The organism is Gracilimonas amylolytica, assembly GCF_002911695.1.
Classification (GTDB): Bacteria; Bacteroidota; Rhodothermia; order Balneolales; family Balneolaceae; genus Gracilimonas; species Gracilimonas amylolytica.
In genome coordinates this window covers 414503-472173 of sequence record NZ_PQBS01000037.1, presented here as the reverse complement: position 1 = coordinate 472173, position 57671 = coordinate 414503, and the positions used below count along the sequence as shown (strand labels likewise).

The following is a 57671-nucleotide window of genomic DNA, read 5'->3' as shown; positions in this document are numbered from 1 at the left end:
ATCTCTACATCGATCCGCTAAATTTGGGTATTGATCGTTCTCCAGAAGCTGCCCGAGGCCTTAAACGCGTGTTCATCTACGATTTGAATGGCCAAATGATCTCTTACGGCGACATCATGGTGGAATGAACGAGGGGAATAATGAATATCGAACAAGGAATATCCAATATTGAAGGTACTACATAGACATTTCGTTATTCATTATTCCTTGTTCAATATTCGATATTCAAAACATTTCTCTTTTTAGCATTAACACATGAAACACCTCGTTTCCGCTTCCGATGATCAGGAAAAACTGCCCCGTAAAATAGGCCTTTGGGGTTTGTGGATGCTGGTGGTGAATGGTTTTGTGGGAGCCGGGATCTTTGGTTTGCCAAGCGGAGCCTATGACCTGGCCGGGGAATATAGTATCTATATTTATGTGGCCTGTGCCCTGCTTATGCTGCCCGTGATCCTGAGTTTTGCCGAGTTGGGAAGTTATTTCCGAGGCACCGGCGGACCCATCAAATATGGTACCGAGGCCTTTGGTCCTTTTATCGGTTTTCAGGCCGGCTGGCTGTTCTATGTGGCCCGACTCATTTCCTTTGCCGCCAACTCCGTGCTGCTGACCGACAGCATCGGGTATTTCTTTGATTTTGCCACGGGTGGAACCGGACGCCTCATCACCCTAGCTATAATAATCGGCGGGCTGACCCTGGTCAACGTGCTGGGTGCCGTGGAGTCGATCCGGTCACTGGCCATCTTTACCGTAGTTAAATTTTCCATCCTGCTGTTTCTTGTCTTTGGAGGACTGACCGTACTTGGCAGCGAGTTCACCCCTGCCTTTGAAGGCCCTATTCCTCCGGTTTCCGATCTTGGAGCCGCTGCCCTGCTACTGATCTATGCCTTTGTGGGATTTGAAGGCGCCGTGGTGCCGGCCGGTGAATCGAAGAACCCGGAGCGCGACATGCCCCTGGCTTTACTTTTGGGGCTGGGTTCGGTGGTCATCCTTTACATGTTCATACAGCTGGTGACACAAGCAGCCGTCCCTAACCTGGGCGATACCACGTCCCCACTGCTCGATGCCTCCGGAGTTTTGTTTGGTCCCATTGGTGCCATCATCCTGATGATCGGTGTGGTGGCTTCGGTCACCGGCAACCTGGTGAGCACTATGTTCTCCACGCCTCGGCTTACCTATGCCCTATCCATTGAAGGCTCCCTGCCCGAATGGTTTGACAGGGTACATCCCAAATTCCTGACGCCTACCAACTCCGTGATCTTCTTTGGCGTGCTGGCTTTTATCTTCGCTGCACTTGGCTCCTTCACCTACCTGGCCGCCATGACGGTACTATCAAGACTGTTTCTGTTCATCATCAGCTGTGGAGCCATTCCAAAACTGCGCCCCCGTTTCAGGGATAAAAGTCCCTTCATACTCAAAGGCGGATACCTTATCCCGGTCCTCGGCATCCTCGCCTGTTTCTGGCTTATGTTTCAGGTCAGCTTCAGTTCCATCTGGTTGACCGCTCTCTTTATCGCGATCGGCACCGGGTTATACCTTCTCAGCCGAAACAAACCTGCAATATAGCCACGACCCATATGGCAATTCGGTCCATCGTTCATTCATGGATCAACTGACCTCATATTACCTTAAATGAAGCAGGAGCTTCAGGGACAGCGTTGCTAAGCCGGAGCTTAGCAACGAGTCCAAAACCAAGATAGAGACCACTTGACCATTGGATATTCCGTGCTGGATATTCGATATTACACGCGATGTATCAAACCCTGTTAAAAAATTCGCTTTAATATCACTATCTCCTCACCTATGAATACCTGGTTTGTATACATCATCCAATGCACCGATGGCAGCTTGTACACCGGATGCACCAATCACGTTATACGGCGATGGCACCAGCACTGCCAGGGAACCGGAGCCCGGTACCTGCGGGCCCACCCACCAAAGATGTTAGTGTATGTAGAAGAAACCACCGATCAATCCACTGCCTGTAAGAGAGAATATGAGATCAAGCAGTTTTCGAGACAGGAGAAAGAAGAGCTGATAGATAAAAAGCTCCTGATCTTGGATTGACCGAACGACCGATCTGTGATGAACGATTCTACTCTCGTTTAGGAGCTCTGCTTCGGAATGCCTCATTGAAGCTCTGTCTCCTATCTAGTCTTGCTCAGCTGCGCAAAAAAGGAAGCCGGAGCTTCCGGGGTTGCGTGACTAAGCAGGAGCTTAGTCACGAGTACAAGGTTGGATATAGATTAAACTGTTGCAGCACTAGCACCTATTGGATTTCCGCCTTCGCGGGAATGACAGGGCTTCGTTGGGGTGATCCATGATCAGCACTTGAAGATTGGATGTACACTGTTGGATACAGAGTATTCCTACTCCGGTCCCCGGTCTTCTGACTTCGGTTCTTCGTCAGTTCCAGCTCGGAATTGCTCAAAAAGATCCGGAATGACCGTCAATGGATAGCTTGAATTCGAGTTGATGAGCACGCAGATCCCCAGGCCTTCATCCGGAGCAAAGGCGATCTCGCTGCGGTATCCATTTACATAGCCTCCATGATACACCACCTTTTGGCCGTGATTGTCGAGTATCCTCCACCCCATTCCATAATGTGATCGATTCACCCCTTCCCAATGCCGGCTGAACCGTCGGTTATTAATGGTTGCTAACGGCTCATAGATGGTATCAAGGGTTTCTTTGGAAATTATATCGGGATAATGGCCGGTTAACAGCAGTAGCCACTGCCCCATGTCAGATGCCGATGCATTAATGCCTCCTGAAGAAACTGCATTGTAGTATTTACGTGAGATAGGAATCGGAACACGTCCCTTTGAACGGGAGTGATACACGTGAGGAGATGCTTTGTTGGGGGAATATCTTATGCTGTCAAATGCGGCCGATGAATAGGTCATATTCAAAGGCGTAAAGAGCTTGTCATGAAGCAGTGCGTTGAATGAGGTATCGGTTTGTGACTCCAATACTTTTTCAATTACCGAATAAGTAGCATTCTGATAGGCAATTTGTTCTCCTTCCTTTGCTATCAACGGGACTTGCTTCAGCCGGGGAATGATACGTTCAAGGGGCAGCCCATCTTCCACTAAATTCGTGTAAGCGTGCCGTGGTAAGCCGGTTGTATGCGATAGTAAATGCTTCACCTGAACACGTCCGGTTTGTTCAGCATCATTAAGCTGAAATTCATTCAGGTATCGGTTTACAGGCTCATCCCAACTGACCACCCCTTCCTCCACAAAAACTCCTGCAAGTACCGAAGCAAACCCTTTGGATACACTTCCCAGCCTGAATACTGTATGTTCATTTACCGGTTCAGCCTTTCCCTTTTCTTTGACCCCAAATCCCTTTTGAAAAACCACCCGGCCATCTTTTACGATCACAACCGCCGCTCCCGGAATGCGTTTTTCATTCAGACCATTTTCAAAATCTCGCTCAAAGTCAGAAAGGTAATTGGCGAGGGAAGCATCCATCTCCCAATCCTTTTTTTCTTCTTTAACAACCGTAGCTTGCTGTGGCTCCGATTTAAGATCTGTGCAGGCTTGAAAATAAACCGAAGCAAAGGTCAGTAAAAGAAATGCAGATAATAAACGGTTCACAGAATGTTATTTCACAGCGAAAAGCTGAGGTTCATATTAGGATGAATGAATTGAGAAGCATACTAAATTTCTGACTTCAATATAAGATGGTTTATGGCTTAAATCATTTTCTTGTTTTAAGGATTCTGCACGGGCTTGAATAGATCCTACCATCAAACTGCTATACCCTAATTTGCAAAACCGGAGCCTGGCAATGATCTCAGGTCATTAACACGTTTACCAAATGATAATTTTGAAGCTGACCTGAATGATGCTCTGATCAAAGCTAAATTTTTGTTAAGGTTTCAGGTGATCGGTATTGTAGTTTGGTACAATTTATACCTGATTCCTTGATCCGGATCATTATATTATTCCGGCGAAAACCATGGTGATACCGAATGTCAATCCTGCCATTTTATTAAATATTTATTGAATGCGTTCTTTAAATCCAACTTTTTACACTTCCGTACTTTTAACGGCTTTATTCCTTTTTTCATGTTCGCAAAGCGAACCGCAGAAGATCAGCTGTGGGGATCACGACTGGCAGTCGGTTGAGGAAATGGTCTTTCCCTACCTTGAAGCAGATATGCAAACCGCCATGATCATGCAGGGACAAAGTTCTGAATATAAAACCCACATGGCGGCTGATTTTGCCCTCACTTTTGAAGAATCCTATCCTGATTCAGTGGTGCAGATCCTGAGAAAACTGGAAGCGTGCAACACCGGAACTTAGCAAAGAGTTTAGTTCATCTTATACAAAGTGGTGACCACATGTCCGCCAAATGTAATAGACCTGACTGAAAGCAGCTGTTGTGCCTCTTGCACCTTCATATCAAAAGGGGGTGCTGTAAGATCTACCCCGCTCTGCTTTTTCAGCCTTGTGCCCTGACCTGAGATGATGTTCAGGTTCGGTTTAAATGATCCATCCGGCAGATGCTCAGTAACAATGAGGTATTTATAGATCCCAAGCTTTGGTACTATACATTGAATCTCAGTATTTGAGAGATGTTGCAAAACCTGTCTCAGTATAGCGCAGTCACCGGCAGGCAGTTCATCTGTGGCAATATTCAGGCATTTGAATTCAAGCCGATCATCCCGGAATTTAATTCGATTTCTTTGAACCAGAACTTCCACAATATCCACCGCTACATATTTTTTCGTAAATGGCACCAGTTCTTTACCGACATTGAAATCCCCACACCCAAGATCACAAACCACCGGAGATTGCTCAAATGACCTCAGAAAATGACCAACATTTTCGAGATATGGTTCAACCAACTCTGCTTTATGAGACCCTTCACCGGAATAGAAATCGAATCCTTCTCCACCCCATAGGTGTTTTTCATAGATCTGATCCATGGCATCTTTGGTAGGCCAGGGTTTCTTATATCTAATATTGTTTTTCAACGGACTGATCATTCTTTGTTAAGTTCCTTTTCTAATTTGAAGAAACTACCTTTATTTCAGCTTTGTATAAAGCACCTTGTTATCGGGCTCAGCCCGTTTATATTTATCCGGATCCTAATTGTACTTATGTTGGTTGAACCATGAACAAACAACTTTCAGATTTCCAAAACCGTGAGTTTCGAATTCACCGCATCATTATTCGCGTGATGCTGGTGATTCTTGCGGTGGAATGGGTCTTACTTTTGCTGGACCAAAGCTGGCTATCACTGTTTCTTGTTACACTTATCATAGGTACTGTCTTCTCTCCGATCTTATTCCGTAAACAACTGCAGATGGAACTGCCCGTCGAATTACACTTCATGGCCGTGATCTTTGTATTTGCCTCTTTTTACCTGGGTGAAATTCAGGACTTTTATTACCGCGTGTGGTGGTGGGATATCGCCTTGCACACCTCCGCAGGATTATTAATGGGGATTCTCGGTTTCCTGCTGATATTCATACTGAATGAAAGTAAGCGGGTTCACATAAACCTGACTCCCGGATTCATTGCTTTTTTTGCCTTTACCTTCGCCTTAGCTATTGGTTCTGTCTGGGAGATCTTCGAGTTTGGGATGGATCAGTTATTCGGGATGAATATGCAAAAAGAAATGCTTGGCGATCCCTCCGGGCTAACTGATACCATGTGGGATATTATTGTGAATGCACTTGGTGCTTTCCTTATAACCTTTGCAGGTTATGGGTATCTGAAACGTGAAAAAAGCTTTTTCGTCAAAGACTGGATCCGGTCATTTATTGAGAAGAATCCAGATTGGTTTAAGAATTAAAATATATACTAAGCCTGCATTGATGAAATTTATTGAGTTTTTAATTATCCTCGGACACAGCCTTTAATCAATATTTTATGGCTACAGATAAGCTGATCAAAGAGTTTTTCGAAGAGCAATTCAATGATTCTTCTCAACTATTTCTATACAAAGACAAGAAACTGCTGGATGAAGGTAAATTCCGGGAATATGCTGAAGAACAGATAGGCAAAGCCAATAAAGTTTTCTGGTCTATAAGTTTTGGGCTATTAATGGCTGTGTGGTACGGTACCAACGGTCTTATAAATTACGGCAGTGATCCGACATGGTTTAATCTTACGGTCGGTTTATTTTTATGGTTTGTTGCTTTGGTCATGGTCTGGTATGCCTCAAAAGAGTATTATACCATCAAGAGCTCAATGAGCTTTTTTATCAGACTATTGGATGAGAATGATGATCACTCAGGCTGACCTACCTCAGATCAGTCCAATATAAATCGTTCTAAAGCCCGTATTACATTTCCAAATCCTCTTCGATCTACCAAATTATTAATAAATAGGTAAACCTCCGTATCGGCTCCCGGATCACTGATACTAAACAGTTCAAATCCCCGCATTGAACCATCCACATTTACTGAAATATTTTGAAAGTACTTTCGCTGATCCTCATCAAACACTTCTCCTGAACGAACATAATCATAGAAATTTCTAAGGTCACCGAGGGTACTATACATCCCTCCGCTCCCCTTCACCAGCCAGGAGGTTTTCCCCCAGTTAGGTGGTATGTTAGGAATACCGATCTTTTCAGGTCCGCCCCCAACTGCAAAGTCTTTAATCGAAAGTCCTCTTGATTCACCGTATTCACCGGTTCGCCCCATATTAGCAGGGTCCAGAAAATGTGTTCTGATAAAGGAATAATATTCCTGCCCTGAAACGTGCTCGATAATGGCAGCAAGCATCACGAATGCAGCGTGAGAATGCTGTTGGCCCGTACCCGGCTCAAATATCAGGGGAATGGAAAGCATTCGGTGTTCTGCAGTTTCTCTATCGATCCATGCCAGGTCAGGATTCCAGTCTTCCACAGTTTCAAAGAAATCGGGTAGTCCGCTCTCACCATTCATCAAATGAGTGATGGTCATTCCCTGTCGGTCATCCGGTACCTGATCAAAAAATTTAGTGATAGGATCTGAAAGGCTAAGCTTGCCTTGTTTATTCAGCAATAGTATACCTGCAACCGTGAAATCGATAGACCTTGACCCAATACCGAATATGGTGCTTTGCTTATTTGGTATGTTTAGATCAGGATTTGCCATACCGAATGGCCGGTTTATGATCTCTTCCCCCTCATCCCTGATGTACAATAGTCCGGCCATCCCTATACTTTCCAGTGAATCAACCACTGCATTCAGGTTTTTTTTGGTGATGATCAATTCCTGCTGAACCGCTACCTCCTTCATGTCTATGATACCATCAGGACTTAATTGTACCAGCAAATTCTTTCGCTCATCATTATCATTTGAAAGCATAAACAGTAATCCTCCCGGTTCGCCTTCAATACCTACACCATCCAAATAAGGCTTTAAGGAATTTCTTAAGTCAGTAAGGCGGGTGACCAATTCTGAGCGATCATCAAAAGCATCAGGAGCCCAAAATTCATCAACGAATGAAACGATGAAAGAGTCCTCATTGGATCGAAGAAATTCTATGACAGCCTGCTCTGCCTTCAGTATATGTGGTGGTGGCCCATCCTGTGCTAACGCCATCCCACCGCTTAAAACAACGATATTAAGTAGGGTAATCAGTTTTCTCATAACACTTTTGTTTAAATACCGGATGTTTATAACGATCACTATCGTCTAAAATAGATAATTCCCCCTTCCTTATTTCCCGATAAAAACTCCATGATTCCATCTCCATCCAAGTCGGCAAAGTGGGGAGAATTGAACTGGGTAACTTCAATATTGATGGGCAAGGCTTCGGCTTTAAACTCTGCGCGTTCCTTGGTTCCAATATTTCGATAAAATTTAATGCCTTCTACTTTTGAACCGAGGAACAAGTCCATATCCCCATCACCGTCCACATCATAAAAAGCGGGAGCACTTCTATGGCGGACTTCCACATTGCTGAAAGCATCTTCAACAATCTGGAATTCTGGTTCGTCGGGCGTTCCGATATTTTCGAAATAAGCTACACTGCCGCCTGATGCTCCCACCATCACATCCAGGTCGCCATCTCCATCCAGGTCTGCCATGGCCGGTACAGCATTGCTTCCGCGAGGCAGTTCCAAAATTGTTTCTTCTATCAATTCAAACGTGCCCCCTTTATTCTCATAATAAGCCACACCTCCTCTCCACCTTCCGAGCAACAGATCATCGAGACCATCACCATTAAGGTCTTCCAAAGTGGGAGCATAATGATAAGCATCAGGGAGTTCCAATGTCCCATTTTGATGGTATTCAGGAGATGTTTTGGTTCCCCTGTTTTCGTATAGATATACAATCGATGAATTTCTGTTGAAGGGGTCGATCTTGTTGGCAAGCATCAGGTCCAGATCTCCATCCCCGTCAAGATCCCCGGTCGCCGGAATACTTTCATTTCCAACATCCAGGTTTCTGAGAAATTGTTGAGTTATAAGTTCATAGGTTCCACTGCCGGTCTGCTCGTAAAAAAGAAAATTTTCAGCGAGGGTTTGATTGGCGTTATAAGCTCCGCCAAGTACACCCAGAAACAGGTCAACATCTCCATCCTTTCCCCAGTCAGTGAGGGTTGGGGCATTATATCCGCTTGTTTGTACCGGATCACCGACCGGAAACGGTCTTGGTTCTCCCTGAAATTCAGGATTGGAAGGTGTACCTCTGTTTTCAAGCAGCAATACACTCGGTTCAAAGAAGTCACCCCAAAAGATATCCTGATCACCATCCCCGTCAATATCCATAAAGGCCATGGTGTTGGCACCGTGCATGGTTCCAAACTGCTTGACGATCTCAATGTTCTCAAAACGTTGATTCACCAGCTCAAAACGGGGAATACCGTTTTCATCCTGACCTACTGATTCATAACGTGTCAATGTCCCATCGAGGCGTCCGATAAACAGATCCAGATTGCCATCATTATCAATATCTGTGACATTAGGGATGTTTTGGCGGTCTGAAAAGATCGGTTCACCACGGGTGTCACGTAAAGAATCTACAGCCAATTCAAACTCCGGATCCGTGGCATTCCCCTCATTTCGATAGACCCGAATGTAGCTGTATGGCTGTTCAGTCAACAGATCAAAGTCACCGTCCTGATCCAGGTCCACGAATCTAAACCATTCACCAATATCCAGACCTTTATACTTGTCTGTTTTCCAGATAAGGGGAAATCCTGTTGTTTCTCCCCTGTACTCAAAGTGCTTTAGATTTCCGGTATTTTCCTGCACAAACAGATCCGAGTCTCCGTCCGCATCGATATCTACAAACTGAGGCCTGGGGGCATTGAATCCACCTAAAAATGGAAAATCAATAGGGTCACCGTTCTCATCAAAAAAGGGAAAAGGAGCCACTTCCTGCCTGTACTCTCCATTCACCCTCAGATTAGAATTTGTCGCCGGTTCCAAAGATGCACAGGCCGAAATAACAAAAAGAGATATCAACGCAATTGGGATGATTCGAGACATAAATAAATAGTTGTTTAAAAAGCTTCTTAACGAATGTTTGTGCCGATTCCTGAAGGGTACCGCCCTACTTCGATCACTTTTATGATCTGATTGGTTTCGGTATCTATGATGACCACCGTTCCTGGCAGGTTCTCAATATCATCCCTTCCTTCAGGGTTGTAGGTGCCATCCAGATTGTTATTGGTAATATAGAGATGTCTCCCATCATCTGAGAGTGCGGCACCGTGAGGTTGTGCAAGCCCCTCGCCTTTTATGGTTGTAACCACCTCTCTTTTTCCAAGATCTACCACACTCACACTGTGATCTTGTTTATTTGCGAAGTAGGCGTATGTTCCATCAGCTGAGATCACCGGGTGCCACGGTTGTGCCCCAACGCTGATATTACCGGTCAGCTTTGGTGTCACCGGGTCAGCAATATCAAAAAACAATAGCTGTCCGGATACCTGACCGGTTGCGATCATGGTTTTACCATCCGGAGTGATCGCAAAATTCACGAAGGTATGTGTTTGCCCCGGTATGTTCACCAGATCCGATTCTTCCGTGTCAATATTGGTGGTATAGATCTGATTCTCACTCAAACTTCCGATGTACATCCAGTCACCTTCCGGTGCGGCAGCTATTGCATGAGGTCGGGTAAAAAACAGCCCCACCTCATCCATGACTTCCATATCCGTTCGGTTCACCACACCAAAACTTTGTGGCGGGTTGACTGCACTCATGGATCGCCCTACATACAAAATATCTTTAGATGGATGCATAGCCATCAACCCCGGTACTTCTAGTTCCACAGATGCCAGCAGCTCGTTATTACGATCAAATTTCAACACCCGGTTCTCACCTATCAGCGTGACATACCAATAGGATCCATCCTTTTCGGCAACCGCGTGATGGGGCTTGGCATTGGCTGAGAAGCCTAGATCCTTTAGATCCACTGTACTTGCTATCTTATTGGTAGAGGTATCGATCACGGTGATCGTAGCTGATCCCTGATTACAAACATACATATACTGTGGTTGCTGACTTACCTGAGCAAACAGTGTCACTGTCCCAAAAAGAAAAAGTGCTGCACCTACTAAAATTTGTGATAATATTCGCATGAGTCTCATCTCTATAATGAATAAAAAAAAGGCAACTTCAGAGGTCTTCACATCGAAAACTCCGAAGTTGCCAGATTATTTTAAATGGGTTTTAGTCGTCCCGATTAGTATCTAAGATAAACAGTCCTTCGTTGGAGCTTGTCATCAATACAATGTCATCAAAGTACGGATAGTTACTCCACGTTCCGGGGAAACCGGGTCCATCTTCCTCAAATGGATGAGAATCAAAGTAACCGACTCGTTCCGGAGAAGCCGGATCCGTGATATCGATCACCTGTAAACCACTTGAGTAGTTGGATTGATACATGGTATTCCCTTCGATATACAGGTTGTGGTCAGACGAAGGACTTTCTACAAAGAATTCTACCACAAATTGTGGATCGTCCAGGTCGCTGACATCCCAGACCAATGTACGGGTTTGATCTACGTTTCCGGACAGTTCATCCAGCTCATCGTTCTGGAAAAAATACCGCTGATCTTCTGATAACCATCCCTGATGGATGTAGGCATGATCCGGATATGAAGCTGTTGAAAGAGCTACCGGATTATCTTTATCGGTCACATCGGCAATACTAACGGCAGTCTCATTGGAACCGAAGCAGATCTCACTGCCTTTGTGGTCCTCATCAGGACCATCATAGATCACACACTGCGCATCATGTGAATACCCTGTACCTGAACGTCCGGTTGACGGATCGGCAAAACACCCGGCGAATGTTGGGTTTTTGGGATCTTGAATGTTTATCATATGGAGTCCACCGCCACAGGTCTCGCCACCGCCGCTGCTACCAACGGCAAAGGCAAAGCCCGTGCTTTCGTTGATCACGATGTTATGAGCACTGTTGATGTTGCGATAGATCGCATCTTCCTCAAACAGCATCGGTTCTCCGTCAAATTCTCGCAGTTTGGTCAGGTCCAGAACCTGCATGCCGTGCTCTCCGGCATTATCGGCAACCACAAATACATGGTTCTTGTACACTTTCATATCTCGCCACACATTGGCACGGGAGCCTTCGGTCATTGGCAGATTACCAATATACACCGGATTTTGCGGATCAGTAACGTCTACAAATGAAGTTCCTTCATTTCGGCCAACAATCGCATAATTCTTGCCGGTTTCTTCATCGGCCCAGGCCCACATATCATTCAGGCGTACACCCCGTTCACCACCGATCTCACTGATAGGCAGAAATGCCACAAGATCTACATTTTCACATCCATAGATCCCGGCTTTACCGTCTTCACACTCTACAGCTCCGCCGGTGATCGGCTCCAGAATATCATCTCCTTCACCCATCAATACTTTTTGTGTTGACCAACTTCCATTCTCATCCTGTTCCATGATGGCAGCAGAACCCGCTCCATAGTCTGCACCGGTTAAACCAACCACGGCAATGTTTCCATCCACAGCCAGTGTTCCGGCAAAATTCGCGCCTTCTTCCTGATCGGACCTCATTTTCTGAGCACTGATCCAGTTTCCAGAATCATCCGAATTAAATTCGTAGATGGCTCCATTTCCGCCATCTGCATTTGGTGCCCCGATCCATACGCTATTGCCTGAAAACTCGATGGCACCGCCAAACATGTACCAGTTCTGTGCATCAAAGGCGACCAGGCGACCATCAGAAGCCCACTCTCCGTTATTTTCATCCTTAGAAAATACAAATACAGCTCCTGAAGCACTGTTCTGACGTGGTGCTGCCACAAAGATCTGCTGACCATTGGTGTTAACTGTAGAACCAAATAGGCTGCGTTCATCAGCCTGGTTACTATTGAGAGTGGCTGTCAGGTTCCATTCAGTACCTGAATTCTCAAATACATAAACATTCCCGCCTGAACGCTGTGGGGCTCCAACAACCAGTTCACCATCTGCCATCGCCAGGGTTGAACCGAATCCGGAACCGGCTGTATCAGGATTGACAATAGTGGCCATTTCGCTCCAGTCTCCATTGTTGTTTTGGTACACAACAACCGCGCCGGTACCATTTGCATGATCAGGAGCACCAATAAAAGCATGATCGCCTTTCAGTAGTACACTCGAACCAAATGAGGTGCCTTCTGCATCAAGTGAGAGCATGCCTTTTTCACTCCATTCTCCATTTTCATTTTGGAAATAATAGGCCGCCCCATTACCCTCATTCGCGCCGGGTGCACCTATTAGTAATTGATTTGCATCAGCAGAAAGTACCGCGCCGAAATTGTTGCCTATCTTACCGTCAGAAGCCTGAAGCTGAGTTTGCTCCATCCATTCCGAACCATTTTTGGCATACAGGTAAACAATACCCGGCTGATGATAATTAGAAGGTTCCCCAATAAAAACTACATCATTGGATATGTCAACGGCCCGGGCAAAACCCTGCATGGGTTCAGCTTCGCCGTCAGCTGTTGTTTGTGCATGCCCTGAAGTATAAAACAGGGCTAAAATTAAATATGGAATTACGTACAAGGATCGTCTCATAGGAAGGTATATTTATTGCTTGATAAATTTTGTTGGTCGGTTCAAAGATACATTCAACCAACAAAAAAACAATAAAAGAAGGAAAAGATTGCCTATGAAAACTTTAAAATTCTTAAAACAGACTTAAAATCGATCTTTATTTAAAGAGTATTTATCGGTTCTCTTTATTCGCCTCTCATTTTATAGATGCTCCAGGCAGCTGCTCCCAATATGGCTGCGGTTCCACCTAAAATTAGTGCAAGGTTGAGATCTCTTTGGATTCTTTCTGCACGTGATAAATAATCAGAACCTACCCCTTTTTTATGAATGAGTCGCTCTATCTCTTCGATCTTTGCTTCCAGTTCTTTGCGGGTTTTATTCTTAAGACTCATAATTCTCCTTGTTTATGATTTTCTTGTATCCACACATTAAACATAAATCAGATTTGTGTAGTTCATTTGAAGTATGATGAGATTTACTAAGTATCGACCGAGGTTCATCGAAAAATTTTCTTCTCCCTGTCAAAACTATACGTTCATTTACAAATAAGCATTTCAATTCGCTCTTAATGATGCTATATTCCCAACCCCAAATTTGAACCTCAAAAAAGACAAGATGAGCGTATTAGTTGGAAATGATACCCGCCTGATCGTACAAGGAATTACCGGTAGTGAAGGTAGCTTTCATGCGGAGCAAATGATCGAGTATGGCACCAATGTAGTTGGTGGTGTAACTCCCGGAAAAGGCGGACAAACCCATTTAGACCGACCTGTTTTTAACACTGTTGCTGATGCCGTTAAAGAGGCAGATGCCAACACATCCATTATTTTTGTGCCCCCTGCCTTTGCAGGTGATGCTATCACCGAGGCAGCTTTTGCAGGCATCAAAACCATAATTTGTATTACCGAAGGTATTCCGGTCAAGGATATGATCGTGGCCAAGCAGATCGTGAAGAGTCACGGTGCCACATTGATCGGCCCTAATTGCCCGGGTGTTATTACACCAGGCGAAGCCAAAGTTGGTATCATGCCCGGAAATATCTTTACTCCCGGTAAGGTTGGATTGATCTCCCGTTCCGGAACGCTCACTTATGAAGCTGTTGACCAGCTCACCAAAGAAGGTTTGGGGCAAAGCACAGCCATCGGTATTGGCGGTGACCCGGTTATCGGAACCACTCACCTCGATGCCGTTAAGTTATTGAACGATGACCCGGATACGGAAGCGATCGTACTGATCGGGGAGATCGGCGGTACCGCTGAAGAGGAAGCCGGCGAATGGATCAAGGAAAATTGTGATAAGCCCGTTGTGGCCTTTATCGCAGGTTCAACAGCTCCTCCCGGGCGACGTATGGGGCACGCTGGTGCTATCATCTCAGGCGGTAAAGGAACTGCCCAGGAGAAGAAAAAATCTCTGGCTGCTTCAGGTATTACAGTAGTTGACAGTCCTGCTGAGATCGGAATGACACTGAAGAAAATGCTGGAAACTGCATAAAACCTTTAGTTCGCTTAAGAAACTATAAAGCCTCTTCCCTTTCGGGTTGAGGCTTTTATTTTATCTAAAATTTTGGATCTGTTCAGAAATCAGATCGTTGTCCCATCCGGGATGGTGGTTTTCTTTTTCACGATCACGATCCCATCTCTCACATAGTGGTATTTGTGATCACCATCCTCAAGGTGGTCACCACCAACGATCCGCACATCATTTCCGATCCTTACGTTGCGATCTATGATACAACTGCTTAGGTAACACCGCTGCCCGATTCCCATAGCAGGCTTATCAGGTCCGGCATTGTCAATATCTTCTCTGGCCTGGAATATATCGTTACCCATTACTATGGAGTTCTCGATGGAGGTTCCTTTACCGATCCTTGACCGGATCCCGATCACTGACCGTTCAATGCGGCTTGCTTCAATGATACAACCCTCAGCCACCAATGCATGTTCAAGCGTGGTACCCCTCAGCTTTGATGGCGGCAGCAGACGAGCTCTTGTGTAGATGAAATTTTCGTTATCATACAAATTGAATTCCGGAATCGTATCAGCGAGGGATAGATTGGCATCAAAGAATGATTTGATGGTCCCGATATCGGTCCAATAGCCTCCAAACTCATAGCTGCATACTTTTTGGTCGCCGTGCACACATTTCGGGATCAGCTCTTTTCCGAAATCGATGGCATCGGGATTGTCACTAAAAAGTTTGTTCAGCACCTCACGATTAAAGATGTAGATCCCCATCGATGCCAGGTAGTTCTTGCCTTGAGAGCTGTACTGATTCGGGACTTCCGACTTCCATCCATCCAATTCTTCAATGGAAGGCTTTTCCACAAAATCTTCGATCACACCTTCTTTGTTGGTCTTCATGATACCAAAACCGGTGGCATCCTCCGCATTAACTGGAATGGTAGCGACGGTCAAATCAGCATTATTTTCCTTGTGGCGCTCTAGCATCTTGCGGTAGTCCATCTGATAGAGCTGATCACCTGAAAGGATCAGCACGTGATCATGTTCGTGGTTGGCCATATGGTGAAGAGATTGGCGAACTGCATCGGCCGTTCCCTGAAACCAACCGGTGTTATCCGGGGTTTGCTCAGCCGCCAGGATATCCACAAAACCACTGCTGAACACATCAAAATTGTAGGTGTTCTTGATATGCCGATTCAGCGAGGCTGAATTGAATTGTGTCAGCACATAGATCCGTCTGATGTTTGAGTTAAGGCAGTTTGAGATCGGGATATCCACCAAACGGTATTTACCACCAACCGGTACGGCCGGTTTGGACCGATGATCTGTTAATGGGAATAAGCGTGTTCCTCTTCCCCCTCCTAATATGACTGATATAACGGATGAACTTTTCATAATACCCTTATTACTTCTTTAATAATGACTTATACATTTCCTCGTATTCCCTGGCCGAACGCTTCCAGGAGAAATCCAGCTTCATAATTCTACTCAAGACGTCTGAATATTTCTGAGAATCTTTGTAAAGATCTACAGCCCGACTGATTGCCTCTGAAGCTGCTTCCAAACTAAAATCCTCAAAAGTGATCCCATAGCCGTCTTCTTCTGATATATCTTTTACCGTATCCTTTAATCCTCCAACGGCCCTTACTATTGGTACCGTTCCATATCGCATGGCAAACATTTGGTTCAACCCACACGGTTCAACCCTTGAGGGCATAATGATGAAATCTGAGCCGGCATAGATCTGATGGGCAAGCTTCTCATTATACTCCAACGTGGCATCAAAATACCCCATATGAGCGCCTTCCATCTGAGTAAATATCTGGTGCAACTGTGGATCACCCGTTCCCAGTAAAATAAAATTAACTTCCTGATCAGAATATATCACCTGCCTGAACAGATCAGGCAATAGATCAGCCCCTTTCTCCCGAACCAAACGTCCGATAAATGCCACCGTAGGATGCTTAGGGTTCAGATCAAAATGCTCACATAAAAACTTTTTATTGAGGCTTTTACCCTTCTTTCGATTGCGGTGACTGAAGTTATGCTCAACCAGTTCATCTGTCGCAGGATCCCAGACCTCCGTATCAATACCGTTTACAATACCCGTCGATTTCGGTCTTTCTTGCTGAAACAACATTTCAAGACCATTACTGCTCTCAGACAGTTCACTCATGTAATTATTGGAAACTGTCGTGATCTTCCATGCACATTTCAACCCGGCCGCCAGCGAATTAAGCCTGCCATCCCAGTCTAACAATCCCAGTTGATCAATATTGAAAGCCGGTAACAAACGGTACTTCTCAATATCATGCACACCATGATATTCTGCGTTATGAACCGTGATAACCGTCGGAATGTCACTCATATCCCGGTAGCGATTGCACTGAGAGGTCATGAAGGGGATCAACCCCGTATGGTGATCATGGCAGTGGATGAGATCAGGTTGCTCTTCGCGTACCTTCAGCCACTCCAGCGAGGCGATCTGAAAACTCACAAAGCGTTCCAGCTCGTCCCAGTATCCGTGCCCCGACCAGGGATCAATATAAATTCCGGGCCGGTCAAATTTCCCCGGGATATCGATCACATAAAAAGGAAATCCGAGTTTATCATCTTTTAGTCTTTGAACCGAAAATGGCACCTCCTCAGCCCCCATTTTAAAGGTTCCCTCATGAACAGGTTCGAAGTTTTGTTCAGTTATCCATGGGTTATGATACTTCGGGATAACCACTTCACAATGAAGCCCGATCTGATTCAGATATTTGGGTAATGAACCAACAACATCTGCGAGTCCGCCTGCTTTGGCAGCGGGATAACATTCTGCACTGAGATGAACGATGTGCATTTTAGTGTAACCTTCTTCCTGATTATTCGTTTACTTCTTTATAACGGGAAATAAGCAATCTTTGGGCATCTTCCAAAATAATTAAGGGCTTAATCGACAAAATTAAATGATTTGGTAATGAGCAGATATGAGGTTCAATATTAATTATGATTCTGCATCTTCCATCATTTTGTTTATCATCTGAGCCCACAACTTCCATTTAAAAATAACAGTGCATATGGCAGTAATAAACGTAAATGGCATCAGTAAATCGTTTGGTAAAACCCAGGCGGTCAACGATGTCAGTTTTGAAGTTCAAAAAGGCCGGATCTTCGGGTTACTTGGCCCAAACGGAGCCGGCAAAACCACCACCATACGGATGATCAACTACATCCTGACCCCTGATACCGGATCAATATTGATCAATGGATTAGAGGCAAGTCCCGAGACCCAAAAAATGATCGGCTACATGCCAGAGGAACGGGGACTTTACAAGAAAATGAAGGTTTTTGATCAGCTCATGTACCTGACCCAGCTGAAAGGCATGAACAGTCATGATGCCAAAAAAGCCATCAATTACTGGCTCGACCGATTTGATGCGACTGATTGGAAGAAAAAAGAGATCAGTGAGCTCTCGAAAGGGATGTCCCAAAAGATACAGTTCATTGCCACGATCGCACATGACCCCGACATCTATATTTTTGATGAACCATTCAGTGGATTGGATCCCATCAACAGTGAAACGCTGAAGGAGATCATCATTGAACTGAGAGATAACGGTAAGACCATTTTATTCTCTACGCATCGCATGGAGCAAGTGGAACAAATGTGTGATGACATCTGCCTGTTTAACAACGGTAAAGCCGTTCTGAGCGGTAACCTGCGGGAGATCAAGGCTTCCTTTGGTGAAAATACCATCAATCTTGAATTCGACGGGGATGGTTCATTCCTCGACAAGCTTGAAAATGTTCGAATAAATAACCGATCCACAAACTTTGCGGAGATACGGGTGCTGGATGATCAGAATATGCAGGACATCCTGAAGCTGGCGATGGATCATGCTGAGATCCATAAGTTTGAGCGTATCCAACCATCACTGACCGACATTTTTATTTCCACAGTTGGAGAAGACAACATCAAAAAAGAGGAGATCCAATAATGAGTTTGCATAAGATCTGGCTGGTACTGAAACGAGAATATCTGACCCGGGTAAAAAGTAAATCCTTCATCATCATTACCGCACTGACTCCCCTTGCCTTTGTGGCTTTTATGGGGATCATCGTGTTCATCAGTATCTCTGAAACGGAAGTTGAAAAACGGATCGGGATCCTGGATGAAACCGATGTTCTGGTGGAACGACTCGTAGAACTTAACGAAACCCGCTACTTCGATGTCAGCGACCGTGAGATTGAAGAGCTCAGGGATGAGGTGATGGCGGGAGAACTGGATGGTTACATCGTGCTATCAGATTCTGTGATCGAGCACTCCAAATCTCCAACCCTGGTACATGGCGGTAGTGGTGGACTTAGTTTTCTGTCTGCTGTACGATCCGATCTGAGGGAAGCCGTTCGGGAAGAACGCCTAACCCGACAGAATGTATCGGACGAGATCCGGGATATCTTTGATACACGAACAGGGCTTGAAGCCATCAAATTGACCGAAGAGGGAGAATCAGAGGATAACACGGTATTTGCCTCTGCTCTTGGCTTTGTGCTGGGGCTCCTCATATTCTTTGGGATCTTTTTCTATGGAGCCTTACTCATGCGCAGCGTGATCGAAGAAAAGACCAACCGCGTACTGGAAGTGATCGCCTCCTCCGTCAAACCTATAGAACTGATGTTTGGTAAGTTATTCGGGGTTCTCTCGATCGCGTTGACACAGTTTGGAATTTGGATCCTGTTTTACACGGGTTTGTCCATTGCAGCAGCTCCCATTGCAGCCATGATCGTGGATGCACAAATGGACTCCCTTCCCGAAGAAGCCGCCAGCGAAGCTTTCGACCCGGCTATGCTGGATAACCTGGTGATCGAGCCGGCTATATTCATTTATTTTCTGCTGTTCTTCTTCCTGGGTTTCCTGATCTACAGTGCCCTATTTGCCGCCATTGGTGCCGCTGTTGATAATGAGCAGGACACACAGCAATTCATGCCGATCGTGGGTTTACCGATCTTTATTGCTTACTTCCTTAATACCAAGGTTATGCAGGCACCGGATTCATCTTTATCAATATTTGTATCCATCTTTCCCCTAACCTCACCGATCAATATGATCTCAAGAATTGCCTCTACTTCGGTACCGGCCTGGCAGATCATTGTTTCGATCCTGCTGATGATCCTGACCTTCTTCGGCATCATGTGGCTGGCAGCACGGATCTATCGTGTGGGCATTTTGATGTACGGAAAAAAGCCAAGCTTCAAAGACCTGGCTAAGTGGATCAGGCAATAATACACTATTAACTGAATAGCATTCAAAAGGGTAAGATGTTCGTCTTACCCTTTTCTTTTTATAGTCTATGGTTTTCTTCTCTGTATCTCCGGATCAGTTCATGAAAGATTTGATCTTGCGGATCACTCTTGGGTCAAGTTCCTCGTTCAGCATGGATGATAACAAGTCATCCCTTTGGGCGGGATCAAGATATCTTACAGCTTCTAAAGCATGATATCTGATGCGTGCATCACGGTCTTCCTTTAACACACTCAGGGTCTCATTCCAGTAATCTGAACTTTTATTATGTGCTATTAACAGTTGCAAAGCTTCTTTTCTGAGATCATAAGGAAACTGACCAAGGGCATATCGGTCAGATAACTGCAGAGCTGAACCGGTTGTATCGGTTCCTACTACAGACTTAAGAATCTTCATAGCTTTGTCATCGCTATTATCGCTTCCTTCAAATCTCTCTGCCAAACTTATTACATCGCTTAGTGGTGCTATTTGAACATACGAACGAAGGCCTGTGTTGAACACTGTATCCTCCTCAGTTCTGATCAGTTTGTTTCGTATCGTGTAGGCGGCAGATTCATTTCCTTCATAATTAGCCAGTGCCTTCAATCCTGAAAGTTGCGTGGCAATGTTATCAGAATTGACATAGCTGATAAAAGTTTCTTCGGTTCCGGTGGCATCTTTTGTGATGGACGACAGAGTCTCGAGCATGGCCGCTCTGACTTCTTCATTTTGCTCTTGTCCCATCACATCTCTCAGTGCCAGCTGTAGGTCGGGGTTGTCACTGAAAGCCCTCAAAGACTCTGCGGCCTGAATTCTGTTATCAGGATCCTGATCCCTTAACTGTCCGATCCAGAACATAAAGGGTTTGGTTTCGTTCAGGACGAGATCCGGATGATCCGGTGTGTTGATGGTCAGGTAATCGATCCCGGAAGAGAGGTTCACACCCACCGTATCTTCAGCGCCGGTAAAACTGAGCTCTGTTGTGGTAGTGTCGGTAAAACTGAAGGCTGTGGCATTTACAGAAACCAATGTTTCAATTGGGGCTTCCACGGCTTCAAACGCCAACAGCAAGCTGCCGTTCAATTCATCATAGATATAATCCACATTGTAAACCGGATCACTTCCTGATTCGTTGGTCTCTTCAGTTTCAAAAACCTCCGGCTGAGGCAACGACTCCCAATACATACCCACTTTATCATACCACAGATCGGCGTAATCATCCCAGCCTGTTACCCCTTCAAACTGCTGAACCATCTCACCCAACGATCCCTCGATCACTTCTTTGAGTTGGATATCATTCATATTATCTACCCCCTTCTCCCAGATATTCCAGCGATGGATGGATTGAAGATCATCACTGTTTACTAATGCTTCTGTTTCATCAGTTCCGGATAAAAGTACTTTCAGAAACTCGTACCGGTCGTCAGTAGTATTCAGGTATCGATGATAGTTACCAAACCATTGAGCCGCTATACCACGCTTAAGCTGAGTGGATAATGAACCCAGATTTTGGTACAGGTAGATCACTCCGGCTCCGGCCTGTACTTCCTCCCACTGATGATCAGGCAGAACTACCACATTCATAGAACGATATGGATATTCAAACGATAATTTTTCTTCGTGATCTTTAAGGGTGTTTACCGCAATATCAAGTAAACCCTCTCGCACCTCAGGCAATAGTGCATTTTCGTTTGCATAAAGAGATACCTGCTTGACACCAGCCCGGGCACTGATGGTTTCATAATTTCCAAGCACAAACGTCAATCCACTGACCGGAATATCTTCTTCCGAATTCCATTGAACCGTTTTTTGATCCACGGAAGCAAGCTCATCGGTTACCTTACTGCCATGAGATATTACCGATAGGTCGGTTGGTATGGTAAAAGTGGTGGTCATTGGGAAACTGACTTCCGGATGATCAGGTAAAGGGATCCAGTACCGGCGACTTTTGGGGTTTAGGGATGACCATAAGTTACCATATACATCCTTTTTGATTCCATAACGGGAGTTCGAGGTCCAGCCAATTGTTATTTCAGCTTTAGCTCCCGTGGGTAAGGTATCTTTCAATGCAATGATCAGGGAATCTGATGAGACCGTAAAATCTGCTTCTTCCCCATTTACAATAATATTTTTTATTTGTGACTCTGCGGTGTTAAATACCACCTCCGTCAACTCAGAATATCTTGAAACAAGGGTAAACGTACCTTCCGAGATCAGCATCGGTTCCTGTGGGTCGATACTCATCTCCAGGTCAAGTTTTTCTATGGAGTAAGGAAGATTCGGGTAGGCCGAATACTGCCATACCGTACCTTCATTTTGCGCAATAACATGACTGCTTAAGACAAATAGAAATAAAATAGTGGCTATTGATTTCTTCATTCTGAAATGTATTCTTCAAAGATTTTTTTTAACTCGGGATATAAAAATTCGTTTGTGGAGTAACCATTGCCCGAATGTATGGTTTGTTCACCTTTTACGTCACTGAACACCCCTCCGGCTTCCTGTACTACCGGTAGTAACGCAGCGGCATCCCAAATATTCAATTCGGGATCATACATCAGGTCGGCACGCCCCGTGGCTACCATCATGTGGCCATAGGCATCACCCCACGTTCTGTGAAGCCTTGTGCGGTCCAAAAGTTCCTGAAACAACTCCTGTTGTCCCATCTCGCGGAATCGATCGATCTCGGTTACCAAAAAGGTAGCTTCACTAAGTTCTTTCGTCTCACTCACATGGCAAGGATTCCCGTTAAAGGTAGCCCCTAATCCAATGCCGGCTGCACACAATTCATCAAGAGCCGGTGCGTAAATAATGCCAACTACCGGTTCATGATCCATTAAAACACCGATCAGTGTGGTATAGAATGGCACTCCGTGAATAAACGACTTGGTTCCGTCGATCGGATCGAGTACCCAGGTTATATTGCTGTCTTCGTTTGTTGTGCCAAATTCCTCGCCAACGATCCCATGATCAGGGTAACGGCTTAGTATCTCCTTTCGCAGGATCTGCTCGGTTTCCCGGTCTGCGATCGTAACCGGTGTATCGTCATCTTTAGAAATAATATGTATATCTTTCTTGAAATAATTAAGAGTATGGTCCCCGCCTATACGGGCAATTTCAATGGCTGCGTCCAGTAATTCTTTTGTCATTAAGTTCGTATGTTCATATAAAATTTAAAATAGATACCTAACATCCCGCCAAAACTATGAGTATGATGAAAACGCTGTCAACATTGTTGGTTGTGACTTTCGCGCTTCTGCCTGCCCTAACGCTTGCTCAGGATGGACAGGTTCAGCTAAGAGACAGCAGTAAGTTAAGCATTAAAGGAAAATCAAACGTAAATGAATTTTCCTGTGAATCTGAACATGAATTACAGAAAGATTCACTGGATTATTCCTACTCCGTCAACGGTGATACCGTTCAGGTAAGCGGGGTGAACCTGAACCTGGAGATCGACCAATTTGACTGTGGAAAACGTGCCATCAACCGTGATTTCAAAAGTACACTTAAATATAAAGAGTTCCCTTTTATTGAGATCATATTGAATGAACTTGTGGTCTCCGATTCCACCAGCCTGATTCCCCGTGAAGCAAAGGTCACGATCCGAATTGCGGGCACCGAAAGATATTACACGGTTCCTCTAAACTCGTTTTCGAGCAGTGAAGAAAGCTTTACAGTAGGTGGAAATAAGATCCTCAGAATGACCGATTTCGGGCTTGAACCTCCCTCCCCCATGTTCGGACTCATAAAAGTGGAAGACGAACTCGATATTCAGTTTGACCTGGTGATCGTACGGAGCCCGTTTGCAAACTGACCTGACCTCGAATTAATTAAGGACTCTCCAAGTACCACCAAGCTGTTCATCCTCGGTTCCTATAGTAAGCCGGCTACCCGGAATGGAATCTGTTCCGGCAGCTATCGCTTCTGCTTTAAAACCTGAAAGTTCCTTGTACACTTCCAACGAGTCAGATAATATCACAGGTTTATTGTTATCTCCATTAACCTTTCCAATACGGTACACAATCGAGTTAAACGGACCGTTTTCTCCCAACTCTTCTGATGCCACAGCCCAGATATTTAGAGCCTCATCAATATGTAATCCCGAAATATCCCTGTTCAAGCTACTGTTTGTCCAATTGCCCGGAGCATTTACAGCAACGCCCGTTTTACCCTCAGTTGCCCATTTCAACTTGTAACTCCTGAGATCAGCTTGGGCCCATCGGATCAAACCATCAGTGTAGGCATCAGAACCTCCTCGTTCCCCAAAAAGCACGATCAATTCATTATTAAGAGTGCTAAAACAAGCCAATCCTTCGATCTCATCTCCTGCAGGATCATCCGGTCCCTTTGCATCAAATTCAGGCAATTCAATGACGCCTAATATGTCGGCATTGTACGATGAGGAAGCATTGACCAATTTAAGATGGAACAATCTCCCATACTCCCCATCCCACCTACCGGACTCAGCGATCAGAAACTCATTTTCCCTGTCAGGTAAACGGCACACCGATTCAAGATCACTGCCGGCCCCGTCTTCATGTTTCCAATCATTGATTAGCACAGGTTGGACCTTTATGCCTGATGCCGGATCAACTTCAATCACAGACAGTCTGCTACCCTCCTCAAAGCTTTTCAGGTCGTACACCGCCAGGTATGCTCCCTCATCTACCTTATCCATACCACTGATCGCCATAAGGTTGTTCCGGCTTTCAGCCATTTGGCTATCTCTATTTTCTTGTTGGCAGGATATCATTAAAAAACAAAGGAGTATAAAACTGGATATTCGCAAAGCTGAAGGTTTTCGGTTCATGAATATGATCTTTGATATGATTTAAATCGATCCGTTCAAATATAATAAATACGTTTAAAGACGGAGGATACAATTATTTTAAACACCGGATCTTTAAACGCACCCAGCCCCCCCGTAGAGACACGGTTCATCGTGTCTCTACGGGGGGGGCTGGGTTATACAATGAATCCGGCTGTTGATTCCCACAAACAAAAAAAGCCGAACGGCCGGATCTGTGATCCTGACCATTCGGCTTTAGCGATTACCGAACATAAAAAGGGCGAGCCTTTCACAGCGCGCCCTTTTCCTATGAGGTCGGTATATTAGAAGCTTACTACAGCTTCTAACATGATTCCGCTAAATTCTGCACCGGCATAATCTCCGGTAAAACCATCATATGATTGTTTTACATATTCAAGTTTGGTCATTACGTTATCAGTCATGAACCAGCCACCGCCAATATTGATACGGTTTATATCGATATCATTGCCACCAACTTCTTCACCAGATACGGTGTTGTAACGTGTACCTAAGTAGAAGTCTTCATCCATTCCAAATCTGTAGAGCAGCTCAGCACCTAACTGTGTGAAGGTACGGCTGTCTGCTTCTGTATCGATCTGACCAGTTACAGTTTCAAATACTCCGAAGAATTCAAGTCCCTGGAATTTTACGAATGGGTTGATCATGATTGCAGTCATTTCACCTGCAATTGGGCCACCTGGTGCTCTACTGGATACAGTAAATGTAGGAGAATATCTACCTGCACGGAAGTTATCTGGCTCAATAACGTTGTAATAACGTGTACCGGCACGGTCACCAGAGTATAGATAGATAGAAGAACTTTGAGATACTCTGAACAATGAACCGGTCAGACGAAATCTAAGATCATCATTAACCTGACTGTCATAACCAATTTTAGTTAAGAAAGAAGGCTTGGTTTTGATCGTTTCTTCGTTAGTACTTTGGTTCAATTTTCCGTTTGTCACACCAACCATACCAAAGATATCGCCAGAGTAAACGTAAACTTCACCGCCAACTTCAGTGGTAAAAGAATCCATGATATAGTTACCTACGAAAGGATTCAAAATAGCTGCACCGTTATCTGATCTTCTGAAGTGAGTGTCACCATAGTTATTTTCCATGTGACCTACTTTGATACGAAGGTGATCAGAAAGTCCAGCTAAGAAACCTTCTTCAATAAAATCAAAACTGTCTAACTGTAAGTAACCACCTTTAACATAAGTTTCTGTATGGTGTTGTGAAGACAGATAAGTACGAAGGTGCATTCTCATACCTGGAGCTAAAGCAACATCAAAATCGAGATTTGAAGTAGCCAGGTTAAAGTTTGACTGTAAATCAGATAGATTGTTTGCGTCATTTTCGTGACTTAAACCCTGGAATTGAAGTGTGTTAGAACCACCGATTCTTACATACACACCGTCAAATTCTTTGTCGGTAGTAAATGGGGCTTCAAATACATTCAATCCTGCCTTGGTAGGCGGGGTATAATATTGAATGTTGTTACGTTCCTGAGCTTGCGAGGAGAATGAGAAAGCTCCCATAATAACCGCTACAAGCACTGTCGTGATATATTTATTTGCTAGTTTCATGACCTTAAAGGTTTAGTTAGTTGTTGGTTAGTTAAAAAGGTGTTATTGAATGAATTTGGCGTCAAAGATCACATCCACTTCTTCGCCGGCTTTGATGGCTCCGAACATGGCTTTTGGCGGATCTACGTCATAATCCTTCATATTTATATTTTGTGTACCTTTGAATAGTACTGAGCCGTCCGGTTGAATCTCATATTCAACGTCCATTTGAATAGATTTTGTGACTCCGGATATGGTCAGGTCACCGGTTGCTGATAGTGAACTGTCGTTTATTGAAGTGACTTCAGAAAGTACAAATGTGATATTTGGGTACTTCTTCTTGTCTAAGGCATCATAGGTTTTGCTATCCATGCCGCCTTTACCACTTTTGATCCCATCTACCACAACGTTGAATTGCAGATCTGAAATGGAAATAAGTGAATCTTCTTCAATTTCTATGGTCGCGTTACCTGAGAACTGCTCAGCTTCCGATTCCCAGTCGTGTACATTGGATGTACCGTCTATTACTACTTTACTGTTTTCAACATCTATACTGTAACTTTGAGCAGAAACAAGCATGGTGCTGAACGCAAACATTAATGTGAATAGAATTCTTAACATGTTGACCTCATTGGTTTGTTTTGAATGGTTGTTTTTGAATTCGTTATCAATATCTCCTCTCAAAATGAAGAAAAAATGAAGAGGAATTTTTAATTATTTATTCTCTCAAATTATTGGATAATAAATACTTATTAAAACGATAATTCAGCTGTTTTGTGAAGGTTTTGTGAAGTTGTTATAACAGGAGTACTTCTGAAGTGCAGTATCTACCATATTGTTCCCTCATTTTTCTTTGTTAGCTATTATTTAGCTCTTAGTCGTTATACATACTGACTAAGAATCCGAAACCTCATATAATGTCTGTAGTGATCAATCTATCGGCAGACCTTCGATCTGCATGATCTTAAGGGCATTTGTTGTGGGACAAGGCCCTTTCTTTATTTTATACTCAAAGCTCATTTTACCATTTTCTATGGTTTCTGCAAAATGCCAGTTACTTAGTCCCGAAATTTCATTTTCCAGGAATGCCAGTTCCAGATCATGTGTAGATACCATCCCAACACCATTTTTGCCGGCCACGTTCTTCAAAAAGGCCGTACTACCCTGAAACCGTTCACGGTTGTTGGTTCCCTTAAAGATCTCATCCACAAAAAAGAACAAGGGTACGGAATGCTCACCCTCCAATTCATCCAGCAACTTCCGCAATCTTCTGACCTCAGCATAAAAATGAGACAAGCCACCTTCCAATGAGTCTTTCACATTTATACTGGTAAACACCCGGAAATTGCGCGTTGTAAAGGAAGAAGCATTCACAGGAGCCCCGGCAAAAGCAAGCACCAGGTTCACCCCTACGGTTCTTAAAAATGTACTTTTACCGGCCATGTTGGAACCGGTGATCAAAAACAGATCGCTACCTGAGCTTACGGTAAAATTGTTTGTCACTTTTTCAGAATGATGGATCAATGGGTGACCGAGGTCTTTGGCTTCCAGAACAATACCTTCTTTCGGTTCAAAATCTGGGAAATGATAAGAAGGATTCAGGTATCCGAAATTAGCCAGCGAGTTTAAAGCCTCCAGTTCATAGAAATCATCCAGCCACTTACTTAATTTGGGTTCCAGTTCCTTTTTAAGGGCTTCCATTTTCATTGAGAAATACATATCCCAGGGAAGGACCATATTCACCAGGGGCCACAGCACCTGATTGGTTTGCAGGGAAGCCGCCCCCGCCAGGCGTGAGGCTTTCTTCAGGTAGTATGAAGGGGATTCATCCTCATTTTGAAAATTTGATAAAAAATCAGACAGTTTAGAGCCCTTGTTAAACTGATATTGTTCTATGTATAACAAGATCTTGCCAAATCGCCCCATTTGTTTGTCGATCTGATACCCTGCATCGAATAATCCGGCTATTTTATGGCTGTTGAAGTTGTAATAACCCAGGTAGGTTAAAAAAGTGATCAGTACCCAGGGACCGGTTAGCCCTGATATAGCGGTGATCAATAATACGATATTCGTTACCGATAACAGACTGAGTATGGCCAGGCTCATCCCAAATTTCACTTCACGAGGTTCCCGCATCCACCTTAATAAGGTATCCAGATTCCAATCTTTGTCCGATTCCTCCTGCCGTGATATATAGGCCTGAACCTGAAGTCGATCTCTGAAGCTGTTCAGCGGCATAAGCTCCTTCACTAATTCATGTCTTTCTTTCACTGCTTCAATGTCAGGTTCCTCATTGAGCAGCCAATCAGCCAGTCGCTCCGAACTCCCTTTATAAATAGAGGTATCTAACAAATGATGGATGGAAAACTCACCGGTAATATGTAGGTCATCTGAAAACGCGTGTCCGGTCAGATCTCTGTCAAAAGTATAGGCCGGCAACCTTTCCCATTGCAGCTCTATCCTGCCGATCTGCTGCTGCTTGACTTCCTTTAAAAAATTCAGCTGATCTTTATGATCTGTGATCTTTTTATGGCGTGAGATCAGATAAATGAATCCACCCAACAAGGCTAATAAGGCACTAAAAAAGAGTCCATCGCTGCCGGTTTGTGAAACAGCATATAACGCCAATACGGATACCACAAAATAGGCTCCTCTTATGTAAGAAAACCGGGTACTCGCTTTATCAAGTTCCCTGATCAGCCGTTCCAGTTTTTCAATTTCTTGCAGGAACCGATCGCTTAGTTCTTGTTTTGGGTCGTTATTCATATAGGATGTTAATTAAAAGTAGCCTTGATCAAAGGATAGGCATATTAACACTGAGTTTACAGTCATAGTCAAAACTCTTTTGAATTAATTTTATCTGCGAACGTCATGGTCGTGATTCTTCTCACTTCCTCTTTTAAGCGGCTCAGGTTTTCCATAATTTTGAGAAAAACCAACTCAAGCGTCTATTATGATGATCCGATCACTCCTTTTAATGCTAACTTTGGCCTTGTTGTTCTCGTCCTGTGCCTCAGATACCGAAAATGAACCTCAAAACCCATATAAGGGTATTACCGGTACCGTGGAGATCCATGAAGACTTTGAGTCAGATTTTGTGGCAACGAGAAATGTGGAAGTGTGGTTACCGGTTGGCTATGCAGAAGAAGATTCAGCCTATCAGGTACTATACATGCACGACGGGCAAAATGTTTTCAATCCCGAAACCTCCTACAATGGTAACGATTGGATGGTTGATGAGGTCCTGACAAATCTGATCAATGAAAACGAAGTTCAGAAAACCATTGTAGTGGCCTCATGGAATACCGGGGAAACCCGCTTTGCAGAATACATGCCTCAAAAACCTTATGATCAGCCATCTTTAGGGTATGAGGATGTGATCTCCGATGATTATCTGAAGTTTATGGTTCAGGAACTCAAACCTTTTATTGACCAAACCTATCGCACTAAACCTGAAGCCGAGTTTACCTCGATCATGGGCTCAAGCATGGGCGGACTCATTTCTCTGTATGCCATTTTGGAATATCCTGATGTATTTGGGGCTGCAGCCTGCCTTTCAACGCACTGGCCGGTGGCAGACAATGGTGATAACGACTTCCTGAGCTACATTCCATCCACTTTACCGGACCCTGAAACCCATAAGATCTATTTTGATTTTGGGACCAAGGGACTGGATGCAGAATATGAGGTCTATCAGAATCAGGTTGATGAGATGATGAAAAAACAGGGTTACATCCATGGTGAAAACTGGGTGACCAAAAAATTTGAGGGTCACGATCACAAGGAGCAATATTGGGCGATGCGGGTCAACGAACCACTCTCTTTCATCCTGAACTGAGGAGCTTCAACTCAACAATAGTTGCTCCCCAGCCACTTCGGTCGCTGGCCAAACTGTATGATTCCACATTTGGATTACGGTCTAACAAGCTGTGAACGGTTCGCCTGAGTACACCTTTCCCCTTTCCATGAATGATCCGAACTGAATAGATCTCATTCTTCAAACACTCATCAATATAATCAGGAATCAGGTCTCCCAGATCCTGTGGCTTAAAATGATGCAGATCCAATGTTCCATCTATCGGCAACTCAACCGTCTCCATCTCAGGCATATGGCTAACCCTCCTCAAAACCTATTTATTATTACTTCTTACTGCTTCACTGCTCACTGCTCACTGAACATAGTCCACCACCCTGCGCTCATTCACCACCTTCTTAATGAAGGACACCACTTTCTGATGATCCGGATGCACCGCATAGGCTTGCAGATCCTTTTCATTTGAGCAACTTACAGTCAAAACCACATCGCAGATAGCATCCTCATTCCCCTCCAGGATATTGATACCAACTTCTGCTGACTTCAACTCATCAATTTTTGAGGGAAGATCTTCCAGTAATTTCTTCATGGTTTCAGCATTTTCTGCCTTGGTCTTACCCTCAACCACATCCTTCAGCTTCCACATTACGATATGCTTGATCATTTCGTTATTCGTTATTCATTATTCGTTCAGGTAAATATCTTGTTTACTATCTCAATTCCCAAAATAGTAAACTTCAAAATGCTATGTTCCTTGTTCAATGTTCGAAATTCTACTGCTGTCAATTAATACTTGGAACCCTTAACTTTATGGTTCTGTTTAACAGGCGAAAACGATACCTGGTTATTGTTATAAACACAACTCGAAATATTGAAAACATTGGATTTAGATAAGATCACTGCCGAAGAGATCGGCGAAGACCACGTAAGTACCTCCGTGCAAACTCCACTCAGAGACGACGCTTTTGAGAAAAGTGATGCCGAAAAGATCGAAGTGATTCAGGAACATTTCGCAGAGATCATGAAAGCACTTGGCTTGGATCTTGAAGATGACAGTTTGAAAGGTACTCCCTATCGCGTGGCAAAAATGTATGTCAAAGAGATATTTGAGGGACTCAATCCCAAAAATAAACCCGTTGCCCGTCAGTTCAGTAACAGCTATGATTATAATGGCATGCTGATCGAAAAAAATATTCAGGTGACTTCATTTTGCGAGCACCACTTTCTTCCGTTTATCGGAAAGGCACACGTTGCCTATATCCCCTCGGGTAAAAAAGTGATCGGGTTGTCGAAGATCAACAGGATCGTGGATTACTACTCGCGCCGGCCACAGGTACAGGAGAGACTGACCCTTCAGATTGCTGACGAATTACAGGCTGCCCTGAATACGGAAGATGTGGCTGTTTTTATTGACAGTAAGCACCTGTGTGTTTCAACCCGCGGTATCAAGGATCATGGAAGTACCACCATCACGGCAGAGTACCGGGGTGCCTTCAAGAATGAAGATACTCAACAAAAATTTATTGATTACATCAAAACCAACACACAGATAGACTATTAAAACTGTGGCTGATAAAGCAAAACAACTTCAGGTTTACAACACCCTATCACGAAAGAAAGAACCGTTTGAACCACTGAACCCGCCTCATGTGGGGATGTATGTGTGTGGTCCCACTGTGTATGGGGATGCTCATCTTGGACATGCCAAAAGCTATGTTTCTTTTGATGTGATCTTACGCTACCTCCGTTACCTCGGTTATAAAGTTCGTTATGTGCAAAATATCACCGATGTTGGCCATCTGGTTGGTGATGCTGAAGAAGGTGAAGATAAACTCAGTAAGCAGGCCCGGATCGAAAAGGTACAGCCAATGGAGATCGCTGAGAAGTACACTTATACCTACTTTCGCGATATGGATGCCCTGAATGTTTTGAGACCGGATATTTCGCCGAGAGCCACCGGACATATACCGGAGCAGATCGCGATGGTCCAGCAGTTGATCGAAAACGGACATGCTTACGAGGTTAACGGTAATGTCTATTTTGATGTGTCTTCTGACCCTGAATATGGAAAACTGAGCGGTCGAAAGACCGAAGACGCTGAATCCGGAACCCGAGTTGAAACGGCCTCTGATAAGCGAAGTCCCGAGGATTTTGCCCTTTGGAAAAAAGCCGATGACAACCACATTATGAAATGGGACTCCCCCTGGGGCGTTGGCTACCCGGGTTGGCACGTTGAGTGTTCAGCCATGAGTACAAAGTACCTGGGAGAGAGTTTTGATATACACGGCGGTGGACTCGAAAATCAATTTCCACATCACGAATGTGAGATCGCCCAGGCTGAATGTGCACACGATAAGGAATTTGTTAAATACTGGCTGCACAACAACATGGTTACTCTTGAAGGCCAGAAAATGGGTAAATCGCTGGGTAACGCGATCAACCTGCACGAATTTTTTACCGGAGACCATAAGCTACTCACCAGAGCGTGGCCACCGGAGGTTATTCGCTTCTTCCTCCTTCAGTCTCACTATCGCAGTACCACTGACTTTTCAGAAGATGCTTTAGGCGCGGCTGAAACAGGACTTAAGAATCTGCATTCTATGATCAACACTATTGAGAGTGCTGAAGCAGGTAATGGTGAAGCCTTTGAACTTGAAGAGTTGAAGAACTCTGTTGAAGGCGTTATGAATGACGACTTTAACTCGGCTCAGGCCATTGCGATCCTCTTTGAGCAATTAAAAGAGATCCGTAAGCAGATCACCGATAAAAAAGCTCCATCCAATCTTGATGAGATCAAAGTATTTCTTCATGATTTTGTGGATGGAGTATTAGGGATATGGCCACAGGAAGGCGGAAGTAATGAAGAGCTGACCAAAGGATTGATCGAGTTGTTGATCGAGATCCGGAAAGATGCTCGAAGCAATAAGAATTTTGAACTCTCGGATAAGATCCGTGATGATCTTAAAGAACTGGGTGTTCAGCTAATGGATGGAAAAGAAGGTACAACCTTCGAAACCGAGTAATGAACTGGCTGAAGGTCATATTCAGCAAACTGATCATTATTCTGGTCCGTTTCTATCAGTTAGCCATTTCTCCCTGGCTGGGTAAAAGTTGCCGGTACACCCCCACCTGTTCTCATTACATGATCGAGGCAGTGAATGAATGGGGACCATTGAAAGGCTTCTGGTTGGGCATCAAGCGGATTGGCAGCTGTCACCCCTGGGGCGGCGAAGGGTATGATCCGGTTCCAAAAAGAACATCTAATCCCGAACATTCAACATTGAATATTGAAGAAGATTCTTCTTCAAACGGCTCAAAACCCGTCTGATGAATGGTTGGATTCGACATCAATTTTCGCTCCGAACTGTCTGCCGAGTAGGCAAGTCGAAGCACGTAACAACACACTAAATTATTGACCTACTAACTTAAATTAAGACAGTCATCCTGAGGGTACTCCCGAAGGATCTTCAAAAATGAATCTACGAAGATTCTTTGCTTGCACTCAGAAAGACAACATCACTTAACACCATGTCAAACATAGCATTCAAAAAGCGCATTACTGTAGAACAAGTAGAAGAAGGAACCGATCTGGCTCCTAAATTTCAGGAGGATGGGTTAATTCCCGTTGTAACCACTGACTATGAATCCGGAGAGCTACTGATGCATGGATATATGAATGAAGAAGCCTTCAAAAAGACCATAGAGATCGGTGAAGCCGTGTATTACAGCCGAAGTCGTGAGACCTTATGGCATAAAGGAGCCACCAGCGGCCTCGTGCAAACCGTGAAGGAAATGCGCATCGATGACGATCAGGACTGCGTATGGCTTCGTGTGGAAGTGCAAGGAAACGGTGCAAGCTGCCATGTTGGATATCGCTCCTGCTTCTACCGCAGTGTCCCAACCGGTGAGGAATTTGAGAAAAAAGACGGTGAATTGAACTTCGAGGAAGACGAAAAAGTCTTCGACCCCAAAGAAGTTTATGGGGATGCGCCGAACCCAACCAAGCTCTGAATCACTGATCAAGGGGATTTAGAGATTACACAGATTCACTAAGAATTTCGTCCGACGGCTAAAGTCCGTCTGACGAATGATTGGTGGCAAACTTGTTTTCGGCTCCTCATTCTGATTCCATTAAAATTGGTATCTACTAGTTTTGAAGAATGACTCCGAAATGCCCTTCACCCATTTACCTACCTAATTTAATAACCGTAGGGGCAATTCATGAATTGCCCCTACGGTTTTACCCTATCAGGATAAAACCAATAAAAAAGCCCTGAACCATTGCTGGAACAGGGCTTACAAATTTTACTTTACGCTCCGACGCAGAGCGTCCTGATCGAATCTGTAATGTAGGGTCTTAATGCATAATTTGAGCTCAGTCGAGCTTCAAAACAAACCCGGTTTAATCTTAATGCACCATGAGCCTATAGCTCTAAAAATCGGCTCCGAGCGAATTGCATCGGAGCCAAATGATTAGGCGTAAACTTCGGGACTTCTTTTCTTTTTGATACGACCGCCTTTGGCTTTTTTGGAGCCACCGGAGTTTCTCTTTCCCTTGTTCGATCTTCCGCTATTTCCGGAAGCGGAAGATGAGCCATTTTTATCAGGCTTAGCCAGTTCAACACTGATATCACGGCCTTCAAACTGTGTTCCGTTCATGGCATCAAACAGTTTTGAATCAAATCCTTCCTCAACCTCAAAGAATGAGAAATTGGTTTGAATATCGATCTTACCGAAATCAGGCTTCTTGCCGTGCATTTGTTCATTCACCACACCCATGAGTCGGGCAGGATTCAATCCGTCACGCTGACCAACATTCAGGAAATAACGGGTAAAACCCTCTTCAGCCACACGGTTATTGCTGCGTCCGTTTGAGTTACGATCTCCCTTCTTCGAAGAATTTCGCTTGTTACTCTTTTTATTGGATCGTCCGGCAGAAGCGTTAATATCACCGGCTTGCTCGTAGTATTCCAGGATCTGATTGAATTCCATGGAAACAAAATGCTGAATGAGTTCCTGCCATCCCAGATCAGAAAGTCGCTCATAGACTTCCGGCAAATACTTTTCGATCTGCTTTTCATTGACTTCCGTTGTTCTGAGCTTCTCAACCATATCCATCATGCGAACCCCACAAACTTCTTCACCTTTCGGTACGTCTTGTTTGATGAAATCCTTACCGGACATTTTTTCCAGTGCTCTGATCTTATTCATTTCACGTGTGTGAATGATGGAAACAGAGATCCCACTGTTACCTGCACGACCGGTACGTCCACTTCTGTGAATATAAACTTCCAGGTCATCGGGCAGGTTATAATTGATCACATGCGTGAGACTGTCTACATCCAATCCACGGGCAGCAACATCGGTAGCAACCAATAGTTGAAGTTCACCGGAACGGAATCGGTTCATCACTTCATCACGCTGGTTTTGCGAAAGGTCCCCATTCAGCAAGTCGGCATTATATCCTTCCTTGGAAAGCTTAGAGGCAATATCGGCTGTTTCACGTCGGGTTCTGCAAAAGATGATCCCATAGATATCAGGATTTACATCTGCAATACGCTTGAGTGCATCATAACGATCTTTGGCGTTCACCATATAGAAATGGTGCTCTACATTCAGGGCACCTGAGTTACGGGCATTGACTTGGATTTCTTCAGGATCATGCATGTACTTGCGTGCCATTTTTGAGATCTGTTTTGGCATGGTAGCTGAAAACAGCAGCGTTTGCTTTTCCTTCGGGGTGTCATGAAGAATAGCATCCAGGTCATCCTGAAAACCCATATTCAACATTTCATCAGCCTCATCAAGGATCAAAGAACGCACATTGGTCACGTCCAGTTTTCCTCTTCGGATCAGATCCAGCATACGGCCCGGGGTTCCGATCACAACCTGAGTCCCTCTTTTGAGAGCGCGAATTTGGGTTGAAATGTTAGCACCACCATAAACGGCAACCGTGCTGATCCCCTTCTGATATTTGGCAAAAGCTTTAAGATCTTTTTCGATCTGTATGGCCAGTTCGCGGGTTGGTGAAAGCACCAAAACCTGAACATTGTCTGAGTTGGCATCCACTTGTTGCAGCACGGGCATACCAAAAGCTCCGGTCTTACCGGTACCAGTTTGGGCCAGGGCCACGAGATCTCTTTGTGAAGCTAAAATGGTAGGAATAGCTCTTTCCTGTACTTCAGTAGGGTTTTTAAAGCCGAGATCTTCTACAGCTTTACATATTTCGGGCGACAGGCCCAATTCTTTGAACGTTGACATATAGTAATTTTTAGTCGTTTTTATCCCGTTCAGAAATTGGTGCTGTACTGCTTCTTGCCCGGAATGTTAAATGGGTGAGCTATGGACAAGAGGCAAGCGCGACTGCTTGATTTACAAAGGCCAGCAAGGTTCTATAAACCTGAAAAGTATAGGATTCCAGTCTTATCGCGAACTCACGGTTTTTTCAATAAGCCCTAAAGATACGGATAAAAAGCTTCTGTTATGAATTTGAGGTGAAAAATAATTTAGGATCATCACTGCAATTGAAAAGATCTGAAAATTCAGCTTTCAAATTCATATCAATTTTAACAACCGGGATTTATTTTCCCTAAATTGGGTTTAGTACATTTGATATGATAACCAAACATTTCAATTAACTCCTATGAAACATATCTCTGACTATTATACCAAAGCCGTTTCGGTCACTGATCTTAAAGAAACCATTAAAAAAGAATTTGATACCAACGAAGTACCAATATCCAATTCCATTTGGGGGACTTCAATTTGCAGCGACGAGATCAACAATACCTTTTTAACCTTAGGTGAGCATTTTAAAGCACCCGGGCCGTTTTTCTTCGGGGGTATATCGGGCTTACCATTCACCGGAAAAACAGGTTTTGCAGCTTTTGCCAGTCATATTCCGAATGATGGAGCAGCTATGATCCTCTATGGTCCACATATTGGTGTTACCGGAGATGGAACTTTTGGAAAGGTACTGAGAGAAGGACAGGAACAACCAAGTTCAAGCTGTGGGTCGCTTATCGCAGGATTGAATGCTGTGAAAAAAGGAGCCGTTTTAGAGGTTGCACATAATGATTATCAGCAGGGACAGGTCAACAAAGTGTTAACAGAAAATTATGATACGATCACTAAAGCTGAAAATGAAGTGATTGAGACCACCGAAGTGGCCTACGATCAGATAAAACGAGAACTCACTGATATCATTGGTTCAGGGATCGAAAATCTTGGTAGTAGCCCTTTACTTTTAGTTGGCGGAGTGATCCTCAACACCGATTGGAACAAGGAAGATCAATTCGACCTTCGCGATATTACCTGGTTTAACAAATAATCTTAAATCCACCCTTATGAATAGAGTTAATACCATTGCGCTTTTTTCGATCATCCTGTTTGGAATGATCGGATGTCAATCTTCCGAAGAACGATCGTCCCTGAAACTTAATACCGTACAGGATTCAACGGATATCGCTTACACTATCACAGGACTCGATGGCCCTGAAGCGGTTCGGTATGATCCGGAGCAAAAGGTGTATTTCATCGCCAATTTCACCGGTGGCGGCAATGATCAGGACTCAACAGGGTTTGTCACAAAAGCAGATGCTGAGGGAAATATTCAGGATCTGAAATTCATGGTTGGAACCGATGAGGCTTCCCTTCACGCTCCGAGAGGTATGTACATAGTAAATGAAACGCTTTGGGTCGCCGATGTCTTGGGAGTTCATGGATTCAATAGATCAACCGGAGAACAAACCGATTTTATCGATTTCACTCAATTTGAGATCGGTTTCCTCAATGACATCTCGGCAGACGAAAATGGTGTACTCTATGTGACGGACACCGGAACCTCAGTCGTATATAAAATTGAAAACGGAGAACCTTCCATTTTTCTAAGTGATTTACCAAGCGCCCCAAATGGGATCACGTTAGATCCAAATAGCGGTAAATTCTTACTGGCTCCCTGGGGTGGTGATCAAGTGTTCTACACTTTTGATGGCACCGGCGAATTAGATGAATTTGCCACTCTTGAAGGAGGAAATTTTGATGGAATCGAATTTCTCGGTACAAACTTACTCTCGGCAAGTCAGAACGATTCTTCCATTCGGGTGTACCGGCCAATGCACGAAATGAAACTGATACACACCACCGGCAGGCCGGCTGATATCGGGATCAACACGGATCTGAATCACATAGCGGTTCCGTACATTGCCCTTGATAAAGTTGAGATCTGGGCTTTAAATTAGGTCTATTATGGCGGATTCCGACTCACAGAGTTCCAAAACTGAGTTTCGACGTCTTCTGAAACTGGCAGAACTGGATGTCGATTTTTCAACGGTTGATAAAAAACTCGATGATCTCACAAAACTGGCGGCACATATCACCGGAACCCCCATTTCCCTCATCAATTTACTAGAAGCAAATACCCAGTGGACCATCTCAAATTATGGGCTTGATATCCGACACACCCCACGTGAGGATACCGTTTGTCAATACGTGATCCAAAGTGATGAACCGCTTGAAATTTCAAGTATGACTGAGGATGATCGATTCAAAGACAAACAGTATGTGATCCAGTCTCCCCATATCCAATATTACTATGGGATACCTCTCTCTAACGGTGATGGTAACCGGGTCGGTGCTTTGTGTGTTATGGACACCAAGCCTAAAGATCTAACTGACACACAGAAAGACATGTTAGATATCATCGCTGATCAGGCTATGAATTGCATACAGAACCATCATAAGATGAAGGTGATGCAGGAAGTGATAGATAATCTAAAACTGGTTCAACAAAAGGTCACACATGACATCCGGGGACCGATCGGCGGCATCATTGGTATCGCTGAGATCATGGAGGCTGAACTGGAGGATCCCGATTTTGATGAGTATCGGCGTTTTCTGGAGCTGATCAAAAGTGGAGGACAATCAGTACTTGAGTTGGCCGATGATATTCTATCAAATGATTTCAGGCTCAGTACAGATGTGGATGAATACACGTTTCAGACCAATATCAACGAACTCAAAGCAAAACTGCTTGCCCTGTATAAACCACAGGCTTTATCAAAATCCATTGACCTATATGCTGAAGTCTCAGCTGAAGAACCTGAGCGGTATTTTCCAAAGCACAAACTCATGCAGGTCTTTGGTAACCTCATTACCAACGCCATCAAATTTACGGAACCCGGTGGTCGTGTAGATATTGAACTGGCTCTGATTGAAACTGACGAAACCACTCTAAAATTCAGGGTCACGGATAATGGAAAAGGAATGAGTCACGAAAGGATCGAAGAAATTCTATCAGATAACCCTGAATCAACAGCAGGAACCGGTTTGGAACGGGGATTCGGTTATGGGTTCCAGCTTGCCCGCCATTTGGTGGAATCGCTGAACGGAGAGCTGTTTATAGAGTCAAAACCGGACGCAGGTACGTCAGTGAACGTGTTCATTCCCATTTTACTCCCTTAAAACCGACTCTGACCCAATAAATTTATTATCCAGCCTTCAGAATCTTATCAATAACTTTCATGTTGGCGACAGCATCTTCAAGCGGCGTTGGTACCGGGCCGTTTTCTAAGATCGCTTCTGAGAATGCATCTCCCTGTAATGTATAATGATTGGCCTGAACTTTTTTCTGTTCAATGATCTTCTCCCCTTTGATCAATGAAACTTTGACCTCTTTTTCGAGAGGGTTGAAGGGGATCTCAAATTCAATAATGCCTTCACTTCCATAGATAGTCATGTTCTGATACCGATCTGACTGCGTTGAACAATACAGGGTTGCTGTCCCATTCGGAAAATTCAACACAGCCGATACATGGCGATCTACGCCAAATTCCGGATCGATATCAACGGAACTCAATATACTTTCAGGTTCACTTTCAAAGATATATCGGGCGGAGGAAATACAGTAGCTTCCTACATCCAGCAGCCCCCCTCCTCCCATTTCGGGGTGGTTACGATAATCCTCTTCGTTTTTGTTAAAATAGCAAAAGGCCGACTGAATGGAATTGATCGTTCCGATCATACCCACACTCAGCCAGGATTTCACGATATCCCATTGTGGATGAAAGCGGTACATAAAAGCCTCCATTACCTTAATATCAGGATACTTTTTTGAGTACTCCACCAAGGACTCTACTTCAGAAACATTCAGGGCAATGGGTTTTTCACACAACACATGCTTTCCTGCTTCAATAGCCTTGAGGGTCCACGGTACATGTAAGTGATTAGGCAATGGGTTATAAATGGCGTCAATGTCGTCATCCGCCAGTAGTTCGTCGTAGTTTCCGTAAGCTTTGATGATGCCCAGCTTTTGAGCCGCTTCCTCTGCCCTTTCAAGATCTCTGGAAGCAATGGCTGTAATCTCTGTCAGGGTTCCTTTCTGCATGGCAGGAATCACATGTTTGATCCCGATATTCGCAGTGCTCAATACGCCCCATTTAATTTTGTCAGACATGGCAGTTCCTTAAATTTTTGGATTGATCTAAAATAACCGAACGAGGCTTGTAATAACAACAAAAACAGAATTTTTGTGCTTTTTAATACGTTATGATATCAGCTTCACAAAAAATTCACATAAGTAACCGACCTTTGAAGCGAATAAAAGACTAGCGTATCTGAAATAGAGGTCGGAATCGCTTTAACCCCAATTAACAATTCATCACCATGAGATATTTATTATCCTTTTTGACAATCATCACATTGGCCCTTTCAACAACTGTTATGGCACAAGATGTGGTAGAAGTTACCATCGAAGGTAACGACCAAATGAAGTACAACCTCAGCGAGATCAAAGTTGAGGAAGGACAAACTGTAAAATTAACCCTGAAGCACGTAGGTAAACTGCCTAAAGCGGCTATGGGTCACAACTGGGTTCTGCTAAAACAAGGAACCAATATTCAGGAATTCGGAGCCGCTGCTGCTAAAGCTGCAGGTAATGATTATATCCCTGAAGGTACTGACAAAGTAATTGCTAACACCAAAATGCTGGGCGGCGGAGAAGAAGTAACCATCGAGTTTACCGCCCCTGCCAAAGGTGAATATGATTTCATCTGTAGCTTTCCCGGTCACTATGCTATGATGAAAGGTAAATTTATTGTTGAATAGGAGAGTAGTTAGTTGCACATCTAAACTACTTATTTATACCCATAACCCCGGAAATTTGACCATCTCCGGGGTTTTTTATTGGTCAGGATATTTTTGCTACCGCTTCTTGAACAGGTTCATCCCCTTGCAACAGATCCAGGCTTTTGTGATAGGTATTCTCGGAATCAATCATCTCTACGATCACAGAAGCCACATCATCGCGGGTGATACTTCGGTCCTTTAAGTCGCTGATCTCTTCACTTAATTCCACCTTTCGGTTACCCTCATCGATGGTCAACCGACCCGGCATTAATATGGTATAATTCAAGCCGGCACTTCTCAAATGATCATCAGCCTTTGATTTAGCCTCATAGTAATGTTGCATTGAATCGGGCCATGCACCTGGATCTCTGTTAGCCATTAGGGCACTCACCATTATAAATCGGTTCACTCCGGCATCTACTGCAGCATCAATGGCCTTGATGGCTCCCTGTTCATCGATCACCTTTGTCTGTGATTTAGGAGTATGTGCTCCAGAACCGGCTAAAAACACTACCCCATCCACATTCTTAAAAGCATGACCTATGTCCTCTTCAAGATCAGCCAATACTGTTTCTATTCCTTCATTTTCAAACTGACCCACTTGATCTTTTTTTCGAACCATGGCCACCGGTGTATGTTCACTTTCTTTTAGTTGTTTCACCAGGCGGGTTCCAATTTGGCCATTTGCTCCTATTATCAGGATCTTCATAAATACTTCTGTTTTTATTTTGAACGTTTATTCATTTTTAAAAGGGTTCTGAAGGCAACATCGTTTCTCCCATTGCTATGAGTCGATCATAATATCCTATCGGGATTAAGAAGATTATTTATACCTTGCCTCCCTAAATTGACTCATTATCTGAATTTACCTTTAATCATTTATCATCATGAAAAAAGCACTTATAGCAACCGGTGGTGGAGATTGTCCAGGGTTGAACGCCGTGATCAGAGCTATCGTAAAGCGAGCTGAAATGGCCGGCAACTGGGAAGTTCATGGAAGCATCGAAGCTTTTAACGGCATCCTTCGGGACCCAAAAGAGATCATCGAACTCAACGAAGAAAATGTAAGGGGAATCCATGCCAAAGGAGGAACCATCCTAAAGACAACCAACAAAGGTGGCCCCTTCAACTGGCCGGTTCAAAATGATGACGGAAGCTGGGATACGGTCGATAGATCAGATGATCTGGTTCGTTATCTGGATGAAGAAGGCTATGATGCTGTCATCAACATTGGTGGTGATGGCTCCCAGAGGATAAGTCAGGCTTTGTATGAAAAAGGAGTCAACATTATAGGGGTACCCAAAACCATTGATAATGATCTATCCTGCACCGATTATACCTTTGGTTTTCAGACAGCCGTGGATATTGCCACCGATGCTGTAGATAAACTGGTAACCACGGCTGAAAGTCACCACAGGCTGATGATACTTGAAGTGATGGGACGTGGTGCCGGTTGGATCGCACTGCATGCGGCTGTTGCCGGAGGATCTGAAGTATGCCTGATCCCTGAGATCCCCTATGATGTAAACAAGGTCGTTGAGCGACTGAATCAACGGTATAAAGAAGGCAAAGGCTTTGCCATCATAGTGGTGGCCGAAGGTGCCAAGGCTAAAGACGGCACCGTGGTAGCCCGGAAAAGCGATGAAGCAGGTTATCGAAATCCACGATTAGGCGGGGTGGCCTATCAGCTTTCCGATGAGCTCAGAAATGCCGGGTTTACTCACGACATCCGGGAAGTGGTACTGGGGCATTTGCAGCGAGGAGGAACTCCGATCGCATTTGACAGGGTCCTCGCCACTCAGTTTGGTGTCAAAGCCATGGAAATGGCTATGGAAGGTGATTTTGGAAAGATGGTTTCCTTCATGGATAACGAGATCACATCGGTCTCACTCAAAACAGCCACACAAGGTCAAAACCTGGTAGATCCGAACAGCTTTCTGGTGAACACTGCTAAAGGCGTAGGCATCAGTTTCGGGGATTGATCCCGATATAATCAACTATCGGCTTATAAGACTGTATAATTCATTATAGACTGTAAAACTTATATTTTGATCCTAAAGACGTCAGAGTGATCACCTGTACCTCGGATCAATGATAGTGTACCTATCCAACCCGGAACCTAAGTTCATCAATGGTAGACAGTATCTCATCTCGGTCCATATCCCGATAGCGTTCGGGAAGTAATTCTTTGGAGGTACATTCAATGACCGCACTCAGAGTTTGAAGCTCAATTTCTTCCGGATAAGTTGGCGGAAGGAAATCTTCAAGAGCAAGGTCAAGGATCTCAGGTGATACTATTTTGTTTCCCTCTGCTGCTGCCCGGAATTTGGCACGGGTCAGTGCGGCTTCCATATCAGCGCCGGAAAAGGTCTTATCCCCGTTTTCAATGATTTTTGGCGTATATGCTTCTGTCATCTTCAAACCGGTTTTCTTTGCCATCGCTTCAAATAATTCCACCCTTTCCTCCTGAGTGTGTGGCGGGAATAAAGCGAGATGTTCTTCTGCGCGACCTTGTCGCTTTAGGTCAACCGGCATAAGGTCGGGTCGGGCGGTCATCAGGAACCACACAATGCGGCCCCGGTTAACCGTATCACTCATAAACGTGGCAATTTGTGAAAATACGCGGCTCGAAACACCACTGTCACCGCTCGCATCACGGTCGCCAAGGTATGCATCCGCTTCATCGATCATAACGGCTACAGGAGCCATAGCTTTTAGCAGAGAGAGGATCTTCTCAAGGTTTCCTTCGGTCACCCCCTGCCACTGACTTCTGAAATTCTTCAATTTCACCATTGGAATACCTACTTCGCTGGCAAAACAGGTCACTAAGAATGTTTTACCGGTTCCAACCGGACCGCATACCAGATACCCCATTGGCATAACATCCTGCCGACCTGCTTTCAGAGCCTGCACGGCCTGCCGTAAGTGTTGCTTGACCTGTTTATGTCCGGCTACGTTATCCAGAGAATATGGGGTTTCCACAAACTCAAGAAGCCCATACGCTTCGGCTTCGATCAACTCCTTCTTGGATTCAGATAACCCTTCAAAGGTGATCTTCTCCTTGTTTTCCCTTGCATGTGATATCACACTGCGGATATTCACAAAATTAAGTCCGGCCGTTTGTTGAGCCACGATCTCCGCTTTAACCGATGATATATCTTTCCACTCGTCCTTTTCCGTTTCATATTTTATGAACTCAAGACGATCGTTATCGCCCGGAATATTGATCTTGATATCGCTTGTGTAGGGATTCTGCACGATCGTCTTATTCAGATCTGCAAGATTTTCTGTGATGAGTACAGTTGTGAAATCAGATGCCAGAAACATTGGGTCGTGGGCCCAGCGCGACAAATACACCATGGAAGTCCGGTCCTCATTGCCTATGGACGCCGCATCACTCATTGGAACTATGGTTTCGGCATAGTCTATGATAAGGCCAATACTTTTCTTTTGGTCGAGACGGAGACGGAAATATTGCTCCAGCAGTGACATCACCCTAACCGGATCTTTCGGCATTTTATTGGCATAATCGGTTCCAACCAAACTGTCTCTTCCGGCTATAGCCTGATTAAAATCAGCCTGTGATTCCTTATCCCGAAAATAGATTCCCGATGCCCGGTCATAAAAGATCACAAAATCACGAGCCCCGAAAAATTCATCCGACAAAAATGATTTCAGACGGTTGAATTTAGTACCCTCTTCGGTTTTGAGTGGCACCAGGTCATGTACATTTCCGTGTATGATGAACTGATTGATGGTTCTGCTGAGGTATTTTCTGGCAAATTCCTGAGACCATTTCGGATAGTGATCGAACATGATATGTATTTTACGCGGTTCTGATTAACGGATCAATCTAACTACTTTTCAGTAAAGGTCAATCGATCAACACGAGCTTTACCGTTTCAATGCGACTTGGTGTGGCTTTACTGATAATGAATTTATTTCCATCTATCACCACTTCCTCGTTTACCTTGGGTATGCGCCCTAAATGATTTATGATGTACCCTGCTACGGTATCGTATTCAGAAGGTTCCACGGGAAGATCAATATCTTCGAATTTTTCACACAGCTCTTCGATCTCAACATTTCCACTGACCACATAGCTGTTATCCGTAAGCTTTTTCATGATCTCATCTTCCACATCGTACTCATCCTGAATGTCACCCACTACCTCCTCTAAGAGGTCTTCTATGGTCACCATTCCGGCTGTCCCCCCATATTCATCAAGCACGATGGCCACAGACATATTTGACTGCCTGAACTCCGTTAGAAGGTCATTGGATTTTTTACTGGATGGCACCAGCTTTACCGGCCTGATGATCTCGTGCAGGCTTTTGGGTTGATGGAAGAAATCGTGGGCAAACACCACACCGATCACATCATCAATGGAATCTTTATACACCGGCAGTTTGGAGTGACCCGACTGAATGAACATATCCAGCACATCATCGATGGAAGTTTCTTTTTCGACTGCCTGAATTTCAATACGCGGGATCATGGAATCCTTTACCCGCTTGTTCGAAAGTTCAAGAACGTTATGCAAGATCTCGGAATCATCCTCGTCAATATCCTCACTGCCTCCACTGTCACGCAGCTCCTTGAAGATCATCTCCACATCCTGCCTTCGGTAGTAGTTCTCGGGTACTTCGGCATCCTTGACCAACAGTTTGATCAATACATTGGATGAACCTCGCGATATCTCAATCAGCGGTCTGAATAGGTAGTATGCGATTCTCAGTGGAACCGAAATAACCGTGATCATATTATCAGCCAGTGCCCGGAATATTGCTTTGGGAAGGATCTCACCAAACAGCATAATGATCACAGAGGCTAATATGGTTTGAACCAAAAGTGTTTCGAGGTCGGTAGGAATAACACCAAACCAGGCTTCACTAAACTGCCGAATTGGTTCAACCAAAAATATGGCCATGAAGGTGGCATACAGTACATTAACGATATTGTTGCCGACCAACGTGGTAGTGAGGAAAGTCTCCGGTTTTTTCGTGAAAAACTCTATGGAATTCCCCAAAAAGTTATTCTTTCGGGAAGCTACTTCCAGTTTCAGCTTATTGGCCGTAACGAAGGCGATCTCGGATCCTGAAAAGAATCCGCTGAGTATGATGGTTACAACGATCAAAAGAAATTCAGTCATAGAATTCCTCCCGATCCGTCTGCAAAAAATTTAAATGTGGTGTAACTACCCGATGGAGGTTCGTCTTTCATTCAGAAAAAGTTCGTTCTTATTTACCGGAGAAATTAGGTTTCCTTTTTTCGAGGAATGCGCCGGTACCTTCTTTAAAATCAGCGGTACCGCATAATTCTCCAAAAAGTCGAGCTTCGGCTTTATAGCCGTCTTCAGAGTCGGCCTCTTTAACGGCCAGAATTGCATTTTTAATGGCTACAGGACCTTGCTTTAAGATCTTACCCAGCATGGCTTTAGCCTCTTCAACAGGATCTGCATCTGCGATCTGATTGACCAACCCAACCTCAAAAGCCTCATCAGCTTTTATCTGACGACCAGTCATGATGTATTCAAGTGCCCTGGCACGTCCCGCCAGTTTGGTCAGTCGCTGGGTTCCGCCATATCCGGGAATCAATCCAAGTGATACTTCAGGTAATCCAAGAGCGGCATTGGGGGAAGCGATCCTCAGGTGACAAGCCATCGCCAGTTCACACCCACCACCAAGAGCATAGCCATTAACGGCTGCGATCACGGGAATGGTCAGGTCTTCGATCTTTTGAAAGATCCGTTGTCCCCTTTCCGAAACTTTTTCTCCCGAAACAGGATCCAGCGAGCTCAGTTCCTTGATATCGGCTCCGGCTACAAACGCTTTATCACCGGCTCCGGTAATGACCAAGGCTTTGATCTTATAATCTTCTTTGATCGCATCAACGGCTTCATCCAGTTCATCCAGAACCTTGTTGTTGAGAGCATTCAGTTTATCGGGGCGATTAATGGTAAGCGTACAAATTCCGGATTCGTCAACATCAAGAAGCAACGTTTCGTAAGACTGAGCCATGTTTATTCTTTAACTTTCCTTGCGGGTTTGATTTCTGTTTCAACTTCGTCAGAGAGTTCATCCAATATGGAATCGAAATCCATATCGTTCTCCCATTCGTTATTGTACTCCGGTAAAATATCCTGATCTAAGTCATCAATCAATTGTGAAGTTTCTTCCACTTCATTCAGAAGATTATCCAGCTGGAATCCGATCTCTTCCGGATTACTCATGGTCATAGACTGCTCGTAGATATATCTGACGGCATCTTCAATGGTTTCCAGATGCGTTTCACACACCAGATATTTCTCTTTGGCCACGCTGAATTTCTTAAGCCGCTTTTGCATAATGGCAACACGGCGGGCTTTTGTGCGCTTCAGTTTCTCAGATTCCAGGGTTTTGATCTCCTCGATCTGTCTTACCACTTCTTCTTTCAGATTGCTTTCCAGTGACGTGTTAAGGTACACTTCATACCGCTTGATCAGATCCAGCAGGGTCAGGTAATTTCCAAGTAGCTCATCGATCTTTTTGCCGATGTTATCTAAAAGTCCTTGTGAACTGTAGGGTAATTTTTCAAAATTTTCCTGAACCAGTTTGGCCAGGTGCTTGAGAACCAAAAATCGCTTTTGAGATTTATTATCGAGCGACTGAAACAGTTCTTTTTCATTGTTCGCCGCATGGCGCTCTTTGATCTTTTTGAGCTCCAGTTTTTTTCTGAACCGGGGCAGCTTGGGCACAATACCCAGATACATCAGCTCTACACCAAACACCGTGGTCAACAATATGCTGGATACATCGCCAAAGCCACTCATAAAGAATGCCGTAAGTGTAGATACCAGCAGTACCCCAAGATTAATGGGGTTCATGAATGCTTCGCGTGTGTAGTTGATGTTTAAGTCTTCGCTCATGATTTCACATCCGGTGAATTATCGGTATTGTCAGAATCAGCGGAGGATTCCGGTTTTTTAGTGCCTATGGTTTTTTCGGTTTTGATCTCATCCGCCTGTTTTTCGATCTCGCTATACAACATGCCCATTTCAGCTTTTACCTGCTTGAGGGTTTGTTTAGCCTTCTGCTTTTTCATTTCCTCATCCAGCTCTTCTTTTTTGATCTTGCTGGCGGCTTCAGAGGATTCATCTTCCAGGCTGTCTAAGGCCACATCCAGCCGGGCTTCCACATGAGTTACCTTTTCACGAACCTTACCAAGGAATTCATCCATGGTCTCGAGCAGGTTATCCGCATTCATTTTATGAACGGCTTCTGAGATCTTGCCTTTTTGTTCGGCTCGCTTCAGTCGCTCCTTAGCTTCCTTAATACGCCGATAATGATCTTTGTATTCCTGCTTCAGGCGTTCGCGTTCTTCTTCTCCTTTGGTACTCATGGCCGTAAGCTGTTAAGAACCTGATTTTTCTTTGTTACCGATAGTTTTGGAACCGTCTTGTTCTTTGGCCGGCTCTTCCTCATCCATATTGATGGAACCGCTCTTCTCGCCCATTTCCATCTTGAATTGCTCTACCAGTGACTTCGCACGAAGTTTTTCGGCATTCGCTTCAATTTCCATGGTCTCGGTATCAATGCTGTCTAAGGCGATCTCCATACGCGCTTCATTCTTGGCAGAGCGCTCATTTAAACGGTTGATCATTTCATCGTGGGTCTGATCGATACCTCCTACCTCGAATTGCTCCAGGGTATCGGCGATCTTGGCTTGCCATTCTGAACGCTCGCTGGCACGCAGTGCTTCCTTGGCTTCCTGGATCTTGCGATCTTTTTCCTTCATGAACACTTTCTTCACCTTAAGTGCTTTTTCATATGCACGTTCAGCGAATTCAAGCTGTTCTTTGGTGTGAACCAGGCTTTCCTTGGCTTTTTCAAGTTGCAGGGCATAGCCTTCTGCAATATCATCCCGGTTAGCCTGAATAGCAGACCTTACTTTATTGGTCAGATCCTGAATTTGTTTTTCGTTGCGGTTCAGCTCTTTTTGAAGCATCAGCAGGTTTGCTTTAACCGTTGCGATGTTGTCATTCATTTGAGGGATCTGATCGTTCATTTCCCGGATATTTTGCTCCAGGATCAATTTTGGATCCTCAATTGAGCTGATCAAGCCACCGAACATAGATTTGATTGCGCGGATAAATCGTTGAAACATAATACTTTCCTTTATTTTTTAATGCCCTGTTAAACTACAAACTAAATTAACCGATTATTAGTGTATTTCAAGCAGTTAAAGCTCAAATGCCCTGCTGCCGTCCTTATCAATGATATGACTGATCAAATTCACTGATTCGGGTTTAGTTTCAGCAATGGTTACTGCACCGATCAATTGATCACTCGCAGCTTCTATTGCTGATGGGTTGTTCGTATAACCCACCATAATTGTTTCACCTTTCTCAATTTTGTCCCCAATTTTCTTTTTGAGCACAATTCCTGCCTGCGGATCCACATTGTCTTCTTTCTTTTTCCGGCCGGCTCCCAATTCTACCGAGGCCATCCCGATCTCGTAGGAATTCATTTCCGACATATATCCGGATCTCTCCGCTTTGATCACAAATTCATATTGAGCCTGAGGATATTTTTTGGGTGATCTGATCATATCAACATCGCCACCCTGTTCCTCAACAATATCCAGCCATTTCTGAAACGCTTCTCCATTTTCGATCTGCTTCTTGCTGATATCGATCCCTTCTTTCACGCTCTCTGCTTTCTCTCCCAGGTAGATCATTGTCCCTGCCAAAAGATGGGTAATCTCCATGATATCATCCGGCCCTTCTCCATGCATGGCATCAATGCATTCTTCCACTTCCAGCCAGTTGCCGATCTTATAGCCTAAAGGCTGATTCATATTCGTAACGTAGGCAATGGTTTCTTTTTCAAACTGTGTACCGATTCCCACAAGTGCTTCACCTAACCTGATGGCATCATCCGTTGTTTTCATGAAGGCACCGGAACCGGCTTTCACATCCAGCACAAGCGCATCAATACCCTCTGCCAGCTTTTTACTCATGATACTGCCTGCGATAAGAGGTATGGATTCTACGGTCGCTGTTACATCACGTAAGGCATACAGGCGTTTGTCGGCCGGAGCAATTTCTGCGGTCTGCCCGGCTAACACAAGATCGTGTTTGGCAATGATCTCCTTGTATCGAGGCAGATCCATATCCACCGTAAAGCCGGGGATGGATTCCAGCTTATCAAGCGTGCCTCCGGTATGACCAAGTCCCCGCCCCGAGATCATCGGCACCGGAACCCCTGCCGAAGCTACAATGGGTGCCAGAATCAGCGAAAGTTTATCACCTACTCCTCCGGTTGAATGTTTGTCTACCTTCTTACCACTGATATCCGACAGGTCCACGATCTCCCCGGAATGCAGCATGGATTCCGTTAGGGCTGCCGATTCCTCATCATTCAGTCCATTAAGAAAGCATGCCATCAGGAAAGCACTAACCTGATAATCCGGTATTTCATCGGCTGTATATCGGTCGATGAGGTATTTAATTTCTTCGTTCAGGAGAGTTTCCCCGTCCCGTTTTTTGCGTATGATCGAAACTATATTATATTTTGCATCCATGTTCCAAGTATAGGCTTTCAAACACTTTTTTTCTCACACAAATCAGATTTTTTGATACACGCAGCAGCCGACCAAAATCTTTATAAGATTAAAGAACTGATCCCTCCAAATGTGAACCTGAGATTGTACGATCCTTCTGAAGGCATACCGGATCTGACCGGGATTGATGCTCTTTTGGTCCGCACGGTTACCCATTTAAATGCAGAGACACTTCCTCACATTCCATCGGGATTGAAATTTATTGGAACCGGTTCATCCGGAACCGATCATCTGGATAATGAATACCTTGAGTCTCATGGCATCAAACTATCAAGTGCAAATGGATGTAATGCCCGATCAGTGGCTGAATATGTCATGACTGCCTTACTCCTTTGGAGAGAAAAATTTCACAACGATAGATCGTTTGGTAAAGTGGGAGTGATTGGTGCGGGTAAGGCAGGAAGTGCCGTTATCGAACTGCTTACCTCATTTGATATTGAATGTGTGGCATACGACCCACCCCGTGAGATCAGAGATCCCAAATTTAAATCTGCCTCCCTCAAAGAGGTGCTCAGTTGCGACATTCTAACTTTTCATGTTCCTCTGAACCGAAAGGGAGAATATCCGACCTATCACTGGCTGAATGATTCAAAACTGGAAGGAAAAACTTATAAATTGGTCATCAATGCATCACGAGGTGGGGTTGTGGATGAACAAGCCTTATTGAAGGCTCATGGTCAGGGAAATGTAGAGCATTTCATACTGGATGTATGGGAAGGAGAACCTGACTTTAGTGTAACGGCAGCAGAACAGGCCTTTATAGCCACACCTCACATCGCCGGCTATTCTGAACAAGCCAAGATCAATGCCACCAAAATGATCTGTGATGACCTCGCTGACTTCTTTGGCTTGCAACGATCTTCTACTAAACTAAAAAATATCACTAAAAACGAAGACCTGGCACACATACAGTACGATCTGACCAAATTGATCACGCGCCTCCATCCTATTCTTGGATATGATGCCGCCCTGCGTGATCTTATTGATCGGCCGGATAAAGATGTACTCTTTAGGAACCTGAGAAATGAGTGGCCATATCGATTTGAATACCCATTTTTAAGAATAAGGAATGAGTTACTAATGGAGTTTCAGGAACTTCAAAAACTTGGTGTAAAACCTATTTTATAAGACTATTTTTAGATTTAGATTACTTCCCTGCTTTAACCTCAGCCTCCCTTGCAATACTATCTATCATAGAGGAAAACACAAACAAGTGGATGGGATACAACGCATACCAATATAACAGGCCAAATAATCCTTTTGGGGCAAAGTAAGCCGTTTGAACCAGCTTGGTTTTGCCGGAGCTTTCTTCCGTACTTACCTGAAATTCGAGCCATGCACGTCCGGGGACTTTCATCTCGGCCCGAAGCCTGAGGATCTCCCCCGGTTTCAAAGCTTCAACCCGCCAGAAATCCAAGGCATCACCGATGCGTAACTTTTCAGGATGCCTTCTGCCTCTTCTAAATCCCACGCCTCCAACCAGGCGATCCAGAATACCACGCAGTTTCCAGGCCCATTCAAAGGTCAGCCAGCCTTTCTCGCCACCAAGACTCGTAAATACATCAAAAACCTGATTCTGCGGCACATCCAGTTTTCTAATGCGGCGTTCAATGATCAAACCTTCCTTGGTCTCAAGGATAACCGGTTGTTCGTCCCCCTTACTGCTGATCAGGGCATCATTCCAGGTAGTTTCAACTTCATCCGTATCAAGCCGTGCAAGGGCTAGTTCAACCGCTTTTTTATAGGATATAGGCTCGATCTCAGGAAACAACTGCGTTGCCTTGTCATTCTGAACCAATACATCATTCTTAAGCCCTTCGATCAGCGGGCGGGCCAGCGAGGCCGGAACCGGAGTCATCCAATGGACCCAATGGGATGACAGCGCGGGCGAGAGAAATGGAACGGGAATGAGCAACCGCTTTAGTCCCTTGATCTCCGCATACACCTTCATCATATCGGCATAGGTAATGATACTGCTTCCACCGATCTCGATGATCTGATCTTTCGTCTCCGGCTTTTCAATGGCCAGCACCAGATACTGAAGTACATTACGGATAGCTATGGGCTGAACCTTGCTATAAACCCACTTTGGGCTGATCATAATAGGGACTCTTTCCGTGAGGTAACGGATCATTTCAAATGATTTACTCCCGGAACCCACTACAATGGCCGCTCTGAATTCTGTAACCGCTACAACTGATTCCCTGAGTACTTCACCGGTCTTTTGCCGGGAAGATAAATGCTCGGAAAGATCATCTTCCTGATTCCCCAATCCACCCAGATATATGATCCGTTCAACTCCATTTTGCTTTGCTGCCTTGCCAAAGTTCCGGGCAGCCTGCATATCCCTTTCATGAAAATCCGCATCACTGTTCCCACTCATGCTGTGTATCAGGTAGTAGGCGATATCCACTCCATTCATAACGCCATTCAGAGACGCAGGTTCAAGTACATCCCCCTCAACAACCTCTACCTCTTCGATCCAATCACGCCCTTCAAGCCGACCGGCATCCCGGGAAAGAACTCTAACCTCGTACCCTTTACTTAACAGTTTTGGAACCAGCCTCCCCCCAATATATCCGGTTACACCGGTAACCAGAATTTTTTTTCACTCAATATCTGCTCCGCTAAAGATTAGTATCTCAGCCGGTTACAACAAGATCGCGGAAGAATTGGTTCTTTAACGGTTCAGATAAATACGTGCCATCCAGATGAGGGAACCGATAAAGAATATGGCGCCGATCGGAAAGGTAATGAAGAGATACCAGCCGGACATAAATAAGCTGTACAGGATTCCGCCAATATCCACTCCGGCAACCATGCAGGGCTGAATGCAACCCTCATTGACATCACAACCACTCAGATTTGCGATCAGATCGACCAGGCCAACAAGTATAAACGGCGATACTGCGATCACCATGGACAGCAGTAACCATACCAGTGGCTTTTTGAAAGGATTTTTCATTCAATTGTGATTTATTGGCAGAAATATAGGCTCACCCCATCATCGGCTCAAACCAAAAAATGAATGAACTAACTGCGGATCAGATACTGAAATTTCACAAAAAACTCACGCTGAGTCTGTCTGAATCCCCAATAAGATCGGTTGACGGAATTATCATAAAAATCGGTGTGATAACTGGTCATGCCAATATAAAACTTGGTGAAGGCATTAGCCTTATAGTATAACAACGGGTAGATCTGAACCTCTTCACTAAAGGAATTGTATTCGGTAATGAGGCGGGCAAATAACCGTTTGGTAAAGTTATAGCGCGTATTCAGGCGATAGATATCACCGCTGTAGTAGGTTTGATCACCACCATCTTCAGATAATTTGGAGTAGTTGTAATTGAGGGTCATTCTGAAACGCGGAGTGGGTTTAACCGTGGCATCCGCAGAGATGTTGTAACCGACACCCAGGGTAGGAACCTGAGAGCGGTTGATATTCCTGCCATATTCAAAGCTGCCGCCAAATGAGAAGGTATCATATGTATTGGAATTAAAACTGATGGTTCCACGATAGATATTCCGAAACATCTGCCCCCTGAATCGTTCATCATTCACCGGTAAAAAATTGATGTTCAGGTCGTTCTGCCCTACCAGTTTATTGTTGAACCGTACAAACATGAAGCGTTCCTGAAACTCTCCGTCAAAATCGTATCGCCAGTTTCCACTTACATTCAATGACCCCTGAGATATCATATCGTTATCAGGATAGTAAGAGAGACCCTGACTAAAGCCGATCTGCCGGCGGTCTACGTTATTGATAAAGCCGGTTTGAGTTTGAAGAGTCGGGGAATAGGAATCGTAATCGAAGGAGAAATTGTAGTACTTGGATTCCCGTGAAAACTCTGCACTCAACAGAGTCCCACCAAATTTTTCCCCATTGAAGGCGGCATCATTAGAAGAACTGCCCAGGGTACGCGGATCTGAAAACAAAGCCATGTCATCCAGCTCCTTAGTTTTCGAATAACCGGCTTGCCCCCTGAAATAGTAATTCGGGGCAACCGCAAGTGCCCAATCAACACCGCCAACGTAATTATGGCCACCTTCATAATTTCGGGTCGTGATCAATGAACCGATGTGCGATTCTTCTCCGAGATTATATTTTCCCCTTAGAATATTATTGTATGCGTTCAAATTGGTCTGAACCTGTGAACTGCGCTCTTTGCCCGGTACGATAAAGGGGGCTTCACGATCGTATGCCGACAAAAAGGCGATACTGAAACGATTGGTTGCCCGGGTGAATTTGGCCGCTGCAAAAGGGTTATTAATGGTCCTGGAGTAATACAGATTTTCTCGCGTACTGAAGAGATCCGCCCCTTTCACAAAAAACGGCCGTTTTTCAGAGAAATAGAGGGCAAAGGTTTCGTTCACACTGATCTGCGAGGCATCGGTCTCTATCTGGCTGAAATCGGGATTCACCACCATCTCAAGAGAACTGTTGGTGGTTGGAGAATAGGATATACTACCTCCGGCCTTGGTATGGATCTTTTCGTTATCGAAACCGGATTCTGCGTTATTGGGGTCCAGAAGTGCTCCGCGATGAGTGGCGGCTGCATATGGCAGGATCTCAACAGTATTCGAGCGATCGATATACTGAATGTTGGTCAACTGACCGCTTTGGCACAGTAAACAAGGGTTATCCATCATTACGTTGGTCCACGACAACTGATACCGGTTCTTTCGCGGATAATTTCTGATGAATTGAATGGCCCAATTCTGAATATCCCGGTCCGGAAAATTAAAACTCTTGAATGGGATCTTCATAACAGCAATGTATCCTGTACCGGTGATGGAGGCTTCGGAGTACCAAAGAGCATCATAACTAAAATCTTCTGAAGTGGACGTTCGTGTGGCATCCATTTGTATGCCCAGTGGGTTCACCACAAATTCGTAGGCCTGCTGATTATTACTGTAGGTATCCAGGATCACCCCCACGTAATCATCCCCAAAGAACCCATCCCGGTCGGTTACATTGGCACGAATTCTTGCCGGTTCAGGGTCTATGCTTTCAAAGCCTATATAAAGGTTATCGGTACTGTACAATACCTTCACCCGGGTTTCAACCGGGGCCGGCTCCTGATCGTTGGGCTGTCGCTGATACTGAAGCAAGGTAGGTTTAGCTTTCGCCCAGGCCGGATCATCCATTTTTCCGTTTATATCAAAATCCTCTTCGATCTCAACCGGTTCATAACTGAAAGATTGCTGAGTCTGAGCAATGCCCGTTTCAGGGGTTAAAATTACACAGATCAACCATACAAAGAATAAGGTAAAACGGTAACCGGTCTGTTTCATAAACTTATATTTCTACTCTTAGGATTAGCCTGCGAGATAATATCGGTTTACGAGTGCTCCGTTTTATAAAATTTATAAAAGAATGCCGTAGGTCAAGTACCTAAACTCAGTGGCAGTGTTGATGAGCTTCAGACCATTGCTGGCCGGCCGGACAGTCGGGCACACCCGCTCCGTTGTTCGACATGGCAGTTCCCCAGAACCATAACCCAAGCAGTACGATCACAACCAATCCCACAACCCCTAATTTTGAGGATAGTTTATTATTGTCCTTTTCCATACAGCAGTTCTTGTACTTCTTTCCGCTTCCGCAGTGGCAGGTGTCGTTTCGTTGTAGCTTTTTGGACATGATGGTAGTGGGGTTTTATTTACATATGCATCAATGTAGTAAGATTCGGGGAATCTGAAAAATCATTGCCGGAAGAATGAGAAAATTTTGGAGGTCACACCTTCAATTTGCCACGAAATCCTCTTGCTGCGTAATATGATTCCGCCCCGTTATGATAGATAAATGTGCGTCCAAATCTATGATCACCGAAGATGGCCCCTCCGAGATCTCGTACATCAACCGGGGTTTTGAGCCAGCTTGATGTAGCCGTATCAAAGGGACCGAAGTGCTGAAGGAATGTATACTCCTCTTCTGTCAATAACTCGACCCCCATCATTTCAGCCATATCCATGGCACTGTTTTCCGGCTTGTATTTCTTTCTGGATTCCAGAGCCTCGCGGTCGTAGCAGACTTTTCGGCGCCCCTTCGGACTTTCAACAGAGCAATCAAAAAAGATGATCTCTCCGGTTTCTTCATCCTTTCCAACTACATCCGGTTCGCCCCCTGTCAGTTCCATTTCGTTGAGGGACCATAACTTGTCATGCTGCTCCTTCAATCTTTCTTCTACTTCATTCCAGGATATGTCCTTATGGCGCCCCATGTTTTCCTGAAACCGCTCCTTTAGAGTTGAAAGCAGTACCTCAATGTTCTCATCGGACAAGTGTTTTTTTGAATGTCCCATTCCTACCGAATGTTTAATTGAAATTCATACCATAGGTTCATGACCAGCACTTATAACGTGATGCCATGCAATTGGTTATATATAATTAAACCTAATTACGATAAACTCTCAAACCAAAAAATGAACCGGGTAAAGTACGCTAACTATTACCCGGACTGTTGCCTTTTCAAAATGTCGATGATACGGTTGTAAACGATCTCTGATAGGTGCCAGGTATTGCCATCAAAATTTGTGGTGTTTACAAACTGAATGACAACCGTGTCAATGTCCTTGTGATACCGAGCTTTACTTTGATATCCTGGGATCAATCCTGTGTGTTCGTACCCATAAAGTGAGGAATAGATCTCCGCCTCTCCCTCGCTCAACAACGATCCATCGTTTAGAGCCCTTAAGAAGATCCCCACATCCTCAGCCGTAGCTAACATTGAGCCATAATCTGTGGTTTTGATGTCTTCTTCAACTCCCACATAATATCCACTCATCAACCGATCTAAATTGACCTCGGCCAGAGAACCGTAGGTATTCTTTAATTCCAGCGGCTCCAGGATCACCTCTTTGATGTATTGAAAACCACTGTAGCCCAGTTCATGCTCAATGATCTTTGAGATGAGTATGTAATTGGTATTTGAATATTCATAGCCATTACCCGGTTCAAAGTTCGAAGGAAGATCAAAAATTCTTTTTAATGCCTCTTCCCTGCTTTTCGGTGGATCTATCCAAAAATCGGGTGTATTCGTTACGT

At 44.5% G+C, this 57671-nt stretch carries 54 protein-coding genes (2 of these 54 running past the window's edge); 21 read left to right on the top strand and 33 right to left on the bottom strand.

Features of this window, described 5'->3' with window-relative positions; translation table 11 throughout:
* The 3 genes from C3B73_RS11615 to C3B73_RS11605 all read left to right on the top strand — a co-directional run.
* Positions 1–128 carry the final stretch of a hypothetical protein gene (locus C3B73_RS11615; protein ID WP_103665762.1) on the top strand. Its footprint begins 373 nt before the window's first position, so only the last 128 of its 501 coding nucleotides appear in the window; its start codon lies off the left edge, out of view; the stop codon is at positions 126–128.
* Between the two features lie 127 nt (positions 129–255).
* Positions 256–1563, top strand: coding sequence for an APC family permease (locus C3B73_RS11610; protein ID WP_103665761.1), 1308 nt, complete (start codon positions 256–258; stop codon positions 1561–1563).
* A 237-nt stretch (positions 1564–1800) separates the two neighbouring features.
* Positions 1801–2064, top strand: a complete 264-nt coding sequence (locus tag C3B73_RS11605) for a GIY-YIG nuclease family protein (protein ID WP_103665760.1) — start codon at positions 1801–1803, stop codon at positions 2062–2064.
* 302 nt (positions 2065–2366) lie between these two features.
* Here C3B73_RS11605 and C3B73_RS11600 read toward each other — a convergent pair whose 3' ends face one another.
* A complete protein-coding gene (locus tag C3B73_RS11600; protein ID WP_103665759.1) occupies positions 2367–3599 on the bottom strand; it encodes a serine hydrolase domain-containing protein in 1233 nt (410 codons plus the stop codon).
* Positions 3600–4011: 412 nt separating this feature from the next.
* Here C3B73_RS11600 and C3B73_RS11595 point away from each other — a divergent pair, with 412 nt between their 5' ends.
* Positions 4012–4311, top strand: coding sequence for a hypothetical protein (locus tag C3B73_RS11595; protein ID WP_103665758.1), 300 nt, complete (start codon positions 4012–4014; stop codon positions 4309–4311).
* A gap of 8 nt (positions 4312–4319) precedes the next feature.
* On the opposite strand, the gene C3B73_RS11590 is transcribed toward C3B73_RS11595, so the two are convergent.
* Positions 4320–4937, bottom strand: a complete 618-nt coding sequence (locus C3B73_RS11590; RefSeq protein ID WP_408609860.1) for a class I SAM-dependent methyltransferase — start codon at positions 4935–4937, stop codon at positions 4320–4322.
* Between the two features lie 188 nt (positions 4938–5125).
* Here C3B73_RS11590 and C3B73_RS11585 point away from each other — a divergent pair, with 188 nt between their 5' ends.
* On the top strand, positions 5126–5809 hold the full coding sequence (locus tag C3B73_RS11585; RefSeq protein ID WP_103665756.1) for a hypothetical protein: 684 nt from the start codon (positions 5126–5128) through the stop codon (positions 5807–5809).
* 77 nt (positions 5810–5886) lie between these two features.
* Complete coding sequence (locus tag C3B73_RS11580) at positions 5887–6258, top strand: hypothetical protein (protein ID WP_103665755.1); 372 nt, start codon at positions 5887–5889, stop codon at positions 6256–6258.
* 11 nt (positions 6259–6269) lie between these two features.
* Here C3B73_RS11580 and C3B73_RS11575 read toward each other — a convergent pair whose 3' ends face one another.
* The 5 genes from C3B73_RS11575 to C3B73_RS11555 form a co-directional block, all read right to left on the bottom strand.
* Positions 6270–7598, bottom strand: a complete 1329-nt coding sequence (locus C3B73_RS11575; RefSeq protein ID WP_103665754.1) for a serine hydrolase domain-containing protein — start codon at positions 7596–7598, stop codon at positions 6270–6272.
* A gap of 38 nt (positions 7599–7636) precedes the next feature.
* A complete protein-coding gene (locus C3B73_RS11570) occupies positions 7637–9445 on the bottom strand; it encodes an FG-GAP repeat domain-containing protein (RefSeq protein ID WP_103665753.1) in 1809 nt (602 codons plus the stop codon).
* A gap of 26 nt (positions 9446–9471) precedes the next feature.
* Complete coding sequence (locus C3B73_RS11565) at positions 9472–10542, bottom strand: YncE family protein (protein ID WP_232803172.1); 1071 nt, start codon at positions 10540–10542, stop codon at positions 9472–9474.
* Between the two features lie 91 nt (positions 10543–10633).
* On the bottom strand, positions 10634–13000 hold the full coding sequence (locus tag C3B73_RS11560; RefSeq protein WP_103665752.1) for a choice-of-anchor B family protein: 2367 nt from the start codon (positions 12998–13000) through the stop codon (positions 10634–10636).
* A 164-nt stretch (positions 13001–13164) separates the two neighbouring features.
* Positions 13165–13371, bottom strand: coding sequence for a hypothetical protein (locus C3B73_RS11555; RefSeq protein ID WP_103665751.1), 207 nt, complete (start codon positions 13369–13371; stop codon positions 13165–13167).
* Positions 13372–13594: 223 nt separating this feature from the next.
* On the opposite strand from C3B73_RS11555, the gene sucD reads away from it, so the two are divergent.
* Positions 13595–14470 carry a succinate--CoA ligase subunit alpha gene (sucD, locus tag C3B73_RS11550; protein WP_103665750.1) on the top strand — a complete coding sequence of 292 codons (876 nt, stop codon included), beginning with the start codon at positions 13595–13597 and terminating at the stop codon, positions 14468–14470.
* Positions 14471–14559: 89 nt separating this feature from the next.
* On the opposite strand, the gene C3B73_RS11545 is transcribed toward sucD, so the two are convergent.
* Together C3B73_RS11545 and C3B73_RS11540 are read right to left on the bottom strand one after the other, a co-directional pair.
* The gene (locus C3B73_RS11545) at positions 14560–15834 is read right to left on the bottom strand and encodes a glucose-1-phosphate adenylyltransferase (protein WP_103665749.1); all 1275 of its coding nucleotides are present in this window, start codon (positions 15832–15834) and stop codon (positions 14560–14562) included.
* Positions 15835–15844: 10 nt separating this feature from the next.
* Positions 15845–17284, bottom strand: coding sequence for a glycogen synthase (locus C3B73_RS11540; RefSeq protein WP_103665748.1), 1440 nt, complete (start codon positions 17282–17284; stop codon positions 15845–15847).
* Positions 17285–17501: 217 nt separating this feature from the next.
* On the opposite strand from C3B73_RS11540, the gene C3B73_RS11535 reads away from it, so the two are divergent.
* Both C3B73_RS11535 and C3B73_RS11530 read left to right on the top strand, forming a co-directional pair.
* A complete protein-coding gene (locus C3B73_RS11535) occupies positions 17502–18422 on the top strand; it encodes an ABC transporter ATP-binding protein (protein WP_103665747.1) in 921 nt (306 codons plus the stop codon).
* Entirely contained in the window at positions 18422–19708 is a 1287-nt protein-coding gene (locus C3B73_RS11530) for an ABC transporter permease (protein ID WP_103665746.1), read from the top strand. The genes C3B73_RS11535 and C3B73_RS11530 overlap by 1 nt, the downstream gene beginning before the upstream one ends.
* A 93-nt stretch (positions 19709–19801) precedes the next feature.
* Here the strand turns inward: C3B73_RS11530 and C3B73_RS11525 are convergent, their stop codons facing one another.
* Positions 19802–22084, bottom strand: a complete 2283-nt coding sequence (locus C3B73_RS11525) for a hypothetical protein (RefSeq protein WP_103665745.1) — start codon at positions 22082–22084, stop codon at positions 19802–19804.
* Positions 22081–22854 (bottom strand): inositol monophosphatase family protein, encoded by a 774-nt coding sequence (locus C3B73_RS11520; RefSeq protein WP_103665744.1) that lies wholly within the window; start codon positions 22852–22854, stop codon positions 22081–22083. Before C3B73_RS11520 ends, C3B73_RS11525 begins: the two co-directional genes overlap by 4 nt.
* 62 nt (positions 22855–22916) lie before the next feature.
* Between C3B73_RS11520 and C3B73_RS11515 the strand changes: the two genes are divergently transcribed.
* The gene (locus tag C3B73_RS11515; protein ID WP_157939491.1) at positions 22917–23519 is read left to right on the top strand and encodes a YceI family protein; all 603 of its coding nucleotides are present in this window, start codon (positions 22917–22919) and stop codon (positions 23517–23519) included.
* Positions 23520–23531: 12 nt separating this feature from the next.
* Here C3B73_RS11515 and C3B73_RS11510 read toward each other — a convergent pair whose 3' ends face one another.
* The 4 genes from C3B73_RS11510 to C3B73_RS11495 form a co-directional block, all read right to left on the bottom strand.
* Entirely contained in the window at positions 23532–24422 is an 891-nt protein-coding gene (locus C3B73_RS11510; RefSeq protein WP_103665742.1) for a hypothetical protein, read from the bottom strand.
* A 395-nt stretch (positions 24423–24817) separates the two neighbouring features.
* Entirely contained in the window at positions 24818–26104 is a 1287-nt protein-coding gene (locus tag C3B73_RS11505) for a hypothetical protein (RefSeq protein ID WP_103665741.1), read from the bottom strand.
* Between the two features lie 42 nt (positions 26105–26146).
* Entirely contained in the window at positions 26147–26704 is a 558-nt protein-coding gene (locus C3B73_RS11500; RefSeq protein WP_157939490.1) for a YceI family protein, read from the bottom strand.
* 309 nt (positions 26705–27013) lie between these two features.
* Positions 27014–28849, bottom strand: a complete 1836-nt coding sequence (locus C3B73_RS11495) for a MutS family DNA mismatch repair protein (RefSeq protein WP_103665739.1) — start codon at positions 28847–28849, stop codon at positions 27014–27016.
* 187 nt (positions 28850–29036) lie between these two features.
* Here C3B73_RS11495 and C3B73_RS11490 point away from each other — a divergent pair, with 187 nt between their 5' ends.
* Positions 29037–29921 (top strand): alpha/beta hydrolase, encoded by an 885-nt coding sequence (locus C3B73_RS11490; protein WP_198597345.1) that lies wholly within the window; start codon positions 29037–29039, stop codon positions 29919–29921.
* Here C3B73_RS11490 and C3B73_RS11485 read toward each other — a convergent pair.
* On the bottom strand, positions 29908–30192 hold the full coding sequence (locus C3B73_RS11485; RefSeq protein WP_103665738.1) for a Smr/MutS family protein: 285 nt from the start codon (positions 30190–30192) through the stop codon (positions 29908–29910). The genes C3B73_RS11490 and C3B73_RS11485 overlap by 14 nt on opposite strands.
* A 60-nt stretch (positions 30193–30252) precedes the next feature.
* Entirely contained in the window at positions 30253–30561 is a 309-nt protein-coding gene (locus C3B73_RS11480; protein ID WP_103665737.1) for a Dabb family protein, read from the bottom strand.
* Positions 30562–30768: 207 nt separating this feature from the next.
* Here C3B73_RS11480 and folE point away from each other — a divergent pair, with 207 nt between their 5' ends.
* The 4 genes from folE to hisI all read left to right on the top strand — a co-directional run bounded on the left by folE (position 30769) and on the right by hisI (position 33908).
* On the top strand, positions 30769–31458 hold the full coding sequence (folE, locus tag C3B73_RS11475) for a GTP cyclohydrolase I FolE (protein ID WP_103665736.1): 690 nt from the start codon (positions 30769–30771) through the stop codon (positions 31456–31458).
* 4 nt (positions 31459–31462) lie between these two features.
* Entirely contained in the window at positions 31463–32920 is a 1458-nt protein-coding gene (cysS, locus tag C3B73_RS11470; protein WP_103665735.1) for a cysteine--tRNA ligase, read from the top strand.
* Complete coding sequence (gene yidD, locus C3B73_RS11465) at positions 32920–33225, top strand: membrane protein insertion efficiency factor YidD (protein WP_103665734.1); 306 nt, start codon at positions 32920–32922, stop codon at positions 33223–33225. Before cysS ends, yidD begins: the two co-directional genes overlap by 1 nt.
* 200 nt (positions 33226–33425) lie before the next feature.
* Positions 33426–33908, top strand: a complete 483-nt coding sequence (hisI, locus tag C3B73_RS11460) for a phosphoribosyl-AMP cyclohydrolase (protein ID WP_103665733.1) — start codon at positions 33426–33428, stop codon at positions 33906–33908.
* 462 nt (positions 33909–34370) lie between these two features.
* Here hisI and C3B73_RS11455 read toward each other — a convergent pair whose 3' ends face one another.
* Positions 34371–36158 carry a DEAD/DEAH box helicase gene (locus C3B73_RS11455; RefSeq protein WP_103665732.1) on the bottom strand — a complete coding sequence of 596 codons (1788 nt, stop codon included), beginning with the start codon at positions 36156–36158 and terminating at the stop codon, positions 34371–34373.
* A gap of 382 nt (positions 36159–36540) precedes the next feature.
* Between C3B73_RS11455 and C3B73_RS11450 the strand changes: the two genes are divergently transcribed.
* From C3B73_RS11450 to C3B73_RS11440, 3 genes are read left to right on the top strand one after another with little or no spacing between them, the layout of a single operon-like run.
* Positions 36541–37227 carry a hypothetical protein gene (locus tag C3B73_RS11450; protein WP_103665731.1) on the top strand — a complete coding sequence of 229 codons (687 nt, stop codon included), beginning with the start codon at positions 36541–36543 and terminating at the stop codon, positions 37225–37227.
* A gap of 16 nt (positions 37228–37243) precedes the next feature.
* Positions 37244–38137: an SMP-30/gluconolactonase/LRE family protein gene (locus C3B73_RS11445; protein WP_103665730.1), complete on the top strand. Its 894-nt coding sequence runs from the start codon at positions 37244–37246 to the stop codon at positions 38135–38137.
* A gap of 7 nt (positions 38138–38144) precedes the next feature.
* Positions 38145–39359 carry a GAF domain-containing sensor histidine kinase gene (locus C3B73_RS11440; protein WP_103665729.1) on the top strand — a complete coding sequence of 405 codons (1215 nt, stop codon included), beginning with the start codon at positions 38145–38147 and terminating at the stop codon, positions 39357–39359.
* A 25-nt stretch (positions 39360–39384) separates the two neighbouring features.
* Here C3B73_RS11440 and C3B73_RS11435 read toward each other — a convergent pair whose 3' ends face one another.
* Entirely contained in the window at positions 39385–40350 is a 966-nt protein-coding gene (locus C3B73_RS11435) for a Gfo/Idh/MocA family protein (RefSeq protein ID WP_103665728.1), read from the bottom strand.
* 266 nt (positions 40351–40616) lie between these two features.
* Here C3B73_RS11435 and azu point away from each other — a divergent pair, with 266 nt between their 5' ends.
* Positions 40617–41000 carry an azurin gene (gene azu / locus C3B73_RS11430; RefSeq protein ID WP_408609859.1) on the top strand — a complete coding sequence of 128 codons (384 nt, stop codon included), beginning with the start codon at positions 40617–40619 and terminating at the stop codon, positions 40998–41000.
* A gap of 82 nt (positions 41001–41082) precedes the next feature.
* Here azu and C3B73_RS11425 read toward each other — a convergent pair whose 3' ends face one another.
* Entirely contained in the window at positions 41083–41730 is a 648-nt protein-coding gene (locus C3B73_RS11425; protein WP_103665726.1) for an SDR family oxidoreductase, read from the bottom strand.
* A gap of 178 nt (positions 41731–41908) precedes the next feature.
* On the opposite strand from C3B73_RS11425, the gene C3B73_RS11420 reads away from it, so the two are divergent.
* Positions 41909–43003 carry a 6-phosphofructokinase gene (locus tag C3B73_RS11420; protein WP_103665725.1) on the top strand — a complete coding sequence of 365 codons (1095 nt, stop codon included), beginning with the start codon at positions 41909–41911 and terminating at the stop codon, positions 43001–43003.
* Between the two features lie 121 nt (positions 43004–43124).
* Here the strand turns inward: C3B73_RS11420 and C3B73_RS11415 are convergent, their stop codons facing one another.
* The 7 genes from C3B73_RS11415 to C3B73_RS11385 all read right to left on the bottom strand — a co-directional run bounded on the left by C3B73_RS11415 (position 43125) and on the right by C3B73_RS11385 (position 50585).
* Entirely contained in the window at positions 43125–44837 is a 1713-nt protein-coding gene (locus C3B73_RS11415) for an ATP-binding protein (protein WP_103665724.1), read from the bottom strand.
* Between the two features lie 58 nt (positions 44838–44895).
* A complete protein-coding gene (locus C3B73_RS11410; RefSeq protein ID WP_103665723.1) occupies positions 44896–46173 on the bottom strand; it encodes a hemolysin family protein in 1278 nt (425 codons plus the stop codon).
* An 88-nt stretch (positions 46174–46261) separates the two neighbouring features.
* Positions 46262–47041: an enoyl-CoA hydratase/isomerase family protein gene (locus C3B73_RS11405; RefSeq protein ID WP_103665722.1), complete on the bottom strand. Its 780-nt coding sequence runs from the start codon at positions 47039–47041 to the stop codon at positions 46262–46264.
* A gap of 2 nt (positions 47042–47043) precedes the next feature.
* Entirely contained in the window at positions 47044–47928 is an 885-nt protein-coding gene (locus C3B73_RS11400; RefSeq protein ID WP_103665721.1) for a hypothetical protein, read from the bottom strand.
* Positions 47925–48401 (bottom strand): hypothetical protein, encoded by a 477-nt coding sequence (locus C3B73_RS11395; RefSeq protein WP_103665720.1) that lies wholly within the window; start codon positions 48399–48401, stop codon positions 47925–47927. The genes C3B73_RS11400 and C3B73_RS11395 overlap by 4 nt, the downstream gene beginning before the upstream one ends.
* A 12-nt stretch (positions 48402–48413) precedes the next feature.
* A complete protein-coding gene (locus C3B73_RS11390) occupies positions 48414–49166 on the bottom strand; it encodes a PspA/IM30 family protein (RefSeq protein WP_103665719.1) in 753 nt (250 codons plus the stop codon).
* Between the two features lie 75 nt (positions 49167–49241).
* Positions 49242–50585, bottom strand: coding sequence for a thymidine phosphorylase (locus C3B73_RS11385; RefSeq protein WP_103665718.1), 1344 nt, complete (start codon positions 50583–50585; stop codon positions 49242–49244).
* Positions 50586–50636: 51 nt separating this feature from the next.
* Between C3B73_RS11385 and C3B73_RS11380 the strand changes: the two genes are divergently transcribed.
* Positions 50637–51752 (top strand): 4-phosphoerythronate dehydrogenase, encoded by a 1116-nt coding sequence (locus C3B73_RS11380; RefSeq protein ID WP_157939489.1) that lies wholly within the window; start codon positions 50637–50639, stop codon positions 51750–51752.
* A gap of 19 nt (positions 51753–51771) precedes the next feature.
* Here C3B73_RS11380 and C3B73_RS11375 read toward each other — a convergent pair whose 3' ends face one another.
* The 6 genes from C3B73_RS11375 to C3B73_RS11350 form a co-directional block, all read right to left on the bottom strand.
* Positions 51772–53223 (bottom strand): SDR family oxidoreductase, encoded by a 1452-nt coding sequence (locus C3B73_RS11375; protein WP_269801011.1) that lies wholly within the window; start codon positions 53221–53223, stop codon positions 51772–51774.
* An 81-nt stretch (positions 53224–53304) separates the two neighbouring features.
* Positions 53305–53589 (bottom strand): hypothetical protein, encoded by a 285-nt coding sequence (locus C3B73_RS11370; protein ID WP_103665715.1) that lies wholly within the window; start codon positions 53587–53589, stop codon positions 53305–53307.
* A 68-nt stretch (positions 53590–53657) separates the two neighbouring features.
* Positions 53658–55922: a DUF5916 domain-containing protein gene (locus C3B73_RS11365; protein ID WP_103665714.1), complete on the bottom strand. Its 2265-nt coding sequence runs from the start codon at positions 55920–55922 to the stop codon at positions 53658–53660.
* A gap of 106 nt (positions 55923–56028) precedes the next feature.
* Positions 56029–56268: an SEC-C metal-binding domain-containing protein gene (locus tag C3B73_RS11360; protein ID WP_103665713.1), complete on the bottom strand. Its 240-nt coding sequence runs from the start codon at positions 56266–56268 to the stop codon at positions 56029–56031.
* Between the two features lie 94 nt (positions 56269–56362).
* Positions 56363–56929, bottom strand: coding sequence for a DUF4256 domain-containing protein (locus C3B73_RS11355; RefSeq protein WP_103665712.1), 567 nt, complete (start codon positions 56927–56929; stop codon positions 56363–56365).
* A gap of 146 nt (positions 56930–57075) precedes the next feature.
* Positions 57076–57671: the 3' portion of a serine hydrolase domain-containing protein gene (locus tag C3B73_RS11350; RefSeq protein ID WP_103665711.1), read on the bottom strand. The gene runs 382 nt beyond the window's last position; 596 of the gene's 978 nt are visible here — the last part of the coding sequence; its start codon lies beyond the right edge, outside the window — the gene reads right to left on this strand; the stop codon is at positions 57076–57078.

Coding starts and splice junctions, on each gene's coding strand:
- C3B73_RS11610 (WP_103665761.1), top strand. CDS start 256: ATGAAACACCTCGTTTCCGCTTCCGATGATCAGGAAAAACTGCCCCGT.
- C3B73_RS11605 (WP_103665760.1), top strand. CDS start 1,801: ATGAATACCTGGTTTGTATACATCATCCAATGCACCGATGGCAGCTTG.
- C3B73_RS11595 (WP_103665758.1), top strand. CDS start 4,012: ATGCGTTCTTTAAATCCAACTTTTTACACTTCCGTACTTTTAACGGCT.
- C3B73_RS11590 (WP_408609860.1), bottom strand. CDS start 4,937: ATGGATCAGATCTATGAAAAACACCTATGGGGTGGAGAAGGATTCGAT.
- C3B73_RS11585 (WP_103665756.1), top strand. CDS start 5,126: ATGAACAAACAACTTTCAGATTTCCAAAACCGTGAGTTTCGAATTCAC.
- C3B73_RS11580 (WP_103665755.1), top strand. CDS start 5,887: ATGGCTACAGATAAGCTGATCAAAGAGTTTTTCGAAGAGCAATTCAAT.
- C3B73_RS11575 (WP_103665754.1), bottom strand. CDS start 7,598: ATGAGAAAACTGATTACCCTACTTAATATCGTTGTTTTAAGCGGTGGG.
- C3B73_RS11570 (WP_103665753.1), bottom strand. CDS start 9,445: ATGTCTCGAATCATCCCAATTGCGTTGATATCTCTTTTTGTTATTTCG.
- C3B73_RS11565 (WP_232803172.1), bottom strand. CDS start 10,542: ATGCGAATATTATCACAAATTTTAGTAGGTGCAGCACTTTTTCTTTTT.
- C3B73_RS11560 (WP_103665752.1), bottom strand. CDS start 13,000: ATGAGACGATCCTTGTACGTAATTCCATATTTAATTTTAGCCCTGTTT.
- C3B73_RS11555 (WP_103665751.1), bottom strand. CDS start 13,371: ATGAGTCTTAAGAATAAAACCCGCAAAGAACTGGAAGCAAAGATCGAA.
- sucD (WP_103665750.1), top strand. CDS start 13,595: ATGAGCGTATTAGTTGGAAATGATACCCGCCTGATCGTACAAGGAATT.
- C3B73_RS11545 (WP_103665749.1), bottom strand. CDS start 15,834: ATGAAAAGTTCATCCGTTATATCAGTCATATTAGGAGGGGGAAGAGGA.
- C3B73_RS11540 (WP_103665748.1), bottom strand. CDS start 17,284: ATGCACATCGTTCATCTCAGTGCAGAATGTTATCCCGCTGCCAAAGCA.
- C3B73_RS11535 (WP_103665747.1), top strand. CDS start 17,502: ATGGCAGTAATAAACGTAAATGGCATCAGTAAATCGTTTGGTAAAACC.
- C3B73_RS11530 (WP_103665746.1), top strand. CDS start 18,422: ATGAGTTTGCATAAGATCTGGCTGGTACTGAAACGAGAATATCTGACC.
- C3B73_RS11525 (WP_103665745.1), bottom strand. CDS start 22,084: ATGAAGAAATCAATAGCCACTATTTTATTTCTATTTGTCTTAAGCAGT.
- C3B73_RS11520 (WP_103665744.1), bottom strand. CDS start 22,854: ATGACAAAAGAATTACTGGACGCAGCCATTGAAATTGCCCGTATAGGC.
- C3B73_RS11515 (WP_157939491.1), top strand. CDS start 22,917: ATGATGAAAACGCTGTCAACATTGTTGGTTGTGACTTTCGCGCTTCTG.
- C3B73_RS11510 (WP_103665742.1), bottom strand. CDS start 24,422: ATGGCTGAAAGCCGGAACAACCTTATGGCGATCAGTGGTATGGATAAG.
- C3B73_RS11505 (WP_103665741.1), bottom strand. CDS start 26,104: ATGAAACTAGCAAATAAATATATCACGACAGTGCTTGTAGCGGTTATT.
- C3B73_RS11500 (WP_157939490.1), bottom strand. CDS start 26,704: ATGTTAAGAATTCTATTCACATTAATGTTTGCGTTCAGCACCATGCTT.
- C3B73_RS11495 (WP_103665739.1), bottom strand. CDS start 28,849: ATGAATAACGACCCAAAACAAGAACTAAGCGATCGGTTCCTGCAAGAA.
- C3B73_RS11490 (WP_198597345.1), top strand. CDS start 29,037: ATGATGATCCGATCACTCCTTTTAATGCTAACTTTGGCCTTGTTGTTC.
- C3B73_RS11485 (WP_103665738.1), bottom strand. CDS start 30,192: ATGCCTGAGATGGAGACGGTTGAGTTGCCGATAGATGGAACATTGGAT.
- C3B73_RS11480 (WP_103665737.1), bottom strand. CDS start 30,561: ATGATCAAGCATATCGTAATGTGGAAGCTGAAGGATGTGGTTGAGGGT.
- yidD (WP_103665734.1), top strand. CDS start 32,920: ATGAACTGGCTGAAGGTCATATTCAGCAAACTGATCATTATTCTGGTC.
- hisI (WP_103665733.1), top strand. CDS start 33,426: ATGTCAAACATAGCATTCAAAAAGCGCATTACTGTAGAACAAGTAGAA.
- C3B73_RS11455 (WP_103665732.1), bottom strand. CDS start 36,158: ATGTCAACGTTCAAAGAATTGGGCCTGTCGCCCGAAATATGTAAAGCT.
- C3B73_RS11450 (WP_103665731.1), top strand. CDS start 36,541: ATGAAACATATCTCTGACTATTATACCAAAGCCGTTTCGGTCACTGAT.
- C3B73_RS11445 (WP_103665730.1), top strand. CDS start 37,244: ATGAATAGAGTTAATACCATTGCGCTTTTTTCGATCATCCTGTTTGGA.
- C3B73_RS11440 (WP_103665729.1), top strand. CDS start 38,145: ATGGCGGATTCCGACTCACAGAGTTCCAAAACTGAGTTTCGACGTCTT.
- C3B73_RS11435 (WP_103665728.1), bottom strand. CDS start 40,350: ATGTCTGACAAAATTAAATGGGGCGTATTGAGCACTGCGAATATCGGG.
- azu (WP_408609859.1), top strand. CDS start 40,617: ATGGCACAAGATGTGGTAGAAGTTACCATCGAAGGTAACGACCAAATG.
- C3B73_RS11425 (WP_103665726.1), bottom strand. CDS start 41,730: ATGAAGATCCTGATAATAGGAGCAAATGGCCAAATTGGAACCCGCCTG.
- C3B73_RS11420 (WP_103665725.1), top strand. CDS start 41,909: ATGAAAAAAGCACTTATAGCAACCGGTGGTGGAGATTGTCCAGGGTTG.
- C3B73_RS11415 (WP_103665724.1), bottom strand. CDS start 44,837: ATGTTCGATCACTATCCGAAATGGTCTCAGGAATTTGCCAGAAAATAC.
- C3B73_RS11410 (WP_103665723.1), bottom strand. CDS start 46,173: ATGACTGAATTTCTTTTGATCGTTGTAACCATCATACTCAGCGGATTC.
- C3B73_RS11405 (WP_103665722.1), bottom strand. CDS start 47,041: ATGGCTCAGTCTTACGAAACGTTGCTTCTTGATGTTGACGAATCCGGA.
- C3B73_RS11400 (WP_103665721.1), bottom strand. CDS start 47,928: ATGAGCGAAGACTTAAACATCAACTACACACGCGAAGCATTCATGAAC.
- C3B73_RS11395 (WP_103665720.1), bottom strand. CDS start 48,401: ATGAGTACCAAAGGAGAAGAAGAACGCGAACGCCTGAAGCAGGAATAC.
- C3B73_RS11390 (WP_103665719.1), bottom strand. CDS start 49,166: ATGTTTCAACGATTTATCCGCGCAATCAAATCTATGTTCGGTGGCTTG.
- C3B73_RS11385 (WP_103665718.1), bottom strand. CDS start 50,585: ATGGATGCAAAATATAATATAGTTTCGATCATACGCAAAAAACGGGAC.
- C3B73_RS11370 (WP_103665715.1), bottom strand. CDS start 53,589: ATGAAAAATCCTTTCAAAAAGCCACTGGTATGGTTACTGCTGTCCATG.
- C3B73_RS11365 (WP_103665714.1), bottom strand. CDS start 55,922: ATGAAACAGACCGGTTACCGTTTTACCTTATTCTTTGTATGGTTGATC.
- C3B73_RS11360 (WP_103665713.1), bottom strand. CDS start 56,268: ATGTCCAAAAAGCTACAACGAAACGACACCTGCCACTGCGGAAGCGGA.
- C3B73_RS11355 (WP_103665712.1), bottom strand. CDS start 56,929: ATGGGACATTCAAAAAAACACTTGTCCGATGAGAACATTGAGGTACTG.